Consider the following 57441-nt stretch of genomic DNA (forward strand, 5'->3'; position numbering starts at 1 on the left):
GCAGGGGGGACCCTGTGGGAGAGTAGGACGCCGCCGAACAAGTTTTGATACGGGAAAGCCCCGCACCATTCATGGTGCGGGGCTTTTCTGCGTTCACGGGTTATTGAGGGTGTCCGACTTCCCTCTCCAGGGGTCGCTAGGCGTCGGTGCGGGAACCCGCCGAGGCCAGGCCGAGCCAGGTGTGCGGGTTGCCCTCCCAGTACCAGCCCAGCTTCGGAGCGCCTTGCTGATCCAGAGAGCCGGCACCCGCTTGTCCTTGTCGTGGCGGGTGCCCGAGAGCGAATAGCACTTGTTCTTGGCGAGGGTCTCCGGGAAGAGCGTGAGCAGGGCGATGCCCTCCTCCAGCGTCAGGCCCGTCCGCCCGCGCGCCTCCAGCGCCGCCATCGCGTCCAGCGGCACCACGGAGCAGAATTCCTCGCCCCGCTCGACGTCGAAGACGACGTACACCGAAGAATCCGGTGCCTCCAGCTCCTTCACCGTGACGAACCGCTCCAGCTCGGAGTCCAAGAAGAACGAGACCAGGCAGCTCATCTCCGACCACGCGACCCGGCTGTTCATCGAGAGGGGCTTCGAGGAGACCACCATCGCAGATATCGCGGCGGCGTCCAGGGTCGCCAAGAAGACGGTCACCAACTACTTCGCCCGCAAGGAGGAACTGGCGCTCGACCACCAGCTCGACCACCAGGAGGAGTTCGTCGCCGGGCTCGCCCGCACGGTCGCCGGCCGGGTGGCGGGGGAGTCGGCGCTGGGGGCGCTGCGGCGCGAGTTCCTGGCCGGTGTGGAGCGGCAGGACCCGGTGATCGGGTTTGCCGGGGAGCGGTTCTGTCGCATGATCGCCGAGAGTCCCACCCTCACCGCCCGCCTGCGGGATCTGCACGATCAGCGCGAGGTGGCGTTCGCCCGGCTCCTCGCGGAGGAAGCCGGCGTGGCGAACGACGACTTCGGGGTGTACGCGGTCGCTGCTCAACTGGGGGCCGCGCAGCGGGCCCTGTTCCAGCGCATCATGCGGCTGACCCTGTCCGGCCTGCCCAACGCTGACATCGTCGCCACGGTCGCCGACGACGCCCACCGGGTCTTCGGCCTGCTGGAGGCGTCGTTCGGTGACTACGCGGTGCGGGCGGGCGGCTGATCCCGCCCGGCCCGGTGTGCTGCGTCCGGGTGGGCGTGCTGCTCGGGGATCGTCCGAGAGTCAACGCGTCCAGGTTCTGGCCCAGTTGGGCGACAGTGGGGGTCCCCGCAGGCGGGATCACCGGCGGGGGGCCGCCCGGCGGCCAAGCCGGGACGGACCTGGTTCGGGGTCGCCCCGGCCTCCTCGGTGACCTCGCGCAGTGCGGTGAGGCGGGCCGGGGCCCGGGTGGCCTTAGTCGTCCGGATCTCGTGCCGGGTGGTGTGGTTGCTCGTGCCGAGGGTGCCGGCCGGCCCTTCCCGTACCGCCAGGCGCAGGCCCCTCGCCGAGGCACCGCCGTCCGCGAACCCGGCGAGGTGTTTCGGAGGGCGGGGCATGGGTGCGTTCCGCGGGGAATTAACTGCCGTATTCGTAAAGGCACTTGAAGGTACCTGGTGTCCTTGCGTGGCCGGGCGTGTTCTGATTTCGTTCGGTGAATCGGGTGCCCGGAGCAATCCGGTGGGCGGCCGGGCCGGTGGAATGTGATGTGCGTCCGGTGGATTACGGCGGTTCGCGTCCGTCGGTTATGGTGCACGTGCATCATCACCAGGAACCGTGGGGGACGGAACCGGCCATGTCTGTCGTGACCGTAATGATCGTCGATGACGACAAACTTCTGCGTTATGGATTGCAGCGCATTCTGGAGACCGCGGCCGACCTCCGCGTCGTCGTGGTGTGCGACGGGCGTGACGCTGTGGCCATGGCGGAGCGGCACACCCCGGACGTGGCCCTGGTCGACATCCAGATGCCCGACGTCGACGGGTTCGTTGTTCTCGCGGAATTGCGCCGTCTCGCGGCACCGCCCGCCGTCGCCATGCTGACCGGGTTCGGGAGCGACGAGCACGTGGTGCGGGCGCTGTCCGAAGGCGCTGCCGGGTTTTTCCTCAAGGACGCCAACCCGCATGAACTCATTCCCGGCGTGCGGTTGCTCGCGGCCGGGGGAAGCGCAATGTCGTCCAGGGTTGTCCGTGCGCTGGCGAACAATCACGAGAATGGGTTTTCCGGGCCTGCGAGTCCGGCGGGATCCTTGCCGCCAGGGGCGGTTGACGAGGTTCTCACCTCACGCGAACGGACCGTTCTGGAACTTCTGCCGACCGGAATGTCGAATACGGAGATCGCCCAACGGCTCTCCCTCAGCCGCTCGACCGTCAAGGACCACGTGAGCGCGATCCTCACCAAGCTCGGAGTGGCCAATCGCGTCCAGGCGGCCGTCGCCGCGCACCACCGGGTCTCCCGCCCCGTCGGTGCGGTGCCGGGCCGGGCGGGCGCGGAGCGGGGCTCCCGGGCATGAGGCGCAGGGTTCCGCCGTGGGCCGTCGACGCCTCGATCGTCCTGCTCTCGGCAGGCGAGTACCTCACGGTCCGCTCCCGGGTGGAGCCGCTGGTGGCCGCCACCTACGTCCTGGCCGTCGCGGCGCTGGTGTTCCGCCGGAAGTGGCCGGTCGCCGTCACGCTCGTCACCGTGCCGGCGGCGGCCAGCGGATACCTCTGGCTGGCGCCTCTCGCGGCGCTCGCCACCGCTGCCGCGACGGTGCCCGCCCGGCTGGCGGTCTACGGCTGTGCGGCGCTGATGTTCTTCGCCGCCGCCTCGCCCAAGTCCGTCGCGGAGGCCCGCGAGCGTACCGTCGACGAATGGGCGGCGACGCTGATCGGGCCGGCGCTCTTCAGCATCGGGCCCACGGCGTGGGGGCAACTGGTGCGCACGCGCCGGGAACTGGCCGCCCGGCTGCGCGAACTCCAGCACAGCAAGGAGCAGGAACGTCGGCTCAGCGTGGAGATGGCCGTCGTGGAGGAGCGGGCCCGGCTCGCCCGGGAGATGCACGACGGCGTCTCCCACCACGTCAGCCTGCTCTCCATGGAGGCCCATCTGCTCGCGCTGGAGGCGACGGACGCCGAGGCCCGCTCCCGCGCCGAACGCATCGGGGAGCTCGGCGGCAGGGCCGTGGACGAACTCCGCGACGTGCTGGGAGTGCTGCGCGGTACCGGCACGCGGGAGAGGCTGCCCCGGCTCTCCGAGCTGCCCGGCCTCATTGAGGCCAGCGGGCTCACCGTACAGGCGCGCTGCTCCGTGCCGGCCGAGCATCCGGGGCTCACGCCGGACCGCGAGCTGGCCGTGTACCGGACCGTGCAGGAGGCGCTGACCAACGCGGCGAAACACGCGCCCGGCAGCAGGATCACGGTCTCGGTGGCTGTGGCTGTGTCCGCGGCGGAGTCGGTTTCGGTGTCCTCCGGTGCGGCGGAGCTGTGCGTCGACGTCGTCAACTCGCCCCCGGCCAGGGAGGGGGGCCGGGTCGGCGGCAAGGAGCGGCAGGGGCACGGACTGGTCGGCCTGCGCGAGCGGGCGGTCCGACTGGGCGGAAGCATGACGGCGGGGCAGGAACCGGACGGCGGCTTCGCCGTCCGCGTACGGCTTCCGCTCCCCGCCGGACACTCCGCTGACCACCCTCCCGGCCTCCCGGCCGCCCGGCTCGCCGACCGCGCCGCCGGCCATACCTGGGCCGCCCCGGCGGCCGGCTCGCCGACCGCCCCGCCGCCCGACCGGGGTGCGCCCCGTCCGGTATCCACCACCTGACCGGGAGGCCGCCCCACCCGGCCCCCGCTGACCGGCGGGGGCGGGCGTCGGCCAATCCTCCCTGGGCATGACAGGGACACCGCGACGGGCTGACAGGATTTTCCCCGTGAAGAGGGGCACTCGCCCGCACTGCCGGACCGGCGCCGTGCGCCGCACCCGGTGGGGGAACTCTTCGACAATTCCTCGGGGGACGAGGACACCCGGAAGACGGCCAAGTTTCCACGCTTCGCCGCGCTCCCGGGCGTCCTCTCCGCATGATGCTCAACGGAGTTCACGTGAACCGTCAGAAGATCCGCCTTGCCGCTGCCACCGCCCTGACCGCCGTCGCCTTCGGCGTCGCGGCCCCCGCGGCCCACGCCGCCGAGACCGCCCGTACCCCGGTCTCCGCGGTGAGCGTGCAGCAGGCCGACGCGGCCCGGCTCGCCACCCTGATCGCCCAGAACCCGGCGGCGGCCGCGAACGGCGAGGCCGGCCTCAACGCCGCCGCCGTCGCCCAGCTCCAGGACGCGCAGGTCGTCCAGTACGGCAGCCCCAAGGCCGAGGCCGTCAAGGCCCTGCTGAAGAAGTCGGGCTCCCTGTTCAAGGCGGCCGTGAAGGCCGCGAAGAAGGGCGCCGACGCCTACCGCAAGTGGGTCGACAGCCTCTCCAACTTCAACCCGCTCAAGTGGACCCTGAAGGCGCTGCCGGGCGCCGTCCAGTACGAGATCATCGACTGGCTCGCCAAGCAGGTCGGCTGACCGCGCCCCTGACCCGCAACCGGTCCGGCCGCCCGCGCGGTGGCCGGACCGGCCCCGGCCCGACGGGAAACCACGAGGTTGAGCATGGAAGAGACGAACGACCGGAAGCGGACCGACACCGTCTGGGGCCTGGTCACGCTGCCCCTGCTGGCGGGCTGGATCACCTTCCACCTGCTGCCCGGCAACACCGCGCCCGGCTGGCTCCTGTACGCCGCGGGCGTCGCCGCCACGGCTCTCGCGCACGGCTGGTTCGCCCTGCGCAAGGTGCCCCCGGGGGTGGGCGGCGTGGTCGTTCCACTGCTCCATGTCCTGCTCGGTGCCGTGTTCTGGCTCACCCGAACCTGATGACCCGATGAGGACTCACCGCTTCATGAACATCTCGCACCTTCGCGTCGCCGCCGCCACCGTCGCGGCGGCGGTCGCCCTCGGGGTGGCCGCACCCGCCGCCACCGCCGCGCAGGCACGTCCGGCGGCCGTCCCGGCGACAGCCGTGGCCCCCACGCCGCTCACCGCCGACCAGGCGCGGTCCGTGCTGGACTCGCCGGAACTCCGTCCGCACCTGGGTGTTCGGGCACGGACCGACCTGCGGGCCGTCGCCGGGGGCGACGCCGCACCCCAGATCCAGCGCAGCGCCGCGTCGGCCGCCGCCAAGGCCGCGCTGGCAGCGCTGAAGAAGGCGGGCGGCAAGATCTGGTCCGGCGCCAAGTCGGCCGCCGCCAAGGGGTACACGGCCTTCAAGAAGTGGATGGACGACCTGCCCTGGTACCACCCGGTGCGGCTGGCCCTCGCGGCGCTGGGCACCGAGGGCATCAAGCAGCTGATCAACCTGATCAACAACAGCTGACCAGCCTGATCGACGACAGCTGACCAGCCTGATCGACGACAGCTGATCGGCAACGCGCCACTCCGCTCGCACCCGCGGCGGACGACCGGGAGGCCGTCCGCCGCGCTGGTCGGATGTCCGCCACGGCCGGCCCGTCGGCATTGACCACGACCGCGGCACATCGCGCATGCTGTCACCCATGACGACACCCGCAGAGCTTCTTCGTTCCTTCGCCCGCACCCGGGCCTCGCTCGACGGTGCGGAAGTGACGTACTGGTGGTCCGGCGACGTGTACTCCTGGGCCCCCGACGAGCCCTACCGGCGTCTCTTCGGCTTCGAGGGCCTCAACGTCGCCCGCCTGGTCGAGGACCCCGGGAGCGGGCCGGACGCCTACCAGCTCCTCACCCGCGAGGCTGCCTTCTACCTGGACCCGGCGACCCGGGAGATCCTGGAGACCTGGCAGGACCTGCCGGTGGTGCACATCTGGAACGACCCCGCGAACCAGAAGTGGCGGCCCTTCCCGATTCCGACGACCGACCTCGGCGACCAGGTCTGCTTCAGCCTGGAGATCCCGCTCGCCCACCCCTCACCGCTGCCGGTGGCCGACTACCCGCACGCCTCCGCCGGAGACACGTACAAGGCGCTGGAGCTGTTCCAGTTCTTCGCTGACCGCGCCGACCTGGCTGGGGACGCGCCCGGCGTTCCGGCGACCATGTCGTGGAGCCGGATGTCGCCGTGGCTGCCCTGGATGGGCCGGGGCCAACGGCCCGGCGGGCTCACCTACCACTGCCGGGGCCGCAAGCTCGGCTCGTACGCCGAGGTCCCGGAGCGCACCCGCGCGTACATCGCGGACCGCCACCCGGAGTTCGCCCACGCGCCGGAGCGGTGGAGCGAGCCGAACGAGACGAGCTGGACGTACTGGCGCAAGCTCCACCCGGCCCGGCGGTGACCTTCCTCAGCACTCGATGACGTTCACCGCGAGGCCGCCGCGGGCGGTCTCCTTGTACTTGACCTTCATGTCGGCGCCGGTCTCCTTCATGGTCTTGATGACCTTGTCGAGGGAGACCTTGTGGCTGCCGTCGCCGCGCATCGCCATCTTCGCGGCGGTGACCGCCTTGACGGCCGCCATGCCGTTGCGCTCGATGCAGGGGATCTGGACGAGGCCGCCGACCGGGTCGCAGGTCAGGCCCAGGTTGTGCTCCATGCCGATCTCGGCGGCGTTCTCGACCTGCTCGGGGGTGCCGCCCAGGACCTCGGCCAGCGCGCCCGCCGCCATCGAGCAGGCGGAGCCGACCTCGCCCTGGCAGCCGACCTCGGCGCCGGAGATGGAGGCGTTCTCCTTGAAGAGCATGCCGATCGCGCCGGCGGCGAGGAGGAAGCGGACGACGCCGTCCTCGTCGGCCCCGGGGACGAAGTTCATGTAGAAGTGCAGGACCGCCGGGATGATGCCCGCCGCGCCGTTGGTGGGCGCGGTGACGACCCGGCCGCCCGCGGCGTTCTCCTCGTTCACGGCCATGGCGTAGAGGGTGACCCACTCCATGGCGTGTGCCTTCGGGTCGCCGTCGGCGCGCAGCTGGCGGGCCGAGTTCGCGGCGCGGCGGCGGACCTTGAGGCCGCCGGGGAGGATGCCCTCGCGGGACATGCCGCGCGAGACGCAGGCCTGCATGACGCGCCAGATCTCCAGGAGGCCCTCGCGGATCTCCTCCTCGGTGCGCCAGGCCTTCTCGTTCTCCAGCATCATCGCGGAGATGGAGAGGCCGGTCTCGCGGGCCATGCGCAGGAGCTCGTCGCCCGTGCGGAAGGGGTGCTTGAGGACCGTGTCGTCCGGGACGATCGGGTTCTCGCCCGCCACCGCGTCCTCGTCCACGACGAAACCGCCGCCGACGGAGTAGTAGGTCTTCTCCAGCAGGGGGGTGCCCTGCGCGTCGTACGCGAAGAGGGTCATGCCGTTCGCGTGGTACGGGAGGGAGCGGCGGCGGTGCAGGATCAGCTCGTTCGGCTCGTCGAAGTCGATCTCGTGGGCCGAGCCTATCTCCGTGCCGAGCAGCCGCAGCTTGCCGGTGGTGCGGATGCGCTCGACCTCGGCGTCGGCCGTCTCGACGTCGACGGTGCGCGGCGAGTGGCCCTCCAGGCCGAGCAGGACGGCCTTGGGGGTGCCGTGGCCGTGGCCGGTGGCGCCGAGGGAGCCGAACAGCTCGGCGCGGACGGAGGTGGTCTGGGCGAGCAGGCCGTCCTTCTTGAGTCGTCCCACGAACATGCGGGCGGCCCGCATGGGGCCGACCGTGTGGGAGCTGGACGGGCCGATGCCGATCGAGAACAGGTCGAAGACCGAGATGGCCACAGCGAAACTCCTCAGAAGGTGGCGGACGCCGTTGTCCGTCGGGCAGAACATGTGCGGGGCAGGGGACGGGGCACCGTGCTCACTGTCCAGTGTGCGCGGTGCCCCGTGTTCACGTATTGCTGGGAGTCGCCTACCACGCGACGCCCAGATGAAGCCTACGTAATCGGACTGAATTACTTCAGGCCGGGGTAAAGCGGGTGCTTGTCGGCGAGGGCCGAGACGCGGGCCGAGAGCGCCTCGACGTCGTACGACGGCTTGAGGGCCGCCGCGATGATGTCGGCGACCTCGGTGAAGTCCTCCGTCTGGAAACCGCGGGTGGCGAGGGCGGGGGTGCCGATGCGCAGGCCCGAGGTGACCATCGGGGGGCGGGGGTCGTTCGGGACGGCGTTGCGGTTGACCGTGATGCCGACCTCGTGGAGGCGGTCCTCGGCCTGCTGGCCGTCCAGCTCCGAGTCGCGCAGGTCGACCAGGACCAGGTGGACGTCCGTGCCGCCGGACAGGACGGAGACGCCGTGCTCGGTGACGTCGGACTGGACCAGGCGCTCGGCGAGGATGCGGGCGCCGTCCAGGGTGCGCTGCTGGCGCTCCTTGAACTCCGGCGAGGCCGCGACCTTGAAGGAGACCGCCTTGGCCGCGATCACGTGCTCCAGCGGGCCGCCCTGCTGACCGGGGAAGACCGCCGAGTTGATCTTCTTGGCGAGTTCCTGCGTGGAGAGGATCACACCGCCGCGGGGGCCGCCCAGGGTCTTGTGCGTGGTCGTGGTGACCACGTGGGCGTGCGGGACCGGGTTGGGGTGCAGCCCGGCCGCGACCAGGCCCGCGAAGTGCGCCATGTCGACCATGAGGTACGCGCCGACCTCGTCCGCGATCTCACGGAACTTGGCGAAGTCCAACTGGCGGGGGTAGGCGGACCAGCCCGCGACGATCAGCTTCGGCTGGGACTCCTTGGCGAGGCGGGCGACCTCGTCCATGTCGACCTGGCCGGACTCGTCGACGTGGTAGGGGACCACGTTGTAGAGCTTGCCGGAGAAGTTGATCTTCATGCCGTGGGTCAGGTGACCGCCGTGGGCCAGGTTCAGGCCCATGATCGTGTCGCCCGGCTTCAGGAGGGCGAACATCGCGGCGGCGTTGGCCTGGGCGCCCGAGTGCGGCTGGACGTTCGCGTGCTCGGCGCCGAAGAGCGCCTTGATGCGGTCGATCGCGATCTGCTCGACCACGTCGACGTGCTCGCAGCCGCCGTAGTAGCGGCGGCCCGGGTAGCCCTCGGCGTACTTGTTGGTCAGGACCGAGCCCTGGGCCTCCATGACGGCGACCGGAGCGAAGTTCTCCGAGGCGATCATCTCGAGGGTGGACTGCTGGCGGTGGAGCTCGGCGTCGACGGCGGCGGCGACGTCCGGGTCCAGCTCGTGGAGGGAGGAGTTGAGAAGCGACATCAGGCGAGTCCCTAGGGGTTTCAGTTGCCGGAGAGCGCGGTGTACTCGTCGGCGGAGAGCAGGTCGCCCGGCTCGTCCGTGACGCGCACCTTGAACAGCCAGCCGCCCTCGAAGGGGGCGGAGTTCACCAGCGAGGGGTCGTCCACGACGTCCTGGTTGGCCTCGACGACCTCACCGGTCACCGGGGAGTACAGGTCGCTGACGGACTTGGTCGACTCCAGCTCGCCACAGGTCTCGCCCGCGGTGACCGTGTCGCCGACGGAGGGGAGGTCGGCGTAGACGACGTCACCGAGCGCGTTGGCCGCGAACTCCGTGATGCCGACCGTCGCGACGCCGTCCTCGGCCGTCGCGAGCCACTCGTGCTCCTTGCTGTAACGCAGCTGCTGGGGGTTGCTCATGGCTGAATTCTCCTGGATGCGGGGGAGTGCTGAGGAACGGGGTCTTGCGGAATGAGACGGGCGTACGCCGCGAAGGGGACGTATCGGCCGCGGAGGTGCGGGCGGCGTACGTCACGTCCGGGGCGCCCCGCCCGGCGGGAGGCGCCCCGGAACGCTACTTCTGGCGCTTGTAGAAGGGGAGCGCGACGACCTCGTACGGCTCGTGCGTACCCCGGATGTCGACACCGACGCCCGCCGTGCCCGGCGCCGCGAAGGCCGCGTCGACGTACGCCATGGCGATCGGCCTGCCCAGGGTGGGGGACGGGGCGCCGGAGGTGACCTCGCCGATGACCTCGCCGTCCGCGACGACCTGGTAGCCGGAGCGCGGGACGCGGCGGCCCTCGGCGATCAGGCCGACCAGCTTGCGCGGCGGAGCGGTCTCGGCGCGCTCGGCGGCCGCCTCCAGGGACGTACGGCCGACGAAGTCGCCCTCCTTCTCGAACTTGACGACCCGGCCGAGGCCCGCGTCGAAGGGGGTGAGCCGCGTGGTCAGCTCGTTGCCGTACAGCGGCATGCCCGCCTCCAGGCGCAGCGTGTCGCGGCAGGACAGGCCGCACGGGACGAGGCCGACGCCCGCGCCCGCCTCGGTCAGCGCCCGCCACAGGGCCTCCGCGTGCCGCGGCTCGACGAACAGCTCGAAGCCGTCCTCGCCGGTGTAGCCGGTGCGGGCGATCAGCGCCGGGACGCCGGCGACGGTGCCGGGCAGGCCCGCGTAGTACTTCAGACCGTCCAGGTCGGCGTCCGTGACGGACTTCAGGATGCCGGGGGACTCCGGGCCCTGGACCGCGATCAGGGCGTACGCCTCGCGGTCGTCGCGGACCTCCGCGTCGAAGCCCTCGGCGCGGGCGGTCAGGGCGTCCAGGACGACCTGGGCGTTTCCGGCGTTGGCGACGACCATGTACTCCGTCTCGCCCAGGCGGTAGACGATCAGGTCGTCGACGATGCCGCCGTCCTCCTGGCAGATCATCGTGTACCGGGCGCGGCCGAGGCCCACGGTGCCGATGTTGCCGACGAGGGCGAAGTCCAGGAGGTCCACGGCCTGCGGGCCGGTGACCGTGATCTCCCCCATGTGGGAGAGGTCGAAGAGGCCGGCCCGGGTGCGCACGGCGTTGTGCTCGTCGCGCTCGGAGGCGTACCGCAGCGGCATGTCCCAGCCCGCGAAGTCGGTCATCGTCGCGCCGAGCGAGCGATGCAGGGCATCGAGGGCGGTGTGGCGGGGGGCGGTGCTCATGACGGAAGGACTCCCAGGGCATGACGACGGGGACGGTCCTCCCCATCTGTCATCGGAACCTGAGAGGTTCGCCGTCGCGACACGCGCGTGCGGCTTGCACCTTGGGTGGGGCCGCCCGGTGGGGGGACCCGCTTTTCAGATCTGCCTCGCCCGCGCGGTACGGGGCCTGAGAGATTCAAGGGAGGAGCTTGCTCCTTCGGCGTCCCGCGGCACTGGTGCCGAGGACTCTCCCGCGCGGATTCATACGGCCTTTGTGAAGTTGGGGGTGCACAGGGGACGCCTGGCGCGCACATCATTGCACGGCCCTCCCGGTCAGCAAATCGCTTGTCCCGCATTACCTTTTCTTTACACTTCTTGGGCAAGGGTGAGGGCATACCCGAGGGGGAGCGGTGAGGACGTTGCAGCAGCCCAGTGCATGCGTTACGACGACAGGTCCGCGGATCGCGGCGGCCGTGGGGGCGGTGGGGCCCGTGTCCACCGTGGTCGTACGCGATCTGCGGGAACGCGAGGGACGCAGTCCGCGGCGGCTGATGTTCGCCCGGGGGGACGTGGTCGTGGTGTCCGGGCTGCCCGGCAGCGGCAAGTCCACGCTGATGGGGCGGGCCGCCACGGGGGTGCGGACCATCGACTCCCAGGACGTGCGCGAGCGCTGGGACGCGAAGGCGCCGCGTCTGCTGCCCTACGCCCTCTACCGGCCCCTCGTCCGGGTGGCGCACTACGCCGGGCTGCGCCGTGCGCTGCGCTCCGGGGAGTCCGTCGTCGTGCACGACTGCGGTACGCAGGCGTGGGTGCGCCGGTGGCTGGCGCGCGAGGCCCGCAGGCGCGGGCGCGGGCTGCGGCTGATCCTGCTCGACGTGTCCCCCGAAGTGGCCAGGGACGGCCAGCGGGAGCGCGGACGCGGAGTCTCCGGTTACGCCTTCGCCCGGCACCGCAGGGCCGTCGGCGCCCTGGTCGGGGACGCGGAGCAGGGGCGGCTGCCGGCCGGGTGCGCCTCGGCGGTCCTGCTGGACCGGGACGCGGCGGGGGCGCTCAGGGAGATCGGCTTCGAGGTGGAGTAGGGGCCGGGGCCCCGGGTGCCCGCCGCCGGCGGGGTGCGCCGGCGGCGGGCGGCGGGACTACTCCGGGGAACGGGCGGCCGAGGTCTTGGACCACACCTTGGCCGCCAGGTCGATGGAAGCGTGCTGCACGGTTCCCAGGGCCTGGCGCGCCGCGCTCCAGTCGCCGGTCGCGACGGCCTTGGCGAACGCCTTGAGGCCGTCCTCCAGCGCGGTCGGGGCGGCGGCGGCCGACGGGCCCGGGTCGACGGCCGTGGGCGGCGTGCGCGTGTCCTCCGGGGCCGGCGCGGTGGCGGAGCCCGCATCCGGGTCGGCCGGCCGGAGCAGGGACAGCCGGGCGCCGGCCGACGTCGGCTCCGGGTCGTGGGTCAGCACGGCGGACGCCGTGTCGGCCAGGGTGTCCGCCAGCTCGGCCTCGAACCGGGTGCGGGCCGCCGTCCGGTCCGCGGCGGAGGCGAAGGCCAGGTCGATGACGGCCTCGGTGAGGGCGTCCAGGTCCGGCTCGGCCTGCCGGACGGGCGCGGAGGCCGCCGGGAGCCGGCCGTCGGTGGCGGTGGTGGCGGCGGCGGCCGCACCGGCGGTGCCGAGGATCAGCGCCCCGCAGAGCGAGGTGGAGAGGGCGAGGGCGGCGGTCCTGTTCGGTGCCATGACGGCGGGATTCCTTCCGGAGGGGAGAGCACGGGCGGGGCGACCTGTCCGGGGGCAGCCGGTGGAGCGGGGCGGCCGGTCGTCCCTGTCCGCCACCCTTGAACGGATCGGTACGCTCCGCAACACGAGAGGCACGGAACGTGGCCATTCGGGTGCACGCCGCGGACCCGGAGCGGCCCGGCGATAGGCTCGGGCCCAGCGCGGGGGCGGTCGGCAGGCGAGAAGGGGACGGTCCGTGGACATACCGGAGACGACGGGGCAGTACGGGGTGCCGGAGCAGCCGGGCCCGTACGGCGGCACTCCTTACGGCGCCCCGGGTGGGGCGGGTCTCCCCGGCGGTGACCCTTCCCCTGGCTTCCCCGGGGGCGGCGGCCTCTCCGGCGGTGACCCTTCCCATGGTTTCCCCGGGGGCGGCGGTCTTCCCGGGAACGGCCTGCCCGGCGGTGCTCTCCCCGGTGGTGACCTGCCCGGCGGCGGCCTGCCCGGGAGCGGCGGCCTCCCCGGTGGCGGCTGGCCCGCCAACGAGCTGGAGGAAGTGCTCGCCGCCTCTCTCGGCGACCCCGGCGCCGGCCCCCGGCTCGTCGAGGTGTTCGCCCGCTCGCAGGTCTGGATCCCGCTGCCCAACGGCGGCGGCCCCGACCAGGGCCCGCCCGACCTGCCGACCGTCGAGCTGGACGGGCAGGCGTACGTGCCGGTCTTCAGCTCCGAGCAGCAGTTCCTCGCCTGCGCCGGCGGCCACATGGACTGCGCGGTCGCCCCGGCCGTCGACTTCGCCCGCGGGCTGCCGCCCCAACTGGGCATCGTGGTGAACCCGGAAGGCGCGGTCGGCATGCCGCTGCCGCCCCCCGCCGTCGCCGAACTGTGCCGCACCGGCCGCTCCCCGCTGGACGGGCCCGCGACCGGCGGCCGGGTGCGGCTCTTCGAGCCCGACTGGCAGGACGAGCCCGTCGACTTCCTCGCCGCGGCGGCGGGGGAGTTCCAGCAGAGCGGCGTCGTCGTCACCGCCCGGCGCGCCCTGGCGAGCGTGGAGGGGGACCCGCCGGTCCTGTTCGTCGGCGTACGGCTGTCGTCGTGGGAGGGGGCGGACCGCAACGCGCCGATGGACGCGCTGGGGCGGGCGCTGGGCCGGGAGTCCGTGCCGTGGCCGGTGCACCTGCTGCTGCTCGACATGGCGCAGGACCCGGTGGTGGACTGGATGCTGGAGCGGGTCCGGCCGTTCTACACGCGCGAGCACTGAGATCCCGTACGACCGCGCGGCGGCCGGCGTCGTCGAAGGCGGGCCAAGTCTTCCCGCCCGGCACCGGCCCGGTGTCAGCGGTGCCGCTTAAGCTGTTCGATGACCACGCCACACGGGGGCGGTGTCGACACGGTGGATCGAAGAGGGGCGGGACCCAGGGTGAGCGCGTCAGGCTCCGCGGCGGCCGGACAGGTCGAGCACATGCTGCGCCAGGTGACCCCGGGGCGGTACGACGCGTACGAGGCGCTGCTGCACGCCCTCGCGGACGGCCAGGTGTGGATGCTGCTGTGGCACGGCACCGCCGGTTCCCCCGACGCCCAGTACGGGAACATGGAGGTCGAGGGCTGCGGCTACGCGCCCTGCGTGACCTCCGCCCAGGAGCTCGCCGCGAGCGGCTGGAACCGGGCGTACGAGGTGGCGCAGGGCCGTGACCTGGCCCGTGCCCTGTACCCCGACCGCTGGGGCATCTGGCTCAACCCGCACGCCCCCGGCGGCGGCGTCGGCATCCCCTGGCTCGACCTGCGGCGCATCGCCACCGGTCTGGACCGGATGCCGGCGGGGCCGCTGCGGATGAGCGAACCGGCCCTGGACATCCCGCAGTTCTACGCCCAGCTCTCCCAGAACGCGCACCGCACCCCGGCCGTCCGCGCGCTCAGCCGCGCCTGGGTGCAGCCGATGCTCGGAGCCCCCTACCTCGCCATCGGTCTGGACCTGTACGACACCAGCCGCCAGTCGGTGGAGGCGGTGCGGGCGATGATGCAGCAGTCCATCGGCGTCGTCCCGGACGGCCTGCCGGTGTCCACGGTCGCGATGACCGACGAGCACGACCCGGTCGGCATGTGGCTGCGGGCCAACGCCCGCCCGTTCTACGACCGCGACGCGCACGCCCCCGCCCCGACGGGCGCGCCGGGATACGGCTACCCGCCGTCGCGCGCCTACTGAGCCGCTCCGTCCTCTTTTCCACCCGAAGGTCCCCCCGAAAGTCCTGCCAAAAGCCACCTGAGGGGTCAATTGGCATGCCCGTGGGCAGAGTTGGGCACGTCTGCATGCTGAGACGGGGCTTGCGCACGCGACGGAAATGGGTCTGCCCCAATATGGCGGCTATGGGCGGCAGTTGGGGGTGAGTGCCGGGCGTTGCGCCCAATTGCCCACTGTTCGCCCGTCGTTCACCCGCGTTCGGATAGCGGAAAGCCGCAGTAAGCATCACGGTTGCGCATCCATTGGTCGGGGGGTCTGGCGGGGTTTGGCGTCCGCATTGAAGACTCCCCGAATCAAGGGGCGTTCCGCCCTGTGTTCGACAAGCTCCAAGCCGCCACAGCGGCGGGCAAGGGCCGACCACCGTCGGCCGAGAGGGGTCCCCACCACGATGACGGCACCATTGCACGACACCTCGCCGGACGCGGACAAGGCCGCTCCCGCCGACGTCGCGGCCGATGTTGCGAAGAAGTCGGTCGAGGGGCGGTCGCTGCGCCAGATCGCCTGGACCAGACTCAAGCGCGACAAGCTCGCGCTGACCGGCGGCGTGGTCGTCGTCCTCCTGGTGCTCGTGGCGCTCTTCGCCCCGCTGATCGTGAACCTGCTCGGCCACCCGCCGGACGAGTTCCACCAGGACAGGATCGACCCGCTGTTCGGCGTCGCCGAGGGCCTCGACGAGAGCATGTTCGCCGGTGTCAGCTCCGACTTCCTGCTCGGTGTCGAGCCCGGCAACGGCCGTGACGTGTTCAGCCGCATCGTCTACGGTGCCAGGATCTCCCTCCTGGTGGCCTTCCTCGCCGCGGTGGTCGCCGTCGTCCTCGGCACGATCCTGGGCATCGTCGCCGGTTACTTCGGCGGCTGGATCGACTCGGTCATCAGCCGGGTCATGGACATGCTGCTGGCCTTCCCGCAGCTCCTCTTCATCATCTCGCTGGTCTCGGTGCTGCCGGGCGACCTCCTCGGCATGACCGGCAGCTCGGTCCGCATCTTCATCCTGGTCATGGTCATCGGCTTCTTCGGCTGGCCCTACATCGGCCGCATCGTGCGCGGGCAAACGTTGTCGCTGCGCGAGAAGGAGTACGTCGAGGCCGCGCGCAGCCTGGGAGCGGGACGCGCGTACATCCTGTTCAAGGAGCTGCTGCCGAACCTGGTGGCGCCGATCACCGTCTACACGACGCTGATGATTCCCACCAACATCCTCACCGAGGCGGCGCTCTCCTTCCTGAACGCCGGCGTGAAGCCGCCGACCTCCTCCTGGGGCCAGATGCTCTCCAAGGCCATCAACACCTACGAGAGCGACCCGCTGTTCATGATCGTGCCCGGTCTGGCGATCTTCATCACGGTGCTCGCCTTCAACCTCTTCGGCGACGGAGTGCGCGACGCGCTCGACCCGAAGGGCACCCGTTGACCACCGGGCGCGCGGCCCGCGAGGACCGCGTCCCGTCTTTCCCGCCCCTGCCACAACGGCCAGGCGGCTCCTCGAAGGTTCCCGGGCCCTGTGCCGGTAACCGCACTCACCCGGAGGTTGCAGAACCCATGAATCCCCAGCGTTCGTCGGCGAGGATCAGGCAGGTCGCCGGAGCGGCGCTCGTCGTGGCCGCCCTCATGACCACCGCTGCGTGCGGTGGCGGCGGTGGCAAGAAGGACGAGGAGAAGGGCGGCGGCAAGGGCGCGGGCTTCAACGCCGCCACCGGAACGAAGATCGCGAACCCGTCCACCAAGACGGGCGGCACGCTCAAGATGATCAGCAAGCAGGACCTGGACTCTGCCGACCCGCAGCGTCAGTACTACGGCATGGCCTGGGACTTCTCCCGCTTCTACGCGCGCCAGCTGGTCACCTACGCGGCCAAGCCGGGCGACGCCAGTGCCGAGCTGGTGCCGGACCTCGCGAAGAGCAACGGCAAGATCTCGAACGACGGCAAGACCTACACGTACGAGCTCAAGGACGGGCTCAAGTGGGAGGACGGCTCGCCGATCACCTCCAAGGACATCAAGTACGGCATCTCGCGCATCTGGGCCACGGAGGCCATCACCGGCGGCCCGAGCTACCTGAAGCAGGCCATCGACCCGAAGGCCGAGTACAAGGGTCCGTACAAGGACACGACGAGCGACGGCCCCAAGGGCATCGAGACGCCGAACGACAAGACCATCGTCTTCAACCTGGCGACGCCCAACGTCGACTTCGAGCAGATGCTGGCGATGCCGGCGGGCTCCCCGGTGAAGAAGGAGAAGGACACCGGCGCCAAGTACCAGCTCAAGCCGTTCTCCTCGGGCCCGTACAAGTTCGAGTCGTACGCGCCGAAGAAGAGCATCGTGCTGGTGCGCAACACCAACTGGAGCAAGGACACCGACACCGTCCGGGCCGCTCTGCCGGACAAGGTCACCGTCACGGTCAACCCCAACATGGAGGCTCTCGACAAGCTCCTGATCAAGGGTGACTACGACGTCGACATGAACGGCACCGGCCTCACCCAGTCCGGCCGCATCGAGGCGCTGAAGAAGCACAAGGCGAACGTCGACAACATCCAGACGTCGTTCACCCGCTACGTCGACATGACGCCGGTCCCGCCGCTGGACAAGGTCGAGTGCCGCAAGGCCGTCGTCTACGCGACCGACTTCAAGTCGCTCCAGGAGGTCCGCGGCGGCGAGGAGGCGGGCGGCCCCATCGCCACCAACATGCTGCCCACCACCATCAAGGGCTCGGACGACTACGACCCGTACGGCGTCAAGGCCCGCGGCGGCAAGCCGGACGTGGCCAAGGCCAAGGAGATGCTGAAGGCGTGCGGCCAGCCGAACGGCTTCACCACCAAGATCAGCGCCCGCAGCAACAACACCGGTGAGAAGGAGACCGCCGAGGCCCTCCAGCAGGCCCTCAAGGCGGTCAACATCAACGCCGAGGTCGAGACGATCGACGGCGCCGAGTCGCAGTCCATCACCGGTTCGCCGACCGTCGTCAAGCAGCGCAAGATCGGTCTCATCATGACCGGCTGGGGCCCCGACTTCCCGACCGGCCAGGGCTTCTCGCAGCCGCTGATCGACGGCCGCTTCATCGCGCCGACCGGCAACTACAACGGCTCGGAGACGAACGACCCGGAGATCAACAAGCTCTTCGACGACGCGTTGAAGGCCACCGACCCGGAGAAGGCCGCCGAGTTCTACAAGAAGGTCAACCACAAGACCGCGGACCTCGCCGTCCAGATGCCGTTCCTGTACGAGAAGAACTTCTCGTGGCGCAGCTCGCGGCTGACGAACGTCTACTCGTCCACCGCGTACAACGGCCGCTACGACTACGCGTCGCTCGGTGTCATGAAGTAGTCCTCACCCGAGGACCAGTCGATCCCCACCATCGCCAACCCGCCAAGCCCGAAGGGCAGGTGATGGCCGCAGGAGGCGGCCGGAGGAACCCGTGACCCGGGGTCCTCCGGCCGCCACCGGGCCGCGCACAGTGCTTGCTTACGTCATCCGGCGCCTGTTCGCCGTTGTCATGATGCTGTTGGTCGTCACGCTGACGACCTTCGTCATCTTCTTCGTCCTGCCCAAATGGGCCGGCCAGGATCCCGCGCTGCTGTTCGTCGGCAAGCAGACCGACGCGGCGGCCATCGAGGGCATCCGGGAGAAGCTGGGTCTCGCCGACCCCGTCCTCGTCCAGTTCTGGCACTTCGTCCAGGCATTGTTCGTCGGCCGGGAGTACTCCAGCGGGACTGACGTCACCCAGTGCGCGGCCCCCTGCTTCGGCTACTCCTTCCGTACCGAGCAGGAAGTCTGGCCGCAGCTCACCGAGGCCCTGCCGGTCACGCTGTCCCTCGCGGCCGGCGCGTGCCTGCTCTGGGTCGTCGGCGGTGTCTCCGCGGGCGTGATCTCGGCGCTGCGCCGGGGCTCGCTGTGGGACCGGGCGGCGATGACCATCGCCCTCGCCGGCGTCTCGCTCCCCATCTACTTCACCGGACTGCTCTCGCTGGCCGTCTTCAGCTTCCAACTCGGCTGGATCGAGGGCGAGTTCGTCCCGTTCACGGACGACCCCGCCCAGTGGTTCCAGAGCCTGCTGCTGCCCTGGATCACCCTCGCCTTCCTGTACGCCGCCATGTACGCCCGGCTCACCCGGGCGAGCATGCTGGAGATCCTCGGCGAGGACTACATCCGTACCGCCCGGGCCAAGGGCCTGACCGAACGCGTCGTCATCAGCAAGCACGCGATGCGCTCCACCTGGACCCCGGTCCTCACCCTGCTCGGCCTGGACCTCGGCGCGCTCCTCGGCGGCGCGATCCTGACCGAGTCCACGTACAACCTCCCGGGTCTGGGCCGGCTCGCGGTCGACGCGATCGCCCAGAAGGACCTGCCCGTGATCCTCGGCGTCACGCTGATCGCGGCGATGTTCATCTGCGTCGCCAACCTCCTCGTGGACATGCTGTACGCCGTCATCGACCCGCGAGTGAGGCTCGGATGACCGACTTCGACAAGCCCGGCACGGACGAGGCCACCGCCGTGTCCGCCGCGGCGACCGTGCCCGAGACCACCGTGGGCGTCCCCCAGGCGGTGGGCTCCGCCCCCTCGACCTCCTTCCTGGAGGTCCGGGACCTGCGGGTGCACTTCCCGACCGACGACGGCCTGGTCAAGTCCGTCGACGGCCTCAGCTTCAAGCTGGAGAAGGGCCAGACCCTCGGCATCGTCGGCGAGTCCGGCTCCGGGAAGTCGGTCACCTCGCTCGGCATCATGGGCCTGCACACCACCGGCCAGTACGGCCGCAGCAAGGCCCGCGTCACCGGCGAGATCTGGTTCGACGGACAGGAACTGCTCGGCGCCGACCCGGACGAGGTGCGCAAGCTCCGCGGCCGCGAGATGGCGATGATCTTCCAGGACCCGCTGTCGGCCATGCACCCGTACTACACGGTCGGCAAGCAGATCGTGGAGGCCTACCGGGTCCACCACAACGTGGACAAGAAGACCGCGCGCAAGCGGGCGGTCGAGATGCTCGACCTGGTCGGCATCCCGCAGCCGGACAAGCGCGTGGACTCCTACCCGCACGAGTTCTCCGGCGGGATGCGCCAGCGCGCGATGATCGCGATGTCGCTGGTCAACAACCCCAACCTGCTGATCGCCGACGAGCCGACGACCGCCCTGGACGTCACCGTCCAGGCGCAGATCCTCGACCTGATCCGCGACCTCCAGAAGGAGTTCGGGTCCGCGGTCATCATGATCACGCACGACCTGGGCGTCGTCGCGGAGATGGCCGACCAGCTCCTGGTCATGTACGGCGGCCGCTGCGTCGAGCGGGGCAGCGCGGAAGAGGTCTTCTACCAGCCGCAGCACCCGTACACCTGGGGCCTGCTGGGCTCGATGCCGCGCATCGACCGCGAGCAGACGGAGCGGCTCATCCCGGTCAAGGGCTCCCCGCCGTCGCTGATCAACATCCCCGACGGCTGCGCCTTCAATCCGCGCTGCCCGTACGCCGACGTGCCCAAGGACAACGTCACCAGGACCGTGCGGCCCGAGCTGCAACAGGTCAGCAGCGGTCACTTCTCGGCCTGCCACCTCTCGGCCGAGCAGCGGACCCGGATCTGGACCGAAGAGATTGCGCCGAAGCTGTGAGCGATGAAGCCGTGAGCGAGAACGAGACGAAGACGCAGGAGAAGGACCAGGAGCAGACGCGGGCGCCGGGTGCCGCCGCGCCCGGCCGTGAGCCGCTGCTGCGGGTCCAGAACCTGGTCAAGCACTTCCCGATCAAGTCCGGGCTGATGCAGCGCCAGACCGGCGCGGTCAAGGCCGTCGACGGGCTGTCCTTCGAGGTGTACCCGGGGGAGACCCTGGGCGTCGTCGGCGAGTCCGGCTGCGGCAAGTCGACCATGGGCCGGCTGATCACCCGCCTGCTCGAACCGACCGGCGGCACGGTCGAGTTCGAGGGACACGACATCACCCACATGTCCACGGCGAAGATGCGCCCGCACCGCCGCGACGTGCAGATGATCTTCCAGGACCCGTACTCCTCGCTGAACCCGCGGCACACGATCGGCACGATCGTCAGCGCGCCGTTCAAGCTCCAGGGCGTCACGCCCGAGGGCGGGGTCAAGAAGGAGGTGCAGCGGCTGATGGCGCTCGTGGGTCTCAACCCCGAGCACTACAACCGCTATCCGCACGAGTTCTCCGGCGGCCAGCGCCAGCGCATCGGCATCGCCCGCGCGCTCGCGCTCAACCCGAAGCTGGTGGTCGCGGACGAGCCGGTCTCGGCCCTCGACGTGTCGATCCAGGCGCAGGTGGTCAACCTGCTGGACGACCTCCAGCAGGAGCTGGGCCTCACCTACGTGATCATCGCGCACGACCTGTCGGTCATCCGGCACGTCTCCGACCGGATCGCGGTGATGTACCTCGGCAAGATCGTCGAGCTGGCGGACCGCACGTCGCTGTACAAGGCGCCGATGCACCCGTACACCAAGGCGCTGATGTCGGCGGTGCCGGTCCCCGATCCGAAGCGCCGCGGCGTCAAGAGCGAGCGCATCCTGCTCAAGGGCGACGTCCCCTCGCCGATCAAGCCGCCGAGCGGCTGCCGCTTCCACACCCGGTGCTGGAAGGCGACGGAGATCTGCACCACGCAGGAGCCGCCGCTCCTCGAACTCAAGCCCGGCCAGCAGGTGGCCTGCCACCACCCGGAGAACGCTCCGGACCAGGTCCCCGGCGAGGAGATCGTGGCGGAGGCGAAGGACGCGGTGAAGGTCGTGGACGTCGCCAAGGAGGCGTGAGCCGGAGACGGCTCAATCCGGACGTACGGCTTCCAACCGGCCGGCAGGGCACGACTTCGTAAAGTCATGTACATGTCGGTCACATCCCGGAACGGGAGAGTGCAGAGTCGGCGCGTCCGCCCCACACACCGAGGGGCGGGACAACGCGTTCGAAGGGAAGACTCATGGCACTCTCCCGTTCGGCACGTCTGGCGGCGGTCGTCCTCGCCGCCTCCTCCTTCTGTCTGGTCGCGGCCGCCCCGGGCGCGAAACCCGGGTCCCCGGGCGTCGGCGACCCGTACTTCCCCCACCTCGGCAACGGCGGCTTCGACGTCCGCCACTACGACCTGGGGCTCGACTACGACCCCGCCACCGACCGCCTCGACGCCCGCGCCACCCTCACCGCCAAGGCGCTGAAGAACCTCTCCTCCTTCCACCTGGACCTCCAGAAGCTCACCGTGGAGTCCGTCGAGGTGAACGGCAGACGCGCGGACTTCGGCCGCCGGGGCGACGACCTCCGCATCACGCCCCGCCACCGGCTGGAGAAGGGCGACCGGTTCACCGTCGAGGTGGTCTACGGGGGAGTGCCCGAGCCGCTGTCCGGGCCGATCGTCTTCGGCTCCGACTACGGCTGGATGAAGACCGGCGACGGCGTCTTCGTCGCCTGCGAGCCGAACGCGGCCTCCACCTGGTTCCCCGGCAGCGACCACCCCTCCGACAAGGCCACCTTCGACATCCGCATCAAGGCCCCCAAGGGCCTCACGGGCGTCTCCAACGGCCGGCTGGTCTCCACCACGACCCGGGGCGACAGGACCACCCACCACTGGCGCACCGACAAGCCGATGGCGACCTACCTGGCCACCGCCACCATCGGCAGGTTCGACGTCCAGCGGGGCGTCACCCCCGGCGGCACCCCGATCTACGTCGCCGTCGACCCGGTGCTGAAGGACAGCAACAGCGTCGACGTCTACGGCCTCACCGCGGAGATCACCGACCACTGGTCCACGCTCTTCGGCCCGTACCCCTTCGAGGAGACCGGCGCGATCGTCGACGACATGCCGCAGGCCGGGTTCTCACTGGAGACCCAGACCAAGCCGGTCTACTCCGCGGTCCGCAGCGAGAGCACCATCGCCCACGAGCTGGCCCACCAGTGGTTCGGCGACTCGGTCTCGCCGGAGGAGTGGGACGACATCTGGCTGAACGAGGGCTTCGCCACCTACAGCCAGTGGCTGTGGGAGGAGCACAAGGGACGCGGCACCGCCCACGACCTCATGCGCGCTTCCTACCATGCGCGTCCCGCCGAGTCGGCGTTCTGGCAGACGGTGGTCGGCGACCCGCAGCGCGACACGATGTTCGCCTCCGCCGTCTACAACCGGGGCGCCATGACGCTCCAGGTGCTGCGCGAGAAGATCGGCGACAGGGCCTTCTTCAAGCTGCTGCGCACCTGGGCCTCCGACTACCGGTACGCCAACGCGGAGACCGGCGAGTTCATCGCGTACGCGGAGCGGATCTCCGGGCAGCAGCTCGACGGGTTCTTCCGCACCTGGCTGTTCACGAAGGGCAAGCCCAAGCTGTAGGCCGGACCCGCGCGGCGGGCCGCCCGGCTGTCACCCCGGGGTTCGCGACCCGTGGGCAGGTAAGAATGTCGCGTGCTCCAGGAACTCTTCAGCCCCTCCGTCCAACATGTGCTCGACCTCGTCGGGATCTTCGTCTTCGCGATCTCCGGCGCGCTGCTCGCCGTCCGCAAGAACTTCGACGTCTTCGGCATGGCGGTCCTCGCGGAGGTCACGGCCCTGGGCGGGGGGCTGTTCCGCGACCTGATCATCGGCGCGGTGCCGCCGGCCGCCTTCAGCGACCTGGGCTACTTCGTCACCCCGCTGCTCGCCACCGTCCTGGTCTTCTTCCTGCACCCCCAGGTGGAACGCATCCAGCTCGGGGTGAACGTCTTCGACGCGGCCGGGCTCGGCCTGTTCGCCGTCACGGGCACGGCGAAGGCGTACGACTACGGGCTCGGCCTCACCGCGTCGGCGACGCTGGGCCTGGCCACCGCGGTCGGCGGCGGCGTCCTGCGCGACGTCCTCGCCAACGAGGTGCCCTCGCTGCTGCGCTGGGACCGGGACCTGTACGCGGTGCCGGCGATCGTGGGGGCGGCGATGGTCGCCCTGTGCATCCGCTTCGACGTGCTGAACCCGTACACGAGCGGGCTCGCGGCGGTCACGGCCTTCGGGCTGCGGCTGGCCGCGCTGAGGTTCCACTGGCGGGCGCCGCGGGCGTGGCACAGGTCGTCGGTGTCGGTGGAGGCGCCGGACCAGGCGGGCTAGCCGGGCGGGCGGTCGCGCGAGGAGGTCCTCGTACGGGAAAGCTCGGGCGCGCAAGAAAAGCTACCGCTCAGTAATCGGCCGGTGTAGCGTGCCGGGCATGGCACAGACACCCATCGGAACCCTCGGGGACAGCGAGTTCGACCGCGACACCGCCGTGGTGCGGTGCGAGCCGGGCGTGTACGACACGGAGCTCTCCGCGGGCTGGACGATCATGAACGCCGTCAACGGCGGCTACCTCCTCGCCGTCATCGGCCGCGCGCTCGCCGACGCGCTCCCGCACCCGGACCCCTTCACGGTCTCCGCGCACTACTTCACGCCGTCGACGCCGGGACCCGCCGTCGTCCGCACGGAGGCCGTCCGCAGCGGGCGCACGCTCTCCTCCGGGCAGGCGTCCCTCTTCCAGCGCGACGCGGAGGGCAACGAGGTCGAACGCATCCGCGTCCTCGCCTCCTACGGCGACCTCGACGCGCTGAGCGAGGACGTCCGTACGACCGCGAAGCCGCCCGCGATCCCGCCGCAGGAGCACTGCTTCGGCACGTCCGACGGGCCCGCCCCCGAGATCCCCGGCTCCAACGCCATCACCGAACGCCTCGACCTGCGGCTCGACCCCGCGACGGTCGGCTGGGCGGTCGGCGCGCCCTCCGGCAAGGGCGAGATGCGGGCCTGGTTCGGACTCGCGGACGGCCGGGACGCGGACCCGCTGTCGCTGCTGCTCGCCGTCGACGCCCTGCCCCCGACCAGCTTCGAGCTGGGCCTGAAGGGCTGGACGCCGACCGTGGAGCTGACCTGTCACGTACGCAGCCGGCCCGCGCCCGGCCCCCTGCGGGTCTCCGTCGTCACCCGCAACCTGGCGGGCGGTTTCCTGGAGGAGGACGCGGAGGTCTGGGACAGCGCGGACCGGCTGGTGGCGCAGTCGCGGCAGTTGGCGCGGGCGCCGCGGCAGTAGGTGCGGTGCTCCGGGCCGGTCGCGGGGTCGGGGTCGTACCGTCCGCCGCCGCGTCAGCGGTGGTTGCGGCCCCGGCCGCCCCAGCCGGATCCGATGCCCGCCACGTGCAGGGCCAGGAAGGCCAGGCCGAGCAGCATCAGGCTGGTCGGCATGAAGATCTCGTTCGCCGTGATGTCGGCCGCGTTGATGATGAACGCGATGACGAAGAGCACGGCTCCCACGATTGCCAGCATCTGAAGTCTCCTTGTGTACTTGCCAGTTGACTGGCCCTGCGACCCCTTACGGAATCCTTATGCGCCGGGTGCCCCCGGTCGCGGCGGACATGCGGTGGGAGGGTGGGCGTTGTGAAATCCGACCGGCTGCTGTCGATCCTGCTGCTGCTCCAGACGCGTGGGCTGGTGTCCGCCGCCGAGCTGGCCGAACGGCTGGAGGTGTCGGTGCGGACCGTCCACCGCGACATGGAGGCTTTGTCGGCGGCGGGCGTGCCCGTGTACGCGGAGCGCGGGAGGCGGGGCGGGTTCGCGCTGCTGCCCGGCTACCGGACGGACGTCACCGGGCTCACCGGCGACGAGGCGCGGGCCCTGTTCGTGCTGGCCGCGCGGAGCACGCACGCCGACCTCGGGCTCGACCGGGCGCTGGGGAGCGCGCTGCGGAAGGTGATGGCGGCGCTTCCCGAGCCGCACCGGCCCGCGGCCGAGCTGACCAGTCGGCGGATCGTCGTCGACCCGGTGCGGTGGCGGCGGCCCTCGGGGGACGCCGACCTGGGGGTGCTGCACGAGGCCGTCTTCGCCGACCGGCGGGTACGGCTGCGCTACCGGCACGCGGACGCCGCCGGGCCGCGCACGTACACGGTCGATCCGTACGGCCTCGTGTCCAAGGCGGGGACCTGGTACCTGGTCGCCGACCACCGGTCCCGGCCGCGGCTCTACCGGGCCGACCGGGTGCGCTCGGCGACCCTGCTGGACGACCCGGTGCGGCGGCGGCCGGGGGTGGAGCTGGCGCAGGTCTGGGAGCTGCTGCGGGAGGAGGTGGAGTCGCGGCGGGCGGGGGTGGTGGTGCGGGCGAGGGTGCGCACGGAGCGGCTGGACATGTTCCTGCGGATGCACGGGGCGGACGTGACGGGCCCGGCGGAGGGGGCCGCCGCCGGCTGGACCGGCCTCTGCCTCGCCTATCCCGACCTGCGGTGGGTGCGGGGACTGCTGGACTTCGGGGCGAGCCTGGAGGTGCTGGCGCCGGCGGCGGCACGGGCGGAACTCCTGCGGGCGGCCCGCGAGGTGGTCGACCTGTACGAGGGCTAGTTCCGGCCCCGCGCCCCCGGCCCCGCCGGGACCCCGCCGCCGTCCGGCCCCCGGCCTCGTACAATCGCCCTCACCATGGTTTACCTCGACCACGCCGCGACCACGCCCATGCTGCCCGAGGCGGTCGAGGCGATGACCGCCCAGCTGACCGTCACCGGCAACGCCTCCTCCCTGCACGCCGCCGGGCGCCGAGCCCGCCGTACCGTCGAAGAGGGGCGCGAGGCCTTCGCCGCGTCCCTCGGGGCCCGCCCCAGCGAGGTGGTCTTCACCGCCGGCGGCACCGAGGCCGACAACCTCGCCGTGAAGGGGCTCTACTGGGCCCGGCGGGCCGAGGACCCCCGCCGCACCCGCGTCCTGGCCAGCCCCGTCGAGCACCACGCCGTCCTGGACGCCGTCGACTGGCTCGCCGCCCACGAGGGGGCGGACGTCGAGTACCTGGCCGTCGACGCGTACGGCCGGGTGCACCCGGACACCCTCCGCGACGCCATCGCCCGCGACCCCGGCGACGTCGCCCTCGCCACCGTCATGTGGGCCAACAACGAGATCGGCACCGTCCAGCCGGTCCGCGAACTCGCCGACGCGGCAGCGGAGTTCGGGGTGCCGCTGCACGCCGACGCGGTCCAGGCGTACGGCCAGCTCGACGTCGACTTCGCGGCCTCGGGGCTCGCCGCCATGACCGTCTCCGGCCACAAGATCGGCGGCCCGTACGGCATCGGCGCCCTACTCCTCGGCCGCCAGTACACCCCCGTGCCCGTCCTGCACGGCGGCGGCCAGGAGCGGCACGTCCGCTCCGGCACCCTCGACGTCCCCGCGGTCGCCGCCTTCGCCGTCGCGGGCGTCCTGGCCGCCGAGCGGCGCGCGGACTTCGCCCGTGCGGTCGGGGCGCTGCGCGACGACCTGGTGCGGGCCGTCCGGGCCGCCGCCCCCGACGCGATCCTCGGCGGCGACCCGGCCCCGGGCGGGCGGCTGCCCGCCAACGCCCACTTCACCTTCCCCGGCTGCGAGGGGGACTCGCTGCTGCTGCTGCTCGACGCCCAGGGCATCGAGTGCTCCACGGGGTCGGCCTGCACCGCGGGCGTCGCCCAGCCCTCGCACGTGCTCCTCGCCACGGGCACCGACCCCGACCTGGCGCGCGGCACCCTGCGCTTCAGCCTCGGGCACACCTCCACGGCGGCCGACGTGGCGGCGGTCGCCGCGGCGATCGGCCCCGCCGTGGAACGGGCCCGCACCGCCGGCCTGAGCTGATCCGGGGCCGCCCGCCCCGGCCTGCGGGGCGGGACGGAACCGGAAGCGGAGGCCGACTCTGTTTTATGTAACCCTCATCACGCTCAACCCTGACGGCCCGCAATCGCTCTTTATACTTGAGCCCTCTGATGTCCCTCAGAAGTCGCAGAAGTCACGCGCCGCGCGTGGGGGCCGCACGACGACCCATGGAGTTCACGTTGAAGGCGACCCTCCGTTCCCGCATCACCGCGCGGATCGGGCGCATGTACCTGGCCAGGATCCAGAAGCACGGAATCAGCTCCTCGCTGCTCAACCGGCTTCCCCAGGACCTGCTCCTGCCCATGCGCCGCGACGGTCTCGACCCGGTGGCGAAGCTGTCCGCCAGGGCCGCCCAGTCCCCGGTCTACCAGGTGCCGCTGCCCTTCGGCATGGACGCCTGGGTGGTGACCGGGTACGAGGAGACGAAGGAGGTCCTCGGCTCCACCGACGGCTTCAGCAGTGACTTCACCAACCTCGCGGGCAACGCCGGCGTCGTCGCCGAGCACAACCCCGGCGGCCTCGGCTTCAGCGACCCGCCGGTCCACACGCACCTGCGCCGCATCCTGACCCCCGAGTTCACGATGCGCCGCCTGCGCCGGCTCACCCCGCGCATCGAGACCCTCATCGAGGAGCAGCTCGACGCGATGGAGGCCGCGGGCGCCGCGGGCGGCCCGGTCGACCTGGTGCAGAACTTCGCGCTGCCGATCCCCTCCCTGACCATCTGCGAGCTGCTCGGCGTCCCCTACGAGGACCGCCACGACTTCCAGCAGCTCGCCATGGAGCGCTTCGACCTGTTCAGCGGCGCGACGGCGCCCTTCGGCGCGATGTCCGAGTCCCTGTCGTACTTCCGCGACGTGGTCAAGAAGCAGCGCGAGAACCCCGGCGACGGCCTCATCGGCATGATCATCCGCGACCACGGCGACACCGTCGGCGACGAGGAGCTGGCCGGCCTCGCCGACGGCGTCCTCACCGGCGGCTTCGAGACCACCGCGAGCATGCTCGCCCTCGGCTCCCTGCTGCTGCTCCAGAACCCGCGGGCCTTCGAGCGGCTGCGCGACGACGACGCGGCCGCCGCCCCCTTCGTGGAGGAGGCGCTGCGCTACCTCACCGTCGTGCAGGTCGCCTTCCCGCGCTTCGCCCGGCAGGACATCGAGATAGCCGGTGTGCACATCCCCAAGGGCGACCTCGTGCTCTGCTCCCTGGCCGGCGGCAACCGGGACGCCTCGTACACCCCCGACGGCGGCGGCTTCGACCCCGACCGCAAGGCCTCCGGCCACCTCGCCTTCGGCTACGGCATCCACCGCTGCATCGGCGCCGAGCTCGCCCGCATGGAGCTGCGGGCCGCCTACCCGGCGCTGGTCCGCCGCTTCCCGCAGCTGAGGCTCGCGGTGCGCCCGGAGGACCTGGACTTCCGCAAGCTCTCCATCGTGTACGGCGTCGACTCGCTGCCGGTGCACCTGCGCTAGGTGCTCCGCGCGGGGAGGGGGGCCAGGCGGCGGGTCTCCTGCCGGACCAGCCCCAGGTAGTGGTCCCAGTCCCAGTAGGGGCCCGGGTCCGTGTGGTCCGTGCCCGGGACCTCCACGTGGCCGACGATGTGCTCGCGGTCGACCGGGATGCCGTACCGGGCGCAGATGCCGGCGGCCAGCCGGGCCGAGGACCGGTACATCACCTCCGTCAGCGTGCCCTTCCGGTGCGCGAACGCCTCGTGCTCGATGCCGACGCTGCGTTCGTTGTAGCCGCGGTCGCCCGCGTGGTACGCCACGTCCAGCTCGCGGGCCATCTGCGTGATGTGCCCGTCCTCGGCGCGGATCACGTAGTGCGCGGCGGCCGCGTGCAGCGGGTCGCGGAAGACCCGGATCGCCGAGTCGTAGCTGCCCTCCGTGGTGTGGATCACGATCCGGTCGATGCGGTAGTCGTCCGGGCGGTCCGCCGTGCGCAGGTTGCGCGCCGACGCCGGCACCCACCGCGCGCCCGGCTGGTCCACGTCGCCGTCCGTGCGCTGCTTGTCCACGCCCGGCACCTTCCACCACAGCCGGGACGCCTCGTCGCCCCACAGCACCGCCGCGCCGGTCACCACCAGACCCGTGCCGATGAGGAAGCCGCGTCTGCTCGGCCTCCCGCCCGCCGACGGCTGCGGTTCCGCCCTGCCGGCCACCGCGCCCCCCTCTCCGTCTGCCTGCCCCTGCCCCTGATCCTGTAACGCTTGGGAGGTCGGTGAAGGTTCCGACTACTCTGGACGAGCTATGACCGATACCCCGCGCCCCGCTGCCCCGCGCCCCCTCCGCGTCCTCGCCGCCATGTCCGGCGGCGTCGACTCCGCCGTCGCCGCCGCCCGTGCCGTGGAGGCCGGACACGACGTGACCGGAGTCCACCTCGCGCTCTCCGCCAACCCGCAGTCCTTCCGGACCGGCGCGCGCGGCTGCTGCACCATCGAGGACTCCCGGGACGCCCGCCGGGCCGCCGACGTCATCGGCATCCCGTTCTACGTGTGGGACCTCGCCGAGCGCTTCCGCGAGGACGTCGTCGAGGACTTCGTCGCCGAGTACGAGGCCGGGCGCACCCCGAACCCGTGCCTGCGCTGCAACGAGAAGATCAAGTTCGCCGCCCTGCTCGACAAGGCCCTCGCGCTCGGCTTCGACGCCGTGTGCACCGGGCACTACGCGACGGTGGTGGTCAGGGAGGACGGCTCGCGGGAGCTCCACCGCGCCTCCGACATGGCCAAGGACCAGTCGTACGTCCTCGGGGTCCTGGACGAGAAGCAGCTCGCGCACGCCATGTTCCCGCTCGGCGACACCCTCACCACCAAGGACGAGATCCGCGCCGAGGCCGAGCGCCGTGACCTCGCGGTGGCCAAGAAGCCCGACAGCCACGACATCTGCTTCATCGCCGACGGCGACACCCAGGGCTTCCTGGCGAGCCGCCTCGGCGGCCGGGCCGAGGGCGACATCCTCGACGAGTCGGGCGCGAAGCTGGGCACCCACGACGGCGCGTTCGGCTTCACCATCGGCCAGCGCAAGGGCCTGCGCATCGGCCACCCCGCCGCCGACGGCAAGCCGCGCTACGTGCTGGACATCTCGCCGGTGAACAACACCGTCACCGTCGGCCCCGCCGAGGCCCTCGACGTCACCGCGCTGACCGCGATCCGCCCCCGCTGGTGCGGCACCGAGCCGGCCGCCCCGGGCACGTACACCGCCCAGCTCCGCGCCCACGGCGGCGAGACCGAGGTGCACGCCGAGGTCGTCGACGGCGAACTGCGCGTCACCTTCACCGGGGAGCCGGTGCGCGGGGTCGCGCCCGGCCAGGCGATCGTGCTGTACGACGGCACGCGCGTGGTCGGCTCGGCGACGATCGCGACGACGTCGCGGCGCACGCAGGCGGCCGTCTGAGCGGAGTGCTCGCGGGCGTCCGTCTCGGCGGACAGCTCGCGGGCGGCCGTCTGAGCGGACCGCTCGCAGGCGGCCGTTGGAGCCGGACGCCCGCGCCGTGGCTCACCCGGCGAGGACACCCTGCTTCGCCAGCGCCCTGCGCAGCGCCCGCACGGCGTAGAAGGAGCGGCTCTTCACGGTGCCGGGCGGGATGTCGAGCTGTTCGGCCGCCTGGCTCACGCTGTACTCCAGGCAGTACATGAGACGGATGACGGTTCGCTGCTGCTCGGTCAGTTCGCGCAGCGCGTTCAGGACCGCATGGGTGGTGATCGCGGAATCCGTGCTGTCCCAGGAGGCGTCCAGGTCCTCGGCCGGCATGAGTTCCAGCGGCCGGTTCCGCCGGGCCCGATGGTGGTCGACGACCAGGTTCCGCGTCACGGTGAACAGCCACGGCCGGACGTGTTCGCCGCGGGTGCTCAGGAACCGGCCGTGCTTCCAGGCGCGGGCCGCGGTCTCCTGGAGGATGTCCTGCGCCTTGTGCCAGTCGCCGTCGAGCAGCCGCGCGGCGTACCGCAGGAGCAGCGGCCCGTACCGGTCGTAGACGTCGCGCACGAAGGCGTCGCAGTCGGCGTCCGGGGCGAGGTGCCGCGGGTGCGCCCGAGGCGGGGCGAGGGTGCCGGCCCCCGCTTCCGTGATTGCGTCCATGGGTGGTGCCCGTTCCTGTTCGAGTGCTCTGTGAGCTGCTCTCCCGCGGTTGCGGGGGAGTGGTTCACACACTCGTCGGGGCCCCTTTGCCGAACCTTGTCGTCTCCTTGTCGCGCTTTCCGGTCTTTCCGCCTTTCGGTCTGACGGCCGTTGCGGACTAGTGCGCCGCCCGCCCGCCCCGGCCGGCGGGCTCCCGTGCGGCGGCGTCCCGGTGCGGGGTCGGGAGCCGGTGGTTCCCGACCACCCGCTCCGGCACGGCGGGCACCGGATCCGCCTCCGTGTCCAGGGCCGTGAGCCGGTCGCGGACCTGCTGGGCGCTGTGCCGCATGGCCCGTTCCTCGGCGTTGCCCAGGGCCTTGACCCAGTCCGCCCGGGCGCCGTCCCGGTCGCCCTGGGCCAGCCGGGTGTCTCCGAGACGCATCAGGGTGCCGATGGCGTTCCGGTGGTCGCCCAGTTCCTCGAACGCCAGGGACGCCCGCCGGTAGGTGGCCGCCGACTCCTCGTACCGGCCGAGCGCACGGAGGGTGTGGCCCACGATGTCCCACCCCTGGGCCAGTTGCCACGGCGCGTCCAGGCGCTGGAACAGGGCGATGCCCTCCTCGCTGTACCGCAGGCTCTTCTCCAAGTGCCCCAGGTTGGAGTGGAACCAGGCGAGTTCGAGCAGGCACTCGGCCAGCCACAGCTCCTCACCGGTCGCCCGGGACAGCTCAAGTCCCCGCTCGGAGAACGTCACGGCCTCCTCGGTGCGGCCGAACAGGAACAGCGCGCACGCCATCACGTAGTGGGCCCGCGCCTGTTCGCCGGTCGCGTCGAGCTGTTCGAAGATCGCGGTGGCGCGTCGCAGGTGGCGCAGGGCTTCGTCCTGATGGCCGAGGTAGCCGTGGACGCTGCCGAGGTGGCGCAGACAGCGGCCCTCTTCGAGCAGGTCGCCCCGGCGCCGGGCCACGGTCAGGGCGGGGGTCAGCGCGGCGACGGCCTCGGGCCAGAACTCCTGGCGCTGGAGGTGCTCCTTGAGCGACCAGGCGAGCCCGGTGGTGTGGCGGTCGAGATCCTGCGTGACGGCGCAGTGGAGCAGGTCGGCCAGGACCCGCTGTTCGGCGGCGAACCACCCGCTCGCCTGCTGGACGCCGGTGAACTCCTCCGGGACCACGCCCGGCTGCGGCGCTCCGAGGTCGAGTTCGGCCGTCGTGTCCTGCTTGAGGAGCTGGTTGGCCCGGTGGGCGGTGAACAGGTAGTGGTCCAGCACCCGCAGGGTGGCCTGCCGGCGGTCCTGGGCGGTGTCGTGGAGCCGGGTGAGCTCGCCCGCGTAACTGCGGAGCAGGTCGTGCAGGCCGTAGCGGCCGGGCAGCGGCTGTTCCACGAGGCAGGAACCGACCAGGGAGGCGAGCACGCGGCGGGTCCCGGCCACGGGGAGGCCGAGCAGACTGGCGGCGGCGGGGGCCGTGATGTGGGGCCCGGGGTGCAGGGCCAGGAGGCGGAACAGCCGGGCGGCGTGGTCGTCCAGGGCCCGGTAGGACCAGGAGAAGACGGCGCGCACATCGGTGCTGCTGTCGAAGCCGGTGAACGCGTCGAGGTCGCCGGGCGTGTGCCGCAGGTCGTCGACGACGGCGTGCAGAGGGAAGGCCGGGTCGAGTTCGGCGCGGGCGGCGACCACGGCCAGGGCCAGCGGAAGCCGTCCGCACAGTTCGATGAGCTCGGCGGTGGCGGAGGGCTCGGCGGCCAGCCGTTCGCTTCCCAGGCGTCGTTCGAGGGCCTGGTGGGCCTCGGCCGGCGAGGGCAGCGGGAGGGTGAGGGGCCTGGCGCCGTCGGCGGCGATCAGTCCGGGCAGCCGGTTGCGGCTCGTGACCAGGGTCAGGCAGCCCGCTCCCGCCGGGAGCAGGGGGCGCACCTGCTGCTCGTCGCGGGCGTTGTCCAGGACCAGCAGCACGCGCCGGTCGGCGAGCAGGGAGCGGAAGAGCGTGCTGCGGGCCGGGGTGTCCTCCGGGATGCGCTGCGCGGGAACACCGAGGGCGGTGAGGAAGCCGTGCAGGACGGCGCCGGGGTCCACGGCGGGCGCGTGGGGGTGGAAGCCGCACAGGTTGGCGAAGAGCTGCCCGTCCGGGAAGGACGGGGCGACGCGGTGGGCGTGGTGGACGGCGAAGGTGGTCTTGCCGACACCGGGCGTGCCGCTGATGACGACGACGGGGGCGGCGGGCGCACCGGACCGGCCCGGCGCACCGCTCACGGCCGACAGCCACGCGCCCTCGGTGTCCCGTCCCGCGAACACCGGGAGGCTGCGCGGCAGTTGGGCGGGGCGCGCGGGGGGCGGGGGTGCCGTCTCCTCTTCCGGGGCGGAGGTGCGAGGTGCTTCCGGCGGGGCGGCCGGGACGCCGGTGGCCGGGTCGGTGACGGTCGGGCCGGTGGCGGTCGGGCTGGAGGGCGCGGCTGCCTCGGCCGTGCACCGCACTCCGATCCCGGGCCCGGTCCCCGCCCGCTCGATCGGGTCGCGGCGGCGCTCAGTGCCCACGCCGGGGGCGCAGAGCGTGCCGGGGGCGGTGGACGTGCCAGGGGCGGCGGTCGTGCCGCATCCGGTCGGCTCACCGGCCGGGAGGAGCGGCGGCAGGTCGTGGTGGAGGATGCCCTGGTGCAGGGCGCGCAGGGCCGGGCCGGGTTCGAGGCCGAGTTCGTCGGCGAGGTGCCGGCGCAGTTCGGTGTAGCGCTGAAGCGCTTCGGGGTGCCGTCCGGCGCGGTACAGGGCGCGCAGCAGCAGGGCCCAGCCGGTTTCCCGCAGGGGGTGCTCGGTGGTCAACTCCCGTGCCGCGTCCAGGGCTTCGGCGTTCCGGCCCAGCAGGAGCAGTGCGGTGGCGCGGAGCTCGCGGGCGGCCTGCCGCAGCTCCTCCAGCCGGGCGGTCTCCTGGGCGACGAACAGGTGGTGCGCCGCGTCGGCGAACGCGGTGCCGCGCCACAGCCCCAGCGCGGTCTCCGCCTCTTCGGCGGCGCGTTCGGGCTCGCCCCGGTCCATCCGTCGGCGCGCCTGCGCCAGCGACCGTTCGAAGCGTACGGAGTCACGGCTCTCGGGCGGGACCCGCAGGGCGTAGCCGAGCGGCTCGGTGACCAGCAGCTCGAAGGGGCCGCTCCCGCGCAGGTGCGGGGGTTCCAGGACCGCGCGCAGCTTGCTGACGTGCGCGTGCAGGGAGTTCACCGCTCCGCCCGCCGACCGTGTCGGCTGCTGCGGCCACAGTTCCTCGCACAGCACCTGGGGCGCCACCGCCCGGCCGTCGGCGAGCAGCAGGCGTATCAGCAGCAGCCGCTGCCTGCGTCGCCCCGGATCGAGGACCGCGCCCGCCCGCCGCACCACCAGCGGACCCAGCAGCCCGAAGTCGAGCCCCTGCCCTGCACCTGTCATCGCATTCACCCGGAATCCCGCTCGACGGCGCCACCGCCGGGGCACGTCCCCGGCCATGGCCCGCGGACCTGCGTGCGTCCGTCCCGCGGTGACGTGAGCCGGGCGGACGGGCCACCCCGACGTCCGTGCGGCCCTCGTCGCGGTGCGCGGTCCGCCGAGGCGGGGAGGGGGAGGCCGGTGCGGGTGTCCGGAGCGGCAAGGACCGCGTCGTCCGCTGCCCGCACAGCAGGCACGATGCTAACAGGGCCCTCACGCACGGCGACGGCGGCGGTGGCTGCTCCCCGGACGCCGCCCCGCGCGCCTCCCGGCCCTGCGACGCCCCGCGACACGAGGTGAACCGGCGGGCGGTCCGTGCCGTTGTGTGACCGAACGGACGTCGTCAAGAGTGAGGAAAAGCCATGGTCACCGTCGAGGGAACGAGCACCGCGCGGTTCGAGCCGGTCCGGGAGGCGCTGGCAGCGAACCTGCGGTCCGGCGAGGAGCTGGGGGCGTCGATCGCCGTCGACGTCGACGGCGTCATGGAGGTCGACCTGTGGGGCGGGCACGCCGACGCGGCCCGCGGCGTGCCCTGGAGTCAGGACACCCTGGTCGGTCTGTGGTCGACCACCAAGACGCTGAGCAGCCTGGCGGCCCTCGTCCTCGTCGACCGGGGCGCACTCGATCTGGACCGCCCGGTCGCGCACTACTGGCCGGAATTCGCCGCCCGGGGCAAACAGGACATCGAGGTGCGGCACGTCCTCGCCCACACCTCGGGGCTCTCGGGCTGGGAGCAGCCCTTCACCATGGACGACCTGTACGACCGGCCGACCGCGAGCGCCCGGCTGGCCGCGCAGGCCCCCTGGTGGGAGCCGGGCAGTGCCTCGGGCTACCACGTGCAGACCCAGGGGCAGTTGATCGGAGAGCTGGTCCGGCGGGTCAGCGGCCGGTCCCTGACCGACTTCGTCCACACCGAGATCGCGAAGCCGGCCCAGGCGGACGTCCAGATCGGTGCGCGGGAGGCCGACTGGCCGCGCATCGCCGACCTGGTGGCCCCGCGGCAGGCCGCCGGGCTGCCCGCCGACCTGGACCCCGAGGGGATCTTCGCCAGGACGCTGTTCGGCAGTCCCGCCCGGGACGAACACGTCGACACCCCCCGGTGGCGCCGTGCCGAACTCGGAGCCGTCAACGGACACGGCAACGCGCGGGGCATGGCCCGCGCCCTCTCCGCGATCTCCCGGCACGGCCTGGTCAACGGCACCCGGCTGCTCTCCGCGGACACGGTGGACCGGATCTTCGACGTGCAGGCCGACGGGATCGACCTGTTCCTGGGTGTTCCGGTGCGCTGGGGCGTCGGCTTCGCGCTCGCCGACGCCCGGACGATGCCCCACCTGCCGGCCGCCGGGCGGGTCTGCTTCTGGGTGGGCCGGGGCGGATCGATCGTGCTGATGGACCTCGACCGGCGCGTCACGTTCTCGTACACGATGAACCGGCTGGGCGACGGCCTCCTCGGCTCGGAGCGCACGCACACCTACCTGAAGCGGGTCTACGACGTCCTGGACGCCTCGGACCGAGCCTGACCTGACCTGACCTGATCCGACCCGGCCCGATCCGACCCGGGCCTGCCGGGAGCGGGCCCGCCCGGACCCGGCGCCGACAGTTCCGACCTCCCGGTGAACCGAAGCGGGTCCGCCGTCGTAGAGCAGGACGCAGGGCCCCGCCCCCGCCGTACACACCGCCCCACGTCGCCGCGCCCGCACCGGGCCGACGGCCGAGGAAGAAGGACGTTCACCGCATGCGCACCACCCCTCTCACCCGCAGGTCCGCCCTGCTCGGCGTCACAGCCGCCGTCGGCCTGTCCGCCGCCGCCCTCACCCTGCCCGCCGGGGCCAGCGCCGCGCCCCTGCGCCCGGAGCGGCCGACGATCGTGCTGGAGCACGGCGCGTTCGCCGACGCCGGGAGCTGGGACGGCGTCGTCGCGCGGCTCCAGCGAGCCGGCTACGCCGTGGTGTCCGCCGCCAACCCGCTGCGCGGCCCGGCGGCCGACGCCGCCCACCTGCGCGGCGTCGTCGACCGCATCGCCGGGCCCGTGGTGCTGGTCGGCCACTCCTACGGCGGCACGGTCATCAGCCAGGCCGCGGCGGGCCTGGAGGGCAAGGTGAAGGCGCTGGTCTACATCGCCGCGTTCCTGCCCGACACCGGGGAGAGCTCGCTCGGGCTGACGGACAAGTTCCCCGGCAGCACCCTCGGCCGGGCCGTCGAGTCCGTCCACTACACGCTGCCCGACGGCACCCGGGGCGAGGACGTGTACATCGAGGCCGGGAAGTTCCGGGGCCAGTTCGCCGCGGACGTGCCGGCGGACAAGGCCCGGCTCATGGCGGCCGGACAGCGTCCCGTCGCCGCGGCCGCGCTGGCGGAGAAGTCGACGAAGGCCGCCTGGAAGACGATCCCCTCCTGGGCCCTGGTGACCACCCAGGACCTCAACATCCCGGAGGCCGCGCAGCGTTACATGGCGCGCCGCGCCGGGGCACGCACCACGGCCGTCGACGCGTCGCACGCCGTGTCGGTGTCCCGCCCCGACGCCGTCGCCCGCGTCGTCGAGCGCGCGGCCCGCGCGGTCCGCTGAACGGCGGGACCGCCCGCACCGAGGCCGGACGGGGCCCCAGAGCCGCGCCCGGCCGTTCCACCCTCCACCGCATCCCGCACCGAAGGACATTTCCACCATGGCGTTCATCACCGTCGGCCAGGAGAACTCGACCGGCATCGAGCTGTACTACGAGGACCACGGCACCGGTCAGCCGGTCGTCCTGATCCACGGCTACCCGCTCGACGGCCACTCCTGGGAGAAGCAGACCGCCGCGCTGCTGTCGGCCGGCTACCGCGTGATCACGTACGACCGGCGCGGTTTCGGCCGCTCCAGCCACCCCACCACCGGCTACGACTACGACACCTTCGCCGCCGACCTGAACACGGTCCTGGAGACTCTCGACCTCACCGACGCCGTCCTGGTCGGCTTCTCCATGGGCACCGGCGAGGTCGGCCGCTACCTGGGTACGTACGGATCGGCCCGCATCGCCAAGGCCGCCTTCCTCGCCTCCCTGGAACCCTTCCTCCTGAAGACCGACGACAACCCCGGCGGTGTGGACGGCGCCGTCTTCGCGGAGATCGAAGCGGCCGTCACCGCCGACCGCTACGCCTACTTCACCGCGTTCTACGAGGACTTCTACAACCTCGACGAGAACCTCGGCTCCCGCATCAGCGAGGAGGCCGTCCGCAACAGCTGGAACGTCGCGGCAGGAGCCTCCGCGCACGCCTCCCGGGCCTGCGTGGCGACGTGGTCCACCGACTTCCGCGCCGACCTGCCGAAGATCGACGTCCCGGCGCTGATCCTGCACGGCACCGCCGACCGCATCCTGCCCATCGAGTCCACCGGCACCCCCTTCCACCAGGCCCTCCCGCAGGCCGACTACGTCGTCATCGACGGCGCGCCGCACGGCCTGCTGTGGACCCACGCCGAGGAGGTCACCGAGGCCCTCCTGGAGTTCCTGGCCAAGTGACCGACGTCCGGCGCCCGCCCGGTCCGGAGCGCCCGCCCGGTCCGGAGCGCCCGCCCGGTCCGGAGCGCGCGCCGGGCGGGTGAGGCCGGAGCCGTTCCCCCCTGCGCGGGCCGTCAGCCGACGGGCCCCCGGGCCGTGGGCCCCCCCCCCCCCCCCCCCCGCCGCCCCCCGCCCCCCCCCCCCCCCCCCCCCGGCCCCCCCCCCCCCCCCCCCCCCCCCCCCCCCCCCCCCCCCCCCCCCCCCCCCCCGCGGGGGGGGCGGGGGGGGGGGTGGGGGGGGCGCGGGCCCCCCGGGGGGGGCCGTCCCGGGGGGGGCCCCCGGGCCGGGCCCCCCCCCCCCCCCCCCGGGGGGGGGGGCACGGACGCCCGGCAGCCCCCCGAGCGGCGGCCCGCACCGCCCACCGCCCGGCCCGCGCCCGGTTCGGACGGCGGCGGAGAACACCCGGTTCAGGCGGCGGCGAAGAACTCCTCCAGCACCGGCGCCAGTTCCCGCGGGTCCACGTCGTGCGTCTGCTGCGGCAGGGCGACATGGCGGCCGTCGGGCACCGCGTCCGCCGTCAGGCGGGCCGCGTCGCGCATGACACCGGGGCCGGCGTCCCCCGACACCACCAGCACCGGCTGCGTGAGCGCCGCCAGCCGGTCCACCGGCACCGTCCCGTCGCCCATCACCGCGTCGTCGTACGCCAGCGTCGGCGCCAGGGACTCGAACGAGCGCCACACCGGAGCCCGTCTCATCCGCGCGACGAACTCCGCCGGCATGCCCACGACGGACAGGAACAGTTCCACCGCAGCGCCCCGCTCGCCCGCGTCGAGCAGGGCGTTCAGCCGCCGGGTGTACGCGGTCTTCTCGGCCCGCGTCTCCTCCAGCACCGTGAACGGCGGCTCGTACACGGCGACGCGCGGCACGCTCAGCCCGGCCGCGGCCGCCCGCAGCACCAGCGCGCCGCCCGACGACATCCCGTACAGGCAGGCGCTGCCGCCGACCTCCTCGATCAGCGCCGCCAGGTCCTCCACCTCCCGGGCCACCGCGTAGGGGGCCGTGTCGCCGCTGCCGCCGCGGCCTCTGCGGTCGTACGTGACGACGCTGAAGCGCCCGGCGAGCAGGCCCGCGAGGGGGCCCTCCGCCGTACCCGTGCTGAAGGCGCCGCCCACCAGGATCACCGGCGCGCCCCCGCCCGTGCGCTCGTACGCGAGGGGGGTGCCGTCCCGCGAAATCACTTTGCTCATACCGACTTGGACTGCGGGCGCGCGCGGAACTCATCGCTCGTGGGAAAAAGTTCTTCCCGGGCGCTGCCCCGCCGCCGGACGCCGCGTTCCGCGCCCCCGGGCCCGGCGTTAGGTTGGAGGCCATGAACATCTGTGTCTTCCTCTCCGCGGCCGATCTCGACGAGCGCTACACCCGGCCCGCCCGGGAGTTCGCCGAACTCCTCGGCAAGGGCGGTCACACCCTGGTCTGGGGCGGTTCCGACGTCGGCCTGATGAAGGTCGTCGCCGACGGTGTGGAGCGGGCGGGCGGCAGGCTCGTGGGCGTGTCGGTGGAATTCCTCCAGGCGAAGGCCCGCCCGCGGGCCGACGAGATGGTCGTCGCCAAGGACCTCGCCGAGCGCAAGGCGCTGCTCCTCGGCAAGTCGGACGCGATCGTGATCATGGTCGGCGGCACCGGAACCCTGGACGAGGCGACCGAGATCCTGGAACTGAAGAAGCACGGCATGACCGACAAGCCGGTGGTGCTGCTCAACACCGAGGGCTTCTACGACGGGCTCAAGCAGCAGTTCCAGCGCATGGACGAGGAGGGCTTCCTGCCCGTGCCCCTCACTGACCTGGTGTTCTTCGCCGAGGACGGGGTGGCGGCGCTCGCGTACCTGGAGGAGTCCGCCGGGGTCCGGTAGGCGTCCCGCAGGTGCGAGCATGGGGCACATGGCTACTCATGTGATCACCGGGGCGGGATCGGGCATCGGCGCCGCCGTCGCCCGCCGCCTGCACGAGCGCGGCGACGACGTCGTCCTCCTGGCACGCGACGCCGGTCGCGCCAAGCAACTGGCGGCCGGGCTCCCCGGCGCGCGCACCCTCGTCGGCGACCTGTCCAACCCCGACCGGCTGTCCTGGGCGTTCTCGCACCAGCCGATGCCCGAGCGGGTCGACACCCTGCTGCACATCGCGGGCGTCGTCGACCTCGGCCCGGTCGGCGACCTGGGCGTACGCGCCTGGCACAGCCAGCTCAACACCAACCTCATCGCCCCCGCCGAGCTGACCCGGCTCTTCCTGCCGCAACTGCGCCTGGACAAGGGGCACGTGGTCTTCGTGAACTCCGGCGCCGGGCTGAACGCGAGCCCCGAGTGGAGCGCGTACGCGGCCAGCAAGCACGGCCTGAAGGCCCTGGCCGACTCGCTGCGCCACGAGGAGCACGCCAACGGGGTCCGCGTCACCTCCGTCTACCCCGGGCGCACCGCGAGCCCCATGCAGGAGAAGGTGCACTCGCAGGAGGGCAAGGCGTACGACCCGGCGAAGTTCATCGACCCCGAGTCGGTGGCCACGACGATCCTGATGGCCCTGGACCTGCCGCGCGACGCCGAGGTCAACGACCTGACGGTACGGCCCGGACGATGAGCGCCCAGGAGACCCCCGAGAAGTGGTGGGGCCCCGCCACCGGCGTCGGCTCCATGCCCGGCGGCGACGCCCGCGAGACCGCCAGAACCGTCACCGGCAGCTTCGAGGACTTCCCGTACCTCGCGGAGCTGCCCGGCCGCGGACCCGGCGCGGACATGATCGGCCGCACCGCCGGAATGCTCGCCGAGATGTACGTCCACCTGGAGCCCAGCGGCTGGCGCTTCAGCGACCGGCCGGGCCGCGACACCCGGCGGGCCCGCTCCTGGCTGGGCGAGGACCTGGACGCCCTGGAGGAGTTCACCCAGGGGTACACGGGCCCGGTCAAGGTGCAGGCCGTCGGGCCGTGGACGCTCGCCGCCGCCCTGGAGCTGCGCGGCGGCGAGGCGTCGCTGGGCGACGCGGGCGCCTGCCGCGACCTGGCGTCCTCGCTCGCCGAGGGGCTGCGCGGGCACCTCGCGGAGGTGCGGCGGCGCATTCCCGGCGGGCGGATCGTCCTCCAGCTCGACGAGCCGTCGCTGATCGCCGTGCTGCGCGGGCAGGTGAGGACCGCCAGCGGCTACCGCACCCACCGGGCGCCCGACCGGCAGGTCGTGGAGAGCGCGCTGCGCGACGTGCTGGGCGTCCACGACGGGCCGGCCGTGGTGCACTCCTGCGCCCCCGACGTGCCGTTCGCGCTGCTGCGCCGGGCGGGGGCGGACGGGATCTCGTTCGACTTCACCCTGCTCACCGAGCGTGACGACGACGCGATCGGCGAAGCGGTCGAGGGCGGCACGAAACTCTTCGCGGGCGTCGTGCCGAGCGTGGAAGGACCATTGTCAGACCCGGGCGGTAGCGTCATGGGGGTCAGGCAGTTGTGGCGCAGGCTGGGGCTGAATCCCGGACTCCTGTACGAGTCCGTGGTCGTCACCCCCACGTGCGGTCTCGCCGGGGCCGCCCCGGCGTACGCCCGTGCGGCGCTCGCCCACAGCAGCCGGGCGGCACGGTCGCTCGCGGACAACCCAGAGTGACGAAAAGTCCCCGCACGGGACCAACGGGAGGATGAGACGGTGGCTGGCGAACAGCACGCAGCGGTACCCGCAGAGGCACGGGAGAAGCACGCGCGGCTCGCTGAGCAGATCGAGGAGCACCGCTTCCGGTACTACGTGAACGACCAGCCGGTCGTCAGCGACGCCGAGTTCGACAAGCTGCTGCGCTCCCTGGAGGCACTGGAGGAGGAGTACTCCGAGCTGCGCACGCCCGACTCGCCGACCCAGAAGGTCGCCGGGGCGTACGAGACCGACTTCACCTCCGTCCGGCACCGCGAGCGGATGCTCTCCCTGGACAACGCCTTCGACGACGAGGAGCTCGCCGCCTGGGCCGAGCGGCTCGCGGGCGAGCTCGGCGGCATCGAGTACCACCTGCTGTGCGAACTCAAGGTCGACGGCCTCGCCGTCAACCTGACGTACGAGAAGGGCCGGCTGACCCGCGCCGCCACCCGCGGCGACGGGCGCACGGGCGAGGACATCACGCCCAACGTGCGCACCATCGCCCAGATCCCGCAGCGCCTGCGGGGCGAGCGCGTCCCCGACCTGGTGGAGATCCGCGGCGAGGTCTACTTCCCGATGGCGGCCTTCGGCGAGCTCAACGCCCGCCTGGTGGAGGCCGGCGACAAGCCCTTCGCCAACCCCCGCAACGCGGCGGCCGGTTCGCTGCGCCAGAAGGACCCGAGGGTCACCGCGAGCCGACCGCTGCGGATGGTCGTGCACGGCATCGGCGCCCGCGAGGGCTTCGACATCGCCCGGCTGTCGGAGGCGTACGGACTGCTCAGGGAGTGGGGCCTGCCCACCGCCCAGCAGAACCGGGTGGTCGAATCCCTCGACGAAGTGCGGGAGTTCATCGCGTACATCGGCAAGAACCGGCACTCCGTCGTCGAGCACGAGATCGACGGCGTCGTCATCAAGCTCGACGAGATCCCGCTCCAGGGACGCCTCGGCTCCACCTCGCGCGCCCCGCGCTGGGCGATCGCCTGGAAGTTCCCCCCGGAAGAGGTCAACTCCAAGCTCGTCAACATCCGCGTCGGCGTCGGCCGCACCGGCCGCGTCACCCCGTACGCCCAGGTCGAGCCGGTGACGGTGGCCGGCTCCGAGGTCGAGTTCGCCACCCTGCACAACCAGGAGGTCGTCAAGAAGAAGGGCGTCCTGATCGGCGACACGGTCGTGCTGCGCAAGGCGGGCGACGTCATCCCGGAGATCCTCGGCCCGGTCGTGGACCTGCGGGACGGCACCGAGCGCGAGTTCGTGATGCCCGCCGAGTGCCCCGAGTGCGGGACGGCGCTGCGCCCCATGAAGGAGGGCGACATCGACCTGCGCTGCCCCAACGCGCAGACCTGCCCCGCCCAGTTGCGCGAACGCCTCTTCTACCTCGCGGGCCGCAAGAGCCTCGACATCGAGAACTTCGGCTACGTCGCGGCCACCGCCCTCACCAAGCCGCTGGAGCCCGCCGAGCCGCCGCTGCTCGACGAGGGCGACCTCTTCGACCTCACCATCGAGCAACTGCTGCCGATCAGGTCGTACGTCCTGGACTCAGACTCCGGACTGCCCAAGAAGGACCCGAAGACCGGCGAGGACAAGGTCGCCCTGATCTTCGCCAACCAGGACGGCGAGCCCCGCAAGAACGCCCTGGCGATGCTGGAGAACATCAGGGCCGCCAAGGAGAAGCCGCTCGCCCGCGTCCTCACCGGCCTCTCCATCCGGCACGTCGGCCCGGTCGCGGCCGAGGCGCTGGCCCGCGAGTTCCGCTCCATCGACCGCATCGAGCAGGCGAGCGAGGAGGAACTGGCCGGGGTCGACGGCGTCGGCGGGATCATCGCGGCCTCGCTCAAGGAGTGGTTCGCGGTCGACTGGCACCAGGAGATCCTCCGCAAGTGGCGGGCCGCCGGAGTGCGGATGGAGGAGGAGGGCGCGGACGAGGACCGGGGACCCCGCCCGCTGGAGGGACTGACGGTCGTCGTCACCGGAACGCTGGAGAACCACACCAGGGATGGCGCAAAAGAATCGCTCCAGAACCTCGGAGCGAAGGTGACCGGTTCCGTTTCGAAGAAGACCTCTTTCGTCGTGGTCGGTGACAGCCCCGGTTCGAAGTACGACAAGGCCATGCAGCTGAAGGTGCCGGTGCTCAACGAGGAGGGCTTCGGGGTGCTGCTCGCCCAAGGGCCGGAAGCCGCACGTGAAGCGGCGGTTCCGGCGGAGCAGTAGCGGGAAGAACAGCGGCCTGGGGGCCACCCGTTCGGCGCATAGCAGACGCCGTCGGGCGGCCGGGTCGCATTCGGGCAACAGCGGGCTACGGCTGCCCGGGAGAGCCTGCCGCGGCCTACTGTGGGGACGTGCGCCTGTCGTGCACGGCTGTGGAACCGCTTGCCGCCTCCGGGGTGTCTGCGACCCCGGAAGGAACACCCGCCGGGCGGCGGGAAGCGGGAGAGTGGCCGTGGTGGCATGACTACGGGGCCACCTCGCGTGACACGGGCACCGCCGGCTGTGAGAGGGACGGGAATGAAACCGACCGAGAGTGCCGATTCGGCCTCCCGGCTGCGCGGTCTGGCCGCGCTGGCCGCACTGTTCGGCCGTCGGACCGCGGGCCCCCGGCACCGGCCGCGTGCCCCGCACCCGCCGCGCCGCCCCGCACCGCCGCCGCACGCCGGGCCGCCGCCCCGCACCGGGCGACCGCAGCAATCCGGTCAACTTCGGCCCACCGGGCAACCCCAACCGGCCGGAACGCCTCTCCCGCCCCTTCCCCCCCTCCCGGCTCTCCCGGCCCTGCCGGTCGGCCAGGTCCCGCCGGGGTCGCCGCAGCCCGGTCTGCCCCAGCGCAACGGCCGTGCCCACGGGGCGCAGGCCGGATACCCCCAGCAGCACCCGGCGGCCCGGACGCAGACCCGGTCCCAGGACCGGCCCCCGCCGCCCGCGGCCGGACAGGGCGTGCCCCCCGAAGAGACCAGGGGGCGCCGGCTCGGCCGGCTGTGGGGGCCGCTGCTCCCCGCCCTGCCCGCCGCACTCGCCGCCCTCGTCCTCGGCGCGGGCGTCGTGGGCACCCTCGGCGCGGGCCGCGCCGTGTTCCCCTCCGGTGCGACGGGCTGGTCGCTGGCCGTCCTCACCGGCGTCATCGTCGGCCACCTCGTCGCGCTCGGCCGGGACCGGTGGTGGGGCGGCACGGGATCGGGGGCGGCGCTCACCCTCGCCGTCCTGCTGCTGTACGGATGGGTCCCGGCCGGGCTGGTCAGCCTGGCCGTCGTCGTGCTGGTCGGCACCGCGCGCCGGCGCCGCTGGCGGCAGGGACTGCTGCACGGCGCCGTCGACATCCTCGGCATCGTCGCCGCCGCCCTCACCCTGAGCCTGTTCGGCGACGTACCGACCGTGGAGGAGCCCTGGCAGCCGCTCGGCTGGGACTGGAGCGCCCTGCCCGAAGTCGTCCTCACGGCCGGCGCCTACGTGGTGGTCACCCGGCTGCTGCTGTGGCTCGCCCGGGCCCCGCAGCACGGCCGGCTGCCGGCCGTCGCCCGGACCTCCCTGGTCCGCCAGGGACTCGTCGCCGGGGCGCTGCTGGGCATCGCCCCGCTGATCTGCGTGGTCGCGGTCGCCCTGCCCGTACTGCTGCCGCTGTTCGCCGTGCCCCTGATCGCCCTGGACTCCACCCTGTGGATAGCCAGGGCGCGGGCCGAGGAGCAGCTGCGCGACCCCCTCACCGGGCTGCCCAACCGGCAGTGGCTGCTGGAACGCGCCTGGCCCGCGCTGGAGGAGGCGGAATCGCTCGGCTCCCGGGCGGCACTGGTCCTCATCGACATGGACCGCTTCCGCTCCGTCAACGACACGCTCGGCCACCTCGCCGGGGACCGGCTGCTGCTCCAGATAGCCGCCCGGCTGCGCACGGCGCTCCCCAAGGGGGCGGAGGCGGCCCGGCTCGGCGGCGACGAGTTCGCCGTACTGCTGCCGCGCACGGAGTCGGCGACGAGCGCCCAGCGCATCGCCCGGCACCTGGTCGCGGAACTGGGCTCCCCCCTCGACCTGGACGGCCTGACCCTCGTCCTGGAGGCCAGCGCCGGGGTCGCCGTCTTCCCCGACCACGCGCTGGACGCGGAAGGGCTGCTGCGGCGGGCGGACGTGGCGATGTACCAGGCGAAGCGGGACCGCAGCGGGGTCGAGGTGTACGAGTCCAAGCGGGACTCCAACACCCCCGACCGGCTCGGCCTGTTGGGGGACCTGCGCCGGGCACTGGACGCGGGCGACGTCGAACTCCACTACCAGCCCAAGGTGCGCTTCGACGGGCAGGTCGCCGGTCTGGAGGCGCTGGTGCGGTGGGTGCACCCGGAGCGCGGGCGGGTCCCTCCGGACGAGTTCATCGCCATCGCGGAGTCGTCGGGGCTGATGCCGCACCTGACGGAGTACGTACTGGAGACCGCCCTCGCGCAGGTCGCCCGGTGGCGCGCCCAGGGCCTCTTCGTGCCGGTCGCGGTGAACGTCTCCCCGCGCGACGTGCACACGCCGGGCTTCGCGGGGGCGGTCGCGGCGCGGCTGGCGCGGCACGGGGTCCCGGCGGGGTCCCTGCAACTGGAGATAACCGAGCACGTGCTGCTGGAGGACCCGCAGCGGGCCGCCGACACCCTGGCCGGGCTGACCGGGCACGGGGTGAAGATGTCCCTGGACGACTTCGGGACGGGGTACTCCTCCCTGGTCCACCTGCGGCGGCTGCCGGTGAGCGAGCTGAAGATCGACCGCTCGTTCGTGGCGCGGCTGGCCGTCGACACCGAGGACGCCGAGATCGTACGGTGCACGGTCGACCTGGCCCACTCGCTCGGGCTGCTGGTGGTCGCGGAGGGCGTCGAGGACGACGAGACGTGGGAGCGGCTGCGGGACCTGCGGTGCGACGCGGTGCAGGGGTGGCTGGTGGCGGCGGCGATGCCGCCGGAGGAGGCCACGGCGTGGCTCCTCGCGCGGGGCTCCCGGGGCTGGCAACGGCCGGCGGAACTGGCGGCGGCGGCAGCGGACTCCCTGCGGGCGGAGCCGGAGTAGCCCAGGGCCGCGCGGGGAACCGCACCCGCGGGGCCCACCGGGTGAGTGGGCCCCGGCGGTGTTTTCCGCCGGGGCCCGCTCGCGGCGGGCGCGGGCGGGGGAGGGGCGGCATCGGGGCGGGCCGGGACAGGGGGAGCGGCCGCGCCGGGGGCGGTGGCGGCTGTTTCGCGGGCACGCGGCGCGGACCCATAGGATTGGGCGCACCAACCACACCGCACACCAACCCCTGAGGATCGCTGCATGCCTGGCATCACGCGCGAGGAGGTCGCACACCTCGCACGGCTGGCGCGTCTGGAGCTGAAGCCCGAAGAGCTTGAGCACTTCGCCGGTCAGCTCGACGACATCATCGGCGCGGTCGCCCGCGTCTCCGAGGTCGCCGACCAAGACGTACCGCCTACCTCCCACCCCCTGCCCCTGACCAACGTCATGCGCAAGGACGAGGTACGCCCGTCGCTCACCCCCGAGCAGGCGCTCTCCGGCGCCCCGGCCCAGGAGCAGCAGCGTTTCAAGGTGCCGCAGATCCTGGGGGAGGACTAAAACAGCATGACTGAGATCATCAAGCTCACCGCGGCCCGGACGGCCGAGAAGATCGCCTCCGGCGAGCTGACGGCCGTCGAGGTCACCGAGGCCCACCTGGCGCGCATCGACGCCGTCGACGAGAAGGTCCACGCCTTCCTGCACGTCGACCGCGAGGGCGCGCTCGCGCAGGCCCGCGCCGTCGACGCCAAGCGCGCGGCAGGCGAGAAGCTGGGCCCGCTGGCCGGCGTCCCGCTCGCGCTGAAGGACATCTTCACCACCGAGGGCATCCCGACCACCGTCGGCTCCAAGATCCTCGAAGGCTGGATCCCGCCGTACGACGCGACGCTCACCAAGCGGCTGAAGGCCGCCGACATCGTCATCCTCGGCAAGACCAACATGGACGAGTTCGCCATGGGGTCCTCCACCGAGAACAGCGCGTACGGCCCGACCGGCAACCCCTGGGACCTCACCAGGATCCCCGGCGGCTCCGGCGGCGGCTCCTCGGCCGCCCTCGCCTCCTACGAGGCCCCGCTCGCCATCGGCACGGACACCGGCGGCTCCATCCGCCAGCCCGCCGCCGTCACCGGCACCGTCGGCGTCAAGCCCACCTACGGCGCGGTCTCCCGCTACGGCATGGTGGCGTTCTCCTCCTCCCTCGACCAGGGCGGCCCCTGCGCCCGCACGGTCCTGGACGCGGCCCTGCTGCACGAGGTCATCGCCGGGCACGACCCGCTCGACTCGACCTCCATCGACGCCCCGGTCCCGCCGGTCGTCGAGGCCGCCCGCAACGGCAGCGTCGAGGGCATGCGCGTCGGCGTCGTCCAGCAGTTCCGCGGCGAGGGCTACCAGGCCGGCGTCCTCCAGCGCTTCGACGAGTCGGTCGAGCTGCTGAAGAAGCTCGGCGCCGAGATCGTCGAGCTGGACTGCCCGTCCTTCGACCTGGCGCTCTCCGCGTACTACCTGATCGCCCCCTCGGAGTGCTCCTCCAACCTGGCCCGCTTCGACGCCATGCGCTACGGCCTGCGGGTCGGCGACGACGGCACGAAGTCCGCCGAGGACGTCACCGCCCTCACCCGCGAGGCCGGATTCGGCGACGAGGTCAAGCGCCGCATCATCCTGGGCACGTACGCACTGAGCTCCGGCTACTACGACGCGTACTACGGCAGCGCCCAGAAGGTCCGCACGCTCATCACGCGGGACTTCGAGAAGGCCTTCGAGCAGGTCGACGTGATCGTCTCGCCGACCACGCCCACCACCGCCTTCCCGATCGGCGAGCGCGCCGACGACCCGATGGCGATGTACCTCGCCGACCTGTGCACCATCCCGACGAACATGGCCGGCAACGCCGCCATGTCGCTGCCCTGCGGCCTCGCGCCGGAGGACGGCATGCCGGTCGGGCTCCAGATCATCGCCCCCGCCCTGAAGGACGACCGCCTCTACAAGGTGGGAGCCGCCGTCGAGGCCGCCTTCGTGGAAAAGTGGGGGCACCACCTCCTCGAGGAGGCACCGTCGCTGTGAGCGACGCACGCGCGGCCTCCGGGCCGCACCTGACCGTGAAAGCCGCGCCGCTGTGCCGTGCGGGCGGAGAAGCGAACGGAGAGACGCAGTGAGCGCACTGACCAAGGCCAAGGGCTTCAAGAAGTCCCGCACCGGTACGTACCTGTCCATCGGCACCACCGCGTTCGGCGCGCTGAGCGTGATCAAGCAGGCCCGCAGGGCCCGCACGGACAACGACACGCTCCAGCTCATCGACGCCGTCGTCTCCGCCGCCGCCATCGCCACCGGCGTCGCCATCCTCCTGCGGGAGCTGAAGCGCCTGGGCGACGACGACGTCCTGCTGGGCTGAGAGGGAAAGTTTCACCGTGACTGTCACCACCGACCTCGTGCCGTACGAGGACGCCCTCGCGACGTACGACCCCGTGATGGGTCTTGAGGTCCACGTCGAGCTCGGCACCGCGACCAAGATGTTCTGCGGCTGCTCCACCGAGCTCGGCCAGGACGCGAACACCCAGACGTGCCCGACCTGTCTCGGCCTGCCCGGCGCCCTGCCGGTCGTCAACGAGATCGGCGTCGAGTCCGCCATCAAGATCGGCCTCGCGCTCAACTGCGAGATCGCCGAATGGTGCCGCTTCGCCCGGAAGAACTACTTCTATCCGGACATGCCGAAGAACTTCCAGACCTCCCAGTACGACGAGCCCATCGCCTTCAACGGCTACCTCGACGTACAGCTGGAGGACGGCGAGATCTTCCGCGTGGAGATCGAGCGCGCCCACATGGAGGAGGACACCGGCAAGTCGACGCACGTCGGCGGTGCCACCGGCCGCATCCACGGCGCCTCGCACTCGCTGCTCGACTACAACCGCGCCGGCATCCCGCTCATCGAGATCGTCACCAAGCCGATCGAGGGAGCCGGCGTGCGCGCCCCCGAGGTCGCCAAGGCGTACGTCGCCGAGCTGCGCGAGGTCATCAAGGCGCTCGGCGTCTCCGAGGCCCGCATGGACAAGGGCCAGATGCGCTGCGACGTGAACCTGTCGCTGCGCCCGCACGGCCGCGAGCAGTTCGGCACCCGCAGCGAGACGAAGAACGTCAACTCGCTGCGCTCCGTCGAGCGCGCCGCCCGCTTCGAGATCCAGCGGCACGCCGCGGTCCTCGACGGCGGCGGCACGATCGTCCAGGAGACCCGCCACTTCCACGAGGAGGACGGCTCCACGACGTCCGGCCGCATCAAGGACAACGCCGAGGACTACCGGTACTTCCCGGAGCCCGACCTGGTCCCCGTCGCCCCGGCCCGCGAGTGGGTCGAGGAACTGCGCGCCGGTCTCCCCGAGATGCCGCGCGTGCGGCGCAACCGGCTCCGTGAGGAGTGGGGCGTCAACGAGCACGACATGCAGTCGATCCTCAACGCCGGCGCGGTCGACCCGATCGTCGCCACCATCGAGGCCGGCGCGGACTCCGCGTCCGCCCGCAAGTGGTGGATGGGCGAGCTGGCCCGCAACGCCAACGAGACCGGCCGCGCGCTCGACGAGCTGCCGATCACCCCGGCGCAGGTCGCCCGCGTCGCCGCCCTGGTCGCCGCCGGTGACCTGAACGACAAGCTGGCCCGCCAGGTCATCGAGGGCGTCCTCGCGGGTGAGGGCGACCCGGACCAGGTGGTCGAGAAGCGCGGCCTGAAGGTCGTCTCCGACGACGGCGCGCTGGGCGCCGCCGTGGACGAGGCCATCGCGGCCAACGCGGCCGTCGCGGACAAGATCCGCGGCGGCAAGATCGCGGCGGCGGGTGCTCTCGTCGGCGCGGTCATGAAGACGACCCGGGGCCAGGCGGACGCCGCGCGGGTGCGCGAGCTGATCCTGGAGAAGCTGGGCGTCGAGGGCTGACGTCCCGTTCGTACGTGCCGAAGGGGCCCCGGTCGCGATCCTGCGACCGGGGCCCCTTCGGCGTGAACCGGCGCTCCGGGCGCTGCGTCCTCGCCAGGACGGCCCGTGCGTACGAGGACGACCTGCGGGAATCCCGGCGCCCGGCCCGGCGGCCGCCCCTGGGGCGAGGACGCGCGCGGGTGCACCGCCGGGCGGCGTGGCCGGCTGACCGGAGCGGCCGGCAGGCACCGGGAGCGACCGTGTGCCGGTGACGGCGTCGCTGCGGTTCCGGGGCCGCGGGAAGGCCGGACCCGGGCCGGCCTCTGCGACCGGAGTCCCCGGCTCCGGTCCGACGGGCAGGTCCGGTTCACCGGTGATCTTGCTCAGGTACTTCTGCGTGTCACCCGCGGCCCGTAGTTTCCCGGGCAGCACACCACTCACCCGGGAGGACCCATGCCCACCGACCTCAGCCGTCGCCGACTCCTCGCCGTGGGCGGAGGCGCCCTCGGAGCCGCCGCCGCGGGCTCGGCGCTGCCGCCCTCGCTGCAAGCCGCCATCGCCGCCGAGCGGCCGCCGGCCGGTGGGCTGCGGGCGGTGAAGCACGTCGTCGTGCTCATGCAGGAGAACCGTTCCTTCGACCACTACTTCGGCACCCTCCGCGGGGTGAGAGGCTTCGGCGACCGCAACGCCGTCGAACTCCCGGGCGGCAAGCCGGTGTTCGAGCAGCCGGGCCCGCTCACCAGCGTGCTCCCCTTCCCGGTGCGCGACGCCGCCGCGGCGCAGAAGAAGGACCTCCAGTACATCGGCGACCTGGACCACTCCTGGGAGGGCGGGGCCAAGGCCTGGAACCAGGGCTGGATGAACGGGTGGGTGACCGCCAAGACCGGCGCCACCATGGCGTACTACGACCGCCGCGACCTGCCCCTGCACTACGAGCTCGCCGACACCTTCACCGTCTGCGACGCCTACCACTCGTCCATCCACACCTCGACCAGCCCGAACCGCAACCACCTGTGGAGCGGCTGGACGGGGTACGAGGCCAACGGCAGCCGGGCCGTCACCAACGCCGCCTACTCCGAGGGCACCCACCCCGGCTACCCCTGGCCGACGTACGCCGAGCGCCTGGAGAAGGCCGGGCACACCTGGCAGACGTACACCGAGTGGGAGAACTTCACCGACAACAACATCGAGTTCTTCACCTCCTTCAAGAACATCGCGCGCAAGGCGCTCGCCAGGACCGGCGGGCACACGTTCATGGAGTCCTTCTACGCCGAGGTGCGCGAGACGAAGGACGCCGCCGCGCGGGCGAAGCTGCTCGCGCTGCTGGAGGAGGGCGTCGCGACGCTCGACAAGCGGGAGCGGTCGCTGTTCGAGCGGGGGCTGCGGCGCGGCGAGACCGGCAGCCTGGCGAAGAACTTCCGGGCCGACGTGGCGGCGGGCAAGCTGCCCGAGGTGTCGTACCTGGTGCCCTCCGCGATCGACTCCGAGCACCCGGGGTCCTCGTCGCCGGTGGCCAGCGCGTCGCTGGTCTACCAGGTGCTGGACGCGCTCGGCTCGCATCCGGAGGTGTGGCGGCACACCGTCCTGCTGATCAACTACGACGAGAACGACGGCTTCTTCGACCACGTCCCGCCGCCCGTCCCGCCCACCGACAACACCGACGAGCGCTGGAAGGGCCGGCCGACCGGGCTCGGCATCCGGGTGCCGATGCTCGTCGTGTCCCCGTGGTCGGTCGGCGGGTACGTGTGCTCCGAGACCTTCGACCACACCTCCGTGGTCCGCTTCCTGGAGCAGTGGACGGGCGTGCGGGAGCCCAACATCACCCCGTGGCGGCGTCAGGTCACCGGCGACCTGACCTCGGCGTTCGACTTCAAGCGGACGCACCGGCAGCCGTCCGTCGACCAGCCGGGAGCCGTTCCCCCGTTCACCGGGCGGTGGCGGCCCGTGCCGCCGGCCGTGCAGCGGATGCCGAAGCAGGAGCCGGGCGTGCGCCGGGCGCGCCCGCTGCCGTACCAGCCGGACGCGTACGGGCGGGTGGCCGCCGGGGGCGCGAACTTCCGGCTGACCGTCGGCAACGAGGGGCGCAGCAGCGCGCACTTCGCGCTGTACCCGTACGCCGGGGAGTTCGCGGTGCCGCAGCACCTGGACGTCGCCGCGCGCGGACGGGCCGAGTGGACCGTGCCGCTCGCCGGGGACGCGTACCGCTTCACCGTGACCGGACCGAACGGCTTCCGGCGCGAGTTCGAGGGGACGCGGGCCGGAACGGCCGACGTGTCGAGCCGGATCGAGGCACGCGACCGGGACCTGCACCTGACGCTGACCAACCGGGGACGCCGAGCGGTCACCTTCCTGGTGCAGCCGCTGGCGTACGCGGACGAGGACGACCTCGACGAGCGGCGGCCGCGCCGGGTCGTGGTCAAGCCGGGGCGCAGCCGCAGCATCGTGCACTCGGCGGACGACGCCCACGGCTGGTACGACCTCGCGGTCACCGTGCAGGGGGAGGCGGGCTTCCGGCGGCGGCTGATGGGCCACATCGAGAACGGCCGGGCGAGCGTCTCCGGCTGAGGCGGGGGAGCGGGCGGGGGCCGCACGGGCCGTTGCCCGCTCCCCTTCCCGGCGGCGGGCCCGGCGCACCCTTGATGCCGGGTAAGGCGGTCCGGGGGAGGTCTAAGGTCCCCCGAGCCCCGGCTGAGGCCCCCCGCCGCGCACAAGATCGGGCACACTCCCGATGTCCCGCACCCCCCTGGCGGGCGAGAGTTGAGGCATCGCAACGAGCGGTGAGCGTCAACCCACCAGGGAGCAGCAGATGTACGAGTACGAGTACCAGGTCCGCCGCGACGAGCTCGTCCGGATCGCCGCCAGGTCCCGCCTCCTGCGCGAGGCCCGCCAGGTCCGCAAGGAGGCCCGCCGTGCCCGGCGGGCGGGCAGAAACGAGGAGGGCGCGCCGGGCGGACTGCGGGCCCTGCGCGACCATTTCACCCGCGCCGCCTGAACCGGCGACCGCGATGCGGACAGCGGGTGCCGGTCCCTCGAAGCCCTGTGCGATGCTCGGCGGCGTGGAGACCAGGTCAGTCAGCCCCGTGTTCGTCGGCCGTACCGGCGAACTGAGCACCCTCACCGATGCGCTCGCCCGCGCCACCGCGGGCGAGCCGCAGGCGTTGCTGCTCGGCGGCGAGGCGGGCGTCGGCAAGACGCGGCTGGTGGAGGAGTTCCTCCTGCGGGCGGCCACCGGCACCCGGAACCGTGCGGACGCCGGAGCCGGTGCCGCGGCCGGTCCCGTCGTCGCCGTCGGGGGCTGCGTCGAGATCGGCGCGGAAGGTCTCCCCTTCGCCCCCTTCTCCGCCGCCCTGCGCGCCCTCCACCGCCGCCTCCCCGACGCGCTGGCCGCGGCCACCGCCGGGCACGAGGACGAACTGGGGCGGCTGCTTCCCGAGCTGAGCCAGGCGCCGTACGCCCACCAGCCGGGCCCCGTCGGCAGCGAGGACGCCACCGCGCGGCTCTTCGAACTGACCGCCCGCCTCCTGGAGCGCATCGCCGCCGACCACACCGTCGTCCTCGTCCTGGAGGACCTGCACTGGGCCGACGCCTCCACCCGCCACCTGCTGTCGTACCTGTTCCGCACGCTGCGCAGCGGGCGGCTGCTGGTACTGGGCACCTACCGCGCCGACGACATCCACCGGCGGCATCCGCTGCGGCCCCTGCTCGCCGAACTCGACCGGCTGCGGACCGTGCAACGCGTCGATCTGCCCCGCTTCACCCGCGAGGAGGTGCGGTTCCAGCTCACCGGCATCCTGGACGGCGTGCCCGAACCCGCCCTGCTCGACGAGGTGTTCGGCCGGTCCGACGGGAACGCCTTCTTCGTCGAGGAACTGGCCGTCTCGATCGGGGGCGGCTGCCGGACCGGGCTGACCGACTCGCTCCGCGACCTGCTCCTGGTACGCGTGGAGGCCTTGTCCGAGGACGCGCAGCGGGTGGTGCGGATCGTCGCCGAGGGCGGCTCGACCGTCGAGTACCCCCTGCTGTCGGCCGTCGCCCGGCTCGCCGAGGACGACCTGATCGAGGCGCTGCGGGCCGCCGTGGGGGCCAATCTGCTCCAGGTCGCCCCGGACGGCGAGGGCTACCGCTTCCGGCACTCCCTCGTGCGCGAGGCGGTCAGCGACGACCTGCTGCCCGGCGAGCGCTCACGGATCAACCGCCGCTACGCGGAGGCCCTGGAGGCCGACCCCGCGCTCGTCCGCCAGGAGGCCCGCGCCACCCGCCTCGCCAGCTACTGGTACGCCGCCCACGACGCTGCGAAGGCCCTGCCCGCCGTGCTGTCCGCCGCCGTCGAGGCGCGCAAGCGGCACGCCCGCGCCGAACAGCTCCAACTGCTGGAACGGGCCCTGGAACTCTGGGACGACGCCCCCGAGGACGTACGGGCGAAGCTGCGGCCCATCGACTACGCCGAGGTCTACCCGCCCTGCGGCTGCGACCCCGCCGCGGCCCCGCTGCGCTACCTCGACCTCATGGCCGAGGCCACCGTCGCCGCCCGCCTCGCCGGGGAGCGCGAACGCGCCCTCAAGCTCGCCAAGCGCGCCCTGCGCCTCCTGGAGGAGGACACCGGGGACGGGCGGGAGGCCGACGCCCTGCGCGCCGCCTGGTTCTGGGTGCAGCGCGGCAAGGCGATCACCGGGCTCTCGCGCGGCGACGGGTGGCAGGAGCTGTCCACCGCGCAGGAGCTGATGCGCGGGCTGCCGCCGTCGGCCGTGCACGCCGACATCCTCACCATGGTGGCGAGCTGGGCCATGCTCCACGAGCCGGGACCCGAGGCCGTCGCCACCGCCGAACGGGCCGTCGAGTACGCCCGCATGGTCGGCGCCGAGGACACCGAACTCCGCTCCCGGCTCACCCTCGGCGGCCTGATGATCGACTCGGGCGACATCGAGCAGGGCCTCGCCGAGATGACCGCGGCACGCGAACTCGCCCTGGCCCGGGGCATCGTGCACGTGGTCAACCACGCCCACACCAACCTGCCCTCCCACCTCGAAGGCATCGGCCGCTCCCGGCAGTCCGCCGACCTGTGCGCCGAGGGCCTCGCCTACGCCCGCGACCACAACCTCGTCGACGGCGAGCACTGGATCCTCGGCAACCAGGCCGAGTCCTACTTCTCGCTGGGCCGCTGGGAGGACGCCGCCGCCAACTTCCGGCGCACCGAGCTCGCCGCCTCGCCCAGCGTCCGTCCGCGCGGCACCGCCGCCCGCTGGCGCGCCGAGATCGCCCTGCACCGGGGCGAGATCGAGGAGGCCAAGGCGCAACTGGGCGTCTCCGCACGGTACTTCGGGCCGCACGACCGGATGCCGCAGCACGAACTGCCCCGCCACCGGCTCACCGTCGCCGTCGCCGCCCGCGAGGGACGGCTCCTGGACGCCCGCGCCCAGGTCGTCGAGGCCGTCGCCGACGGCTTCCCCCTCGGCACCCACCGCTACGCCTGGCCGCTCCTCCAGGAGGCCGCCGCGCTGGAGGCCGACGCCCGCGCCCTCCCCGTGGCGGCCCCCGGCCGCGCGGAGGCCCTCGCCCTGCTGCGCGCCCACGCCCGGCGGCTCGCCACCGGGGCGCCCGTGTGGGACGCGTACGCCCAGTGGACGGGGGCCGAACTGCGGCGCGCCGAGGGCCTGGACCTGCCCGAGGAGTGGGACGCGGTCGTCGACGCCTTCGAACGGCTGGAGCGGCCCTACGACCTGGCCCGGGTCAGACTGCGGCTGGCCGTGTCGCTGCTGGACCCGGACCCCGACGGCACCGCGAGGAGCGGCGGCCGGGAGCGGGCCGCGGAGCTGCTGCGGCTGGCCGGGGCGACCGCCGACCGCCTGGGCGCCCGGCCGCTCGCCGAACAGGCCGCCGCCGTCACCCGGCGGGCCCGCCTCGCCCCGTCCGCCGCGCCGGTCCCGGCCGCCGCGGCGGGCCAGGACTTCCACCTCACCCCGCGCGAGCGCGACGTGCTGCGGCTGGTCGCCGCCGGGCGCAGCAACCGGCAGATCGCCGAGGAGCTCTACATCTCGCCCAAGACCGCCAGCGTCCACGTCTCCAACATCCTGGCCAAGCTGGAGGTCGCCGGCCGGGGCGAGGCGGCGGCGGTGGCGCACCGGCTGGGGCTCTTCCGGGAGGACGCGGCGGTGTGAGGGGCGCGGGCGGACGGGTTACTTCACGGTCACCTTCAGGATGCGGTCGTCGCCGGGCTCCGGGGTGCCGCGGGTGTCCGTCTCGTTGGTCACGAGGAGCAACTGGTCGCCGCCGGTGGCCAGTACGGTCCGCAGCCTGCCGTACTCCTCCGGGAAGAACGCCTGCGGTTCCGCCACCGGCCTGGCGCCGTTCAGCGGGACGCGCCACAGGCGTTCGCCGCGCAGGCCCGCCATCCACACCGAGCCCTGCGCGATCGCGATGCCGCTGGGGGAGGCCTCGGAGGTCTTCCACTGGGCGACCGGGGGGACGAAGCCCGCCTTCTCCTCCTTGCCCTCGACCTCGGGCCAGCCGTAGTTCTTGCCCGGCTCGATCAGATTGAGCTCGTCCCAGGTGTTCTGGCCGAACTCCGCCGCCCACAGGCGGCCCGCCGCGTCCCAGGCCAGGCCCTGGACGTTGCGGTGGCCGAGGGAGTAGACGACCGAGTCCGCCTCCGGGTTGCCGTGCACCGGCTCGCCGTCCTTGGTCATCCGCAGGATCTTGCCGCCGAGCGACTTCGGGTCCTGGGCGAGGCCCGTGTCCCCGGTCTC

General features: G+C 72.6%; 48 protein-coding genes, 1 pseudogene and 1 riboswitch (1 of these 50 only partly in view). Of the genes and pseudogenes, 37 read left to right on the forward strand and 12 right to left on the reverse strand.

The window, feature by feature from the left end:
• Window positions 1-136: 136 nt before the first annotated feature.
• Window positions 137-585, reverse strand: a pseudogene (locus tag ACIP93_RS25705) (DUF5701 family protein).
• On the opposite strand from ACIP93_RS25705, the gene ACIP93_RS25710 reads away from it, so the two are divergent.
• The 7 genes from ACIP93_RS25710 to ACIP93_RS25740 all read left to right on the forward strand — a co-directional run bounded on the left by ACIP93_RS25710 (window position 479) and on the right by ACIP93_RS25740 (window position 6245).
• Entirely contained in the window at window positions 479-1129 is a 651-nt protein-coding gene (locus tag ACIP93_RS25710; RefSeq protein WP_401762049.1) for a TetR/AcrR family transcriptional regulator, read from the forward strand. The pseudogene ACIP93_RS25705 and the gene ACIP93_RS25710 sit on opposite strands and share 107 nt — an antisense overlap.
• A 610-nt stretch (window positions 1130-1739) precedes the next feature.
• Entirely contained in the window at window positions 1740-2456 is a 717-nt protein-coding gene (locus ACIP93_RS25715) for a response regulator (RefSeq protein ID WP_401762052.1), read from the forward strand.
• Window positions 2453-3736 carry a sensor histidine kinase gene (locus ACIP93_RS25720; RefSeq protein ID WP_401762054.1) on the forward strand — a complete coding sequence of 428 codons (1284 nt, stop codon included), beginning with the start codon at window positions 2453-2455 and terminating at the stop codon, window positions 3734-3736. The genes ACIP93_RS25715 and ACIP93_RS25720 overlap by 4 nt, the downstream gene beginning before the upstream one ends.
• Window positions 3737-4011: 275 nt before the next feature.
• Window positions 4012-4473 (forward strand): hypothetical protein, encoded by a 462-nt coding sequence (locus ACIP93_RS25725; protein ID WP_345228298.1) that lies wholly within the window; start codon window positions 4012-4014, stop codon window positions 4471-4473.
• 84 nt (window positions 4474-4557) lie between these two features.
• Window positions 4558-4818: a hypothetical protein gene (locus tag ACIP93_RS25730; RefSeq protein ID WP_401762057.1), complete on the forward strand. Its 261-nt coding sequence runs from the start codon at window positions 4558-4560 to the stop codon at window positions 4816-4818.
• 25 nt (window positions 4819-4843) lie between these two features.
• Entirely contained in the window at window positions 4844-5317 is a 474-nt protein-coding gene (locus ACIP93_RS25735; protein ID WP_401762059.1) for a hypothetical protein, read from the forward strand.
• Window positions 5318-5495: 178 nt separating this feature from the next.
• On the forward strand, window positions 5496-6245 hold the full coding sequence (locus ACIP93_RS25740; protein ID WP_345228295.1) for a DUF1838 family protein: 750 nt from the start codon (window positions 5496-5498) through the stop codon (window positions 6243-6245).
• A 6-nt stretch (window positions 6246-6251) separates the two neighbouring features.
• On the opposite strand, the gene ACIP93_RS25745 is transcribed toward ACIP93_RS25740, so the two are convergent.
• From ACIP93_RS25745 to gcvT, 4 genes are all read right to left on the reverse strand, one after another.
• The gene (locus tag ACIP93_RS25745; RefSeq protein ID WP_345228294.1) at window positions 6252-7637 is read right to left on the reverse strand and encodes an L-serine ammonia-lyase; all 1386 of its coding nucleotides are present in this window, start codon (window positions 7635-7637) and stop codon (window positions 6252-6254) included.
• A gap of 173 nt (window positions 7638-7810) precedes the next feature.
• The gene (gene glyA, locus ACIP93_RS25750; protein ID WP_345228293.1) at window positions 7811-9070 is read right to left on the reverse strand and encodes a serine hydroxymethyltransferase; all 1260 of its coding nucleotides are present in this window, start codon (window positions 9068-9070) and stop codon (window positions 7811-7813) included.
• A gap of 20 nt (window positions 9071-9090) precedes the next feature.
• Window positions 9091-9468 carry a glycine cleavage system protein GcvH gene (gcvH, locus tag ACIP93_RS25755; protein WP_401762062.1) on the reverse strand — a complete coding sequence of 126 codons (378 nt, stop codon included), beginning with the start codon at window positions 9466-9468 and terminating at the stop codon, window positions 9091-9093.
• Between the two features lie 154 nt (window positions 9469-9622).
• Window positions 9623-10738, reverse strand: coding sequence for a glycine cleavage system aminomethyltransferase GcvT (gcvT, locus tag ACIP93_RS25760; protein ID WP_345228291.1), 1116 nt, complete (start codon window positions 10736-10738; stop codon window positions 9623-9625).
• Between the two features lie 145 nt (window positions 10739-10883).
• Window positions 10884-10981, reverse strand: a riboswitch (glycine riboswitch).
• A gap of 155 nt (window positions 10982-11136) precedes the next feature.
• Between gcvT and ACIP93_RS25765 the strand changes: the two genes are divergently transcribed.
• Entirely contained in the window at window positions 11137-11796 is a 660-nt protein-coding gene (locus ACIP93_RS25765) for an AAA family ATPase (RefSeq protein WP_380837116.1), read from the forward strand.
• Between the two features lie 57 nt (window positions 11797-11853).
• Here the strand turns inward: ACIP93_RS25765 and ACIP93_RS25770 are convergent, their stop codons facing one another.
• Window positions 11854-12441, reverse strand: a complete 588-nt coding sequence (locus tag ACIP93_RS25770) for a hypothetical protein (RefSeq protein WP_401762065.1) — start codon at window positions 12439-12441, stop codon at window positions 11854-11856.
• 478 nt (window positions 12442-12919) lie between these two features.
• Between ACIP93_RS25770 and ACIP93_RS25775 the strand changes: the two genes are divergently transcribed.
• The 10 genes from ACIP93_RS25775 (at window position 12920) to ACIP93_RS25820 (ending at window position 24630) form a co-directional block, all read left to right on the forward strand.
• On the forward strand, window positions 12920-13678 hold the full coding sequence (locus tag ACIP93_RS25775; protein ID WP_401762406.1) for an enhanced serine sensitivity protein SseB: 759 nt from the start codon (window positions 12920-12922) through the stop codon (window positions 13676-13678).
• Between the two features lie 159 nt (window positions 13679-13837).
• A complete protein-coding gene (locus tag ACIP93_RS25780; protein WP_345228289.1) occupies window positions 13838-14620 on the forward strand; it encodes an enhanced serine sensitivity protein SseB C-terminal domain-containing protein in 783 nt (260 codons plus the stop codon).
• 424 nt (window positions 14621-15044) lie between these two features.
• Window positions 15045-16061, forward strand: coding sequence for an ABC transporter permease (locus tag ACIP93_RS25785; protein ID WP_345228288.1), 1017 nt, complete (start codon window positions 15045-15047; stop codon window positions 16059-16061).
• Window positions 16062-16189: 128 nt separating this feature from the next.
• Complete coding sequence (locus tag ACIP93_RS25790; protein ID WP_401762069.1) at window positions 16190-17968, forward strand: ABC transporter substrate-binding protein; 1779 nt, start codon at window positions 16190-16192, stop codon at window positions 17966-17968.
• Between the two features lie 169 nt (window positions 17969-18137).
• The gene (locus ACIP93_RS25795; protein ID WP_380837123.1) at window positions 18138-19097 is read left to right on the forward strand and encodes an ABC transporter permease; all 960 of its coding nucleotides are present in this window, start codon (window positions 18138-18140) and stop codon (window positions 19095-19097) included.
• Window positions 19094-20239 carry an ABC transporter ATP-binding protein gene (locus ACIP93_RS25800; RefSeq protein ID WP_345228286.1) on the forward strand — a complete coding sequence of 382 codons (1146 nt, stop codon included), beginning with the start codon at window positions 19094-19096 and terminating at the stop codon, window positions 20237-20239. The genes ACIP93_RS25795 and ACIP93_RS25800 overlap by 4 nt, the downstream gene beginning before the upstream one ends.
• A 95-nt stretch (window positions 20240-20334) precedes the next feature.
• Entirely contained in the window at window positions 20335-21384 is a 1050-nt protein-coding gene (locus ACIP93_RS25805; RefSeq protein WP_345229130.1) for a dipeptide ABC transporter ATP-binding protein, read from the forward strand.
• A gap of 164 nt (window positions 21385-21548) precedes the next feature.
• The gene (locus ACIP93_RS25810; protein WP_401762072.1) at window positions 21549-22940 is read left to right on the forward strand and encodes a M1 family metallopeptidase; all 1392 of its coding nucleotides are present in this window, start codon (window positions 21549-21551) and stop codon (window positions 22938-22940) included.
• Window positions 22941-23012: 72 nt separating this feature from the next.
• Window positions 23013-23684, forward strand: a complete 672-nt coding sequence (locus ACIP93_RS25815; RefSeq protein ID WP_345228284.1) for a trimeric intracellular cation channel family protein — start codon at window positions 23013-23015, stop codon at window positions 23682-23684.
• A 97-nt stretch (window positions 23685-23781) separates the two neighbouring features.
• Window positions 23782-24630: a thioesterase family protein gene (locus ACIP93_RS25820; RefSeq protein WP_401762075.1), complete on the forward strand. Its 849-nt coding sequence runs from the start codon at window positions 23782-23784 to the stop codon at window positions 24628-24630.
• Between the two features lie 53 nt (window positions 24631-24683).
• Here ACIP93_RS25820 and ACIP93_RS25825 read toward each other — a convergent pair whose 3' ends face one another.
• On the reverse strand, window positions 24684-24863 hold the full coding sequence (locus tag ACIP93_RS25825; protein WP_345228282.1) for a hypothetical protein: 180 nt from the start codon (window positions 24861-24863) through the stop codon (window positions 24684-24686).
• A gap of 111 nt (window positions 24864-24974) precedes the next feature.
• On the opposite strand from ACIP93_RS25825, the gene ACIP93_RS25830 reads away from it, so the two are divergent.
• From ACIP93_RS25830 to ACIP93_RS25840, 3 genes are all read left to right on the forward strand, one after another.
• Window positions 24975-25928, forward strand: a complete 954-nt coding sequence (locus tag ACIP93_RS25830) for a helix-turn-helix transcriptional regulator (RefSeq protein ID WP_401762410.1) — start codon at window positions 24975-24977, stop codon at window positions 25926-25928.
• A gap of 75 nt (window positions 25929-26003) precedes the next feature.
• Window positions 26004-27173 carry a cysteine desulfurase family protein gene (locus tag ACIP93_RS25835; RefSeq protein ID WP_401762078.1) on the forward strand — a complete coding sequence of 390 codons (1170 nt, stop codon included), beginning with the start codon at window positions 26004-26006 and terminating at the stop codon, window positions 27171-27173.
• Between the two features lie 185 nt (window positions 27174-27358).
• Window positions 27359-28657: a cytochrome P450 gene (locus ACIP93_RS25840; RefSeq protein ID WP_401762080.1), complete on the forward strand. Its 1299-nt coding sequence runs from the start codon at window positions 27359-27361 to the stop codon at window positions 28655-28657.
• Here ACIP93_RS25840 and ACIP93_RS25845 read toward each other — a convergent pair.
• Entirely contained in the window at window positions 28654-29346 is a 693-nt protein-coding gene (locus ACIP93_RS25845) for an N-acetylmuramoyl-L-alanine amidase (protein ID WP_401762082.1), read from the reverse strand. The two genes, ACIP93_RS25840 and ACIP93_RS25845, sit on opposite strands and share 4 nt — an antisense overlap.
• An 88-nt stretch (window positions 29347-29434) precedes the next feature.
• Between ACIP93_RS25845 and mnmA the strand changes: the two genes are divergently transcribed.
• On the forward strand, window positions 29435-30577 hold the full coding sequence (gene mnmA, locus ACIP93_RS25850; protein WP_345228279.1) for a tRNA 2-thiouridine(34) synthase MnmA: 1143 nt from the start codon (window positions 29435-29437) through the stop codon (window positions 30575-30577).
• Between the two features lie 102 nt (window positions 30578-30679).
• Here mnmA and ACIP93_RS25855 read toward each other — a convergent pair whose 3' ends face one another.
• Both ACIP93_RS25855 and ACIP93_RS25860 read right to left on the reverse strand, forming a co-directional pair.
• Window positions 30680-31261 carry a sigma-70 family RNA polymerase sigma factor gene (locus ACIP93_RS25855; RefSeq protein WP_401762085.1) on the reverse strand — a complete coding sequence of 194 codons (582 nt, stop codon included), beginning with the start codon at window positions 31259-31261 and terminating at the stop codon, window positions 30680-30682.
• Between the two features lie 157 nt (window positions 31262-31418).
• Window positions 31419-34646, reverse strand: coding sequence for an AfsR/SARP family transcriptional regulator (locus tag ACIP93_RS25860; RefSeq protein ID WP_401762087.1), 3228 nt, complete (start codon window positions 34644-34646; stop codon window positions 31419-31421).
• Between the two features lie 398 nt (window positions 34647-35044).
• Here ACIP93_RS25860 and ACIP93_RS25865 point away from each other — a divergent pair, with 398 nt between their 5' ends.
• The 3 genes from ACIP93_RS25865 (at window position 35045) to ACIP93_RS25875 (ending at window position 38179) form a co-directional block, all read left to right on the forward strand.
• Window positions 35045-36202, forward strand: a complete 1158-nt coding sequence (locus tag ACIP93_RS25865; protein WP_401762090.1) for a serine hydrolase domain-containing protein — start codon at window positions 35045-35047, stop codon at window positions 36200-36202.
• Window positions 36203-36417: 215 nt separating this feature from the next.
• Window positions 36418-37248 carry an alpha/beta fold hydrolase gene (locus ACIP93_RS25870; RefSeq protein ID WP_401762092.1) on the forward strand — a complete coding sequence of 277 codons (831 nt, stop codon included), beginning with the start codon at window positions 36418-36420 and terminating at the stop codon, window positions 37246-37248.
• Window positions 37249-37345: 97 nt separating this feature from the next.
• On the forward strand, window positions 37346-38179 hold the full coding sequence (locus ACIP93_RS25875; RefSeq protein ID WP_345228274.1) for an alpha/beta hydrolase: 834 nt from the start codon (window positions 37346-37348) through the stop codon (window positions 38177-38179).
• Between the two features lie 446 nt (window positions 38180-38625).
• On the opposite strand, the gene ACIP93_RS25880 is transcribed toward ACIP93_RS25875, so the two are convergent.
• Window positions 38626-39405 carry an alpha/beta hydrolase gene (locus ACIP93_RS25880; RefSeq protein WP_345228273.1) on the reverse strand — a complete coding sequence of 260 codons (780 nt, stop codon included), beginning with the start codon at window positions 39403-39405 and terminating at the stop codon, window positions 38626-38628.
• A gap of 122 nt (window positions 39406-39527) precedes the next feature.
• Between ACIP93_RS25880 and ACIP93_RS25885 the strand changes: the two genes are divergently transcribed.
• From ACIP93_RS25885 to ACIP93_RS25940, 12 genes are all read left to right on the forward strand, one after another.
• Window positions 39528-40067, forward strand: a complete 540-nt coding sequence (locus ACIP93_RS25885) for a TIGR00730 family Rossman fold protein (protein ID WP_345228272.1) — start codon at window positions 39528-39530, stop codon at window positions 40065-40067.
• Window positions 40068-40095: 28 nt separating this feature from the next.
• Window positions 40096-40785, forward strand: a complete 690-nt coding sequence (locus ACIP93_RS25890; protein ID WP_345228271.1) for an SDR family oxidoreductase — start codon at window positions 40096-40098, stop codon at window positions 40783-40785.
• Window positions 40782-41792 (forward strand): methionine synthase, encoded by a 1011-nt coding sequence (locus tag ACIP93_RS25895; protein WP_345228270.1) that lies wholly within the window; start codon window positions 40782-40784, stop codon window positions 41790-41792. The genes ACIP93_RS25890 and ACIP93_RS25895 overlap by 4 nt, the downstream gene beginning before the upstream one ends.
• A 39-nt stretch (window positions 41793-41831) precedes the next feature.
• The gene (ligA, locus tag ACIP93_RS25900; protein ID WP_401762097.1) at window positions 41832-44018 is read left to right on the forward strand and encodes an NAD-dependent DNA ligase LigA; all 2187 of its coding nucleotides are present in this window, start codon (window positions 41832-41834) and stop codon (window positions 44016-44018) included.
• A 720-nt stretch (window positions 44019-44738) separates the two neighbouring features.
• Window positions 44739-46826, forward strand: coding sequence for a putative bifunctional diguanylate cyclase/phosphodiesterase (locus ACIP93_RS25905; RefSeq protein ID WP_380837108.1), 2088 nt, complete (start codon window positions 44739-44741; stop codon window positions 46824-46826).
• 240 nt (window positions 46827-47066) lie between these two features.
• The gene (gatC, locus tag ACIP93_RS25910) at window positions 47067-47363 is read left to right on the forward strand and encodes an Asp-tRNA(Asn)/Glu-tRNA(Gln) amidotransferase subunit GatC (RefSeq protein ID WP_030851400.1); all 297 of its coding nucleotides are present in this window, start codon (window positions 47067-47069) and stop codon (window positions 47361-47363) included.
• A 6-nt stretch (window positions 47364-47369) separates the two neighbouring features.
• On the forward strand, window positions 47370-48863 hold the full coding sequence (gene gatA, locus ACIP93_RS25915) for an Asp-tRNA(Asn)/Glu-tRNA(Gln) amidotransferase subunit GatA (protein ID WP_345228268.1): 1494 nt from the start codon (window positions 47370-47372) through the stop codon (window positions 48861-48863).
• Window positions 48864-48951: 88 nt separating this feature from the next.
• A complete protein-coding gene (locus ACIP93_RS25920) occupies window positions 48952-49191 on the forward strand; it encodes a hypothetical protein (RefSeq protein WP_401762102.1) in 240 nt (79 codons plus the stop codon).
• A gap of 16 nt (window positions 49192-49207) precedes the next feature.
• The gene (gene gatB, locus ACIP93_RS25925) at window positions 49208-50719 is read left to right on the forward strand and encodes an Asp-tRNA(Asn)/Glu-tRNA(Gln) amidotransferase subunit GatB (protein WP_345228266.1); all 1512 of its coding nucleotides are present in this window, start codon (window positions 49208-49210) and stop codon (window positions 50717-50719) included.
• A gap of 432 nt (window positions 50720-51151) precedes the next feature.
• Entirely contained in the window at window positions 51152-53263 is a 2112-nt protein-coding gene (locus ACIP93_RS25930; protein WP_401762105.1) for a phosphocholine-specific phospholipase C, read from the forward strand.
• Window positions 53264-53504: 241 nt separating this feature from the next.
• Complete coding sequence (locus ACIP93_RS25935) at window positions 53505-53690, forward strand: hypothetical protein (RefSeq protein ID WP_345228264.1); 186 nt, start codon at window positions 53505-53507, stop codon at window positions 53688-53690.
• 52 nt (window positions 53691-53742) lie between these two features.
• Window positions 53743-56853, forward strand: a complete 3111-nt coding sequence (locus ACIP93_RS25940) for an AAA family ATPase (protein ID WP_401762108.1) — start codon at window positions 53743-53745, stop codon at window positions 56851-56853.
• An 18-nt stretch (window positions 56854-56871) separates the two neighbouring features.
• Here the strand turns inward: ACIP93_RS25940 and ACIP93_RS25945 are convergent, their stop codons facing one another.
• Window positions 56872-57441, reverse strand: partial view of a PQQ-dependent sugar dehydrogenase gene (locus ACIP93_RS25945; RefSeq protein WP_401762111.1) — the 3' portion only. 588 nt of this gene lie beyond the right edge of the window; 570 of the gene's 1158 nt are visible here — the last part of the coding sequence; its start codon lies beyond the right edge, outside the window; it ends in the stop codon at window positions 56872-56874.

Source organism: Streptomyces sp. NPDC088745 (genome assembly GCF_044751045.1).
Taxonomy (GTDB): domain Bacteria; phylum Actinomycetota; class Actinomycetes; order Streptomycetales; family Streptomycetaceae; genus Streptomyces; species Streptomyces cremeus.

Excerpts from the sequence above, each read along its gene's own strand:
- ACIP93_RS25895 (WP_345228270.1), top strand. The coding sequence starts at position 40,782 with ATGAGCGCCCAGGAGACCCCCGAGAAGTGGTGGGGCCCCGCCACCGGC.
- ACIP93_RS25770 (WP_401762065.1), bottom strand. The coding sequence starts at position 12,441 with ATGGCACCGAACAGGACCGCCGCCCTCGCCCTCTCCACCTCGCTCTGC.
- ACIP93_RS25935 (WP_345228264.1), top strand. The coding sequence starts at position 53,505 with ATGTACGAGTACGAGTACCAGGTCCGCCGCGACGAGCTCGTCCGGATC.
- ACIP93_RS25855 (WP_401762085.1), bottom strand. The coding sequence starts at position 31,261 with ATGGACGCAATCACGGAAGCGGGGGCCGGCACCCTCGCCCCGCCTCGG.
- ACIP93_RS25810 (WP_401762072.1), top strand. The coding sequence starts at position 21,549 with ATGGCACTCTCCCGTTCGGCACGTCTGGCGGCGGTCGTCCTCGCCGCC.
- ACIP93_RS25735 (WP_401762059.1), top strand. The coding sequence starts at position 4,844 with ATGAACATCTCGCACCTTCGCGTCGCCGCCGCCACCGTCGCGGCGGCG.
- ACIP93_RS25885 (WP_345228272.1), top strand. The coding sequence starts at position 39,528 with ATGAACATCTGTGTCTTCCTCTCCGCGGCCGATCTCGACGAGCGCTAC.
- ACIP93_RS25890 (WP_345228271.1), top strand. The coding sequence starts at position 40,096 with ATGGCTACTCATGTGATCACCGGGGCGGGATCGGGCATCGGCGCCGCC.
- gatA (WP_345228268.1), top strand. The coding sequence starts at position 47,370 with ATGACTGAGATCATCAAGCTCACCGCGGCCCGGACGGCCGAGAAGATC.
- ACIP93_RS25785 (WP_345228288.1), top strand. The coding sequence starts at position 15,045 with ATGACGGCACCATTGCACGACACCTCGCCGGACGCGGACAAGGCCGCT.
- ACIP93_RS25865 (WP_401762090.1), top strand. The coding sequence starts at position 35,045 with ATGGTCACCGTCGAGGGAACGAGCACCGCGCGGTTCGAGCCGGTCCGG.
- gatC (WP_030851400.1), top strand. The coding sequence starts at position 47,067 with ATGCCTGGCATCACGCGCGAGGAGGTCGCACACCTCGCACGGCTGGCG.
- ACIP93_RS25730 (WP_401762057.1), top strand. The coding sequence starts at position 4,558 with ATGGAAGAGACGAACGACCGGAAGCGGACCGACACCGTCTGGGGCCTG.
- glyA (WP_345228293.1), bottom strand. The coding sequence starts at position 9,070 with ATGTCGCTTCTCAACTCCTCCCTCCACGAGCTGGACCCGGACGTCGCC.
- ACIP93_RS25720 (WP_401762054.1), top strand. The coding sequence starts at position 2,453 with ATGAGGCGCAGGGTTCCGCCGTGGGCCGTCGACGCCTCGATCGTCCTG.
- ACIP93_RS25930 (WP_401762105.1), top strand. The coding sequence starts at position 51,152 with ATGCCCACCGACCTCAGCCGTCGCCGACTCCTCGCCGTGGGCGGAGGC.
- ACIP93_RS25800 (WP_345228286.1), top strand. The coding sequence starts at position 19,094 with ATGACCGACTTCGACAAGCCCGGCACGGACGAGGCCACCGCCGTGTCC.
- ACIP93_RS25840 (WP_401762080.1), top strand. The coding sequence starts at position 27,359 with ATGGAGTTCACGTTGAAGGCGACCCTCCGTTCCCGCATCACCGCGCGG.
- gcvT (WP_345228291.1), bottom strand. The coding sequence starts at position 10,738 with ATGAGCACCGCCCCCCGCCACACCGCCCTCGATGCCCTGCATCGCTCG.
- ACIP93_RS25795 (WP_380837123.1), top strand. The coding sequence starts at position 18,138 with ATGATGCTGTTGGTCGTCACGCTGACGACCTTCGTCATCTTCTTCGTC.
- ACIP93_RS25820 (WP_401762075.1), top strand. The coding sequence starts at position 23,782 with ATGGCACAGACACCCATCGGAACCCTCGGGGACAGCGAGTTCGACCGC.
- ACIP93_RS25880 (WP_345228273.1), bottom strand. The coding sequence starts at position 39,405 with ATGAGCAAAGTGATTTCGCGGGACGGCACCCCCCTCGCGTACGAGCGC.
- ACIP93_RS25860 (WP_401762087.1), bottom strand. The coding sequence starts at position 34,646 with ATGACAGGTGCAGGGCAGGGGCTCGACTTCGGGCTGCTGGGTCCGCTG.
- mnmA (WP_345228279.1), top strand. The coding sequence starts at position 29,435 with ATGACCGATACCCCGCGCCCCGCTGCCCCGCGCCCCCTCCGCGTCCTC.
- ACIP93_RS25870 (WP_401762092.1), top strand. The coding sequence starts at position 36,418 with ATGCGCACCACCCCTCTCACCCGCAGGTCCGCCCTGCTCGGCGTCACA.
- ACIP93_RS25825 (WP_345228282.1), bottom strand. The coding sequence starts at position 24,863 with ATGCTGGCAATCGTGGGAGCCGTGCTCTTCGTCATCGCGTTCATCATC.
- ACIP93_RS25740 (WP_345228295.1), top strand. The coding sequence starts at position 5,496 with ATGACGACACCCGCAGAGCTTCTTCGTTCCTTCGCCCGCACCCGGGCC.
- ACIP93_RS25835 (WP_401762078.1), top strand. The coding sequence starts at position 26,004 with ATGGTTTACCTCGACCACGCCGCGACCACGCCCATGCTGCCCGAGGCG.
- ACIP93_RS25940 (WP_401762108.1), top strand. The coding sequence starts at position 53,743 with ATGCTCGGCGGCGTGGAGACCAGGTCAGTCAGCCCCGTGTTCGTCGGC.
- ACIP93_RS25875 (WP_345228274.1), top strand. The coding sequence starts at position 37,346 with ATGGCGTTCATCACCGTCGGCCAGGAGAACTCGACCGGCATCGAGCTG.
- ACIP93_RS25790 (WP_401762069.1), top strand. The coding sequence starts at position 16,190 with ATGAATCCCCAGCGTTCGTCGGCGAGGATCAGGCAGGTCGCCGGAGCG.
- ACIP93_RS25715 (WP_401762052.1), top strand. The coding sequence starts at position 1,740 with ATGTCTGTCGTGACCGTAATGATCGTCGATGACGACAAACTTCTGCGT.
- gcvH (WP_401762062.1), bottom strand. The coding sequence starts at position 9,468 with ATGAGCAACCCCCAGCAGCTGCGTTACAGCAAGGAGCACGAGTGGCTC.